We start from the raw sequence: 42,587 nt of genomic DNA on the forward strand, positions 1-42,587 counted from the left end.
AAACGGGCTATCGCCGGTAGAGTTTGAGAAGCAATATTTCCAACGGCTCAAGAGTGTCTAGAGAAGCTGGGGCGATTCACTGATCCGCAGCAAAGTAGCCTTTGCTGAGGGCGTATCCAGCCTTTGCAACCATGGTGGATGTCTTGCCGGAACCCGCCGATGCGACCAACAGTACCCGGTTATCGAAACTGACAACGGCCCTTGCCTGCTCGTCGGTCAAGGGGGATTTTTCGACTTGTTCAAAAAACGATCTGGATTCTTGTAATTCCTTGGTCAGGTGGTTCTCATTGATACCATCTGCCAAATCCTCAAAGTCATGCCGCCAAAGATCAACATCGGCCTTTAATGCTTGAGGCTGCTTCTCAAGATAGGCTGTCACTTCCGGCACAGCCAACAGCACATCAAGTCCTTGTGGTTTGCTGAGATTAATATCTCTTTTGAATTCGTGCGTCAGCCAGCCTTTTATTTTGAGCTGTACCTTACAGGCTGCTCGGGTCTTCCCTGCCCATCGGGATACCAGTTGCACTGATTGACCAAACTCTTTAAGTTGCTCAGCAACACGCTGTCGATGACGAAGCGCTTTAATGGCCCCTGCCACTGCTTGAGCCATCTCCTTCGCAGCAACATTCGGAATGCCGTCAAGCAGGAGGGAGGGCAACTCGACTAAAGGCATCTTAATCGTCGCCCAGAACAATCCAGGTCTAACTTCAAGGCTTTCGAGTGAGATAACACTCCCTTCCCGCTTTATATCACCAGCCTGTAGCGAAAACCCCTCTCCTTCCAGCGTAAAAACCCAATCAATTGCCGAAGTGAATAATTTCCCTGCCGGTGTTGGCTGCCAAATTCGCGGTATATCCGACTTGTTCAATGCTTCCACTTCAGGCTTGCCCTTCGCTCAGGTGAACCATTGCTTCGAAGTGCTTCGGATCATTCAAGCTAATTAGTTGAAGCACATCTTTCAGTACAGCCTGAGTCTCTGCGAGGATACTTGGGTCATGGTCAGGCTGAGCAACGGCATCTCCATGAGAAAAGGTGTGCAAGAATCGCAATACACGAGTCTTCATACCCGTGTCACCAGCGACTAGCTGGAGCTTTTTGTAAAGATCACCAGAGTAGCCCGGCACTCTATACGCTAGGAATGCCTCAAGTAGCCGACGCGCCATATTCGGCATGCTGTAGTACTGTTCTAAACCATCACCTCGATCGAGCCGAGTTAGATCGTAGACTCTCTTGAACAAGTAGTGATACTCAGACTCAAAGTCGGTCAAGAATGGATCAAGCATCTCTAGCTTCGCGGCCCGCTGCCCATCTAAAAGCACCGATGACAGAGAGAAGAACCGAGCAGGTTTCTCCTTTTTCCCCTGTTTTCCCCACTTGTTCACGCTATCGAACCAATTTCGGACTTGCCGGAAGAACGTAAAGTTGTGTGTGAGAATAAATAGTTGCTTCGCGCTCGCAGTGCGCTCTTTCAGGAACCCGAAAGCGCTGAAAAGAGAGTTTGAGTCGAGACTAGACACAGGGTCGTCGATTACCACGATGCCATCTTCAAGAGCAAAGTCGGTTCCCTGTAGGGATTTCAGAAAATACATAAATGCAACGGCCGTTCGTTCACCATCGCTCAGGTGCATCGCTGGATGACCATTACGAACGATACGGTAGCCGTTATGTTCGGCCACAAGCTTCAGCTCTGAACGTCCTAGGTATCCGGCAAGTTCGGCATTCAGCTCATCTGCGGGTCGATGGTGATGTCGTATCTCGACATCCAGGGCTGCAATCTCTGTTTCAAGCTCTCGGGCCCTTTTCTGAGCAGCATCACAAACAGATTCACCCTCAACAACTGCCCTGCTCTTTTCTTTCCAACCCTCTAAGGCAGCCAGTATCTCATCCTGGGCTAGCGCATCCCTTGCAGCATTAACAGACGTGTCAAATGACGAGGTTAGGACATTGTGCTTGGCAATCGTTGCATTAAGGCGCTTCAGCTCCTGAGCGCCTGCAAAAGAGGCGATGAAAGGAGTTCCATCCGCAGCGAGAGCGATCAATGACAAGACAAACTGGGCCAGACCTTCGCCCTGTCCAACGCGCTGCAACCAGGTAGATAGTTCGATCTGTTTGAACGGGTCCTCCAGCTTAGCAAGCAATGCACGTCTGAGCGCATCTAATGCTCCCTGAAGTGTTTTGGAGTGCTTCCGCAAGTCGTTCAGAGCTGAGGCGTACTCAGCTTGTAATGCCTCATACAGCGCTTCAACAGGTGGCGCAGAAAAGCTATTTCCAAATGCAGCTGCTTGCTCAACTTCATTCAGCAGGGCACTGACCTGCTGTTTCAATCGCTTAAATTCATCGTTAAAGTGGGCTTCAATCTGGGCGATACGATTTGCTGGTAAGGGTTGATCACAGAATCGACAGGTTTCAGTTGACCGCTTTCCACTATGAAGCGCTAAACCTTCGCCAACCCAGCCGGCTACTGCTTGATCGGTCGCGAGATCGTCCAGAACTGTTGAGACTACCGAGGCGCGAAGCAGAGACGCAGTCCTAGCACGAAGACTTACGAGGTCCGGAAATTTGACTGCTACTTCCTGTAGAGCAGGTAATGCCTTACTTTCACGCACCTTCAAATGAGTGTCGCGCTCTTCTTCCGTCAACCGCGCAGGCAGGGTTGCGAGGCCCGCTAGTTGCTGGATCTGCTGTTTGAACGGTCTGGCGTCGTAATTGTTATAAGGGCCGCCACCAGCGACAGTTAGCATCAGGCGTATACTTTTGGCTTGCTCGGTGCAATAAGCCTCTAGCGACTGAGTGGAAATCTTTAAATCAGACAGTTGCTCAGTTTCGATTGTCTTTTGCTCGTCTAGCTGCTCTCTGAGCTCCTCAATCCGCCGCTGCTTCTCTACGCTATCCTCGCCGAAATAGTAAACAGGCGGCAGATGGGTTTCGCTAGATTCGAATACCGCCCGCCCAACAAAATCACGATTGAAGACCCGCACATTGGGAACAGGCTCTGCTCCCAAGGCCGCACCATTGACTACCCTGTCGCCGAAGACGAAATCGACACGCCCCTCTCTGATTGGCTGTCTCTTCTCGAGATGACGCAGGATGGTCGACAGTGTTGTTTTGCCCGCACCATTCCAACCATAGATAACATTGAACCGGCCAAAATCATGCAAGTCTGCGGGCCAATTGAAGTCTCGAAATATTCGGAAACCTTTAATTTTGCCGATCCGGTTTAATGTCATTGCTTTCCCCTGCCGCCATAAATCCACCAGCCAGACACCACCGCCTAAGACGTTATAGCGCCCCAGCTGACCGAAGCTGCTTTATACGCTCGTTGTAACTGTCAATCAGACAATTCCGGTCTAGACATAAATTTCTTACTTTCTTTCGCCAATCAGCCTGGGATATTTTAATTGTTTGTACATCTGCACCTGAACGGCTTTGGAGTTGCTTAAATAGCCGGACCATCTCGATATCTAGCCCTGCGAGCTCTTGGTCTGAACAGATTAGTTTTTCGTACCATTGATCGGCTTTGCCACAATTGAAGCTTGGCAAGACGGTATGTTCCACTGCGTAAGGCGCAATATAAAGCCCCGATTGTCTTAGTAGAGTCAGCGCCCCCTCCGTAATACGCAGCAACCCATTTTGTTCAACTGCCCATCCATAGCGAAGAAGCACATCGTTGATATAGAGGCTTCTGGTTTCGGGAGCTTTGATTGTGTTGGACCAACGTGCATCGAAGACGTCCTTCCGGACAGCGTAGTTTTGCAGAGCAGCCAGATCTCTTAGCATTTCTACGCTCAAAGGGTGTGCACTGCGAAAGTACCAGAACTGCCACGATCGTAGCGATTGCTCGGCATCAGCTAATTTTGCCTCAAGACTCAATGCCGCCTGTCTCTGCTGCTCGCGCCCGATTATTTCTCGCTTTAGAACGTCAAGGGCGGCAGGGTCGCTATTGTTAATAGTAATTTGCGCAGATGGGCCACTGTTCGTGGGGAGCGCGCCAATCACGCCACCCGCTATAGCAATCCCACCTGGCGCAATAGCAGTATTAGAAGGTGCCGGTGAAGATTCTGTCTTATAGAGACTAGCAAATGCTGGCCAGAGCTGAATTCCCCCAAATATCGCTGCTGCAATTGTTGCGATGAACATCGCTTTCTTTTGTTGAGATGGCGAAAACACTCTTCACTGCCCTTTGGATAAAATTAAAACATAGAGATGGTCTAAAAGCCCCATCCAACCCTGCAAACTATTTCCACTCCATCTCTCGCTAATTCAACCATGTGCAAGTCGATGCCCATCTCCGATCTAGAGCAACCGCCAAAAAGAAACAGCACTTCCGCGAGATGTTTCTGGCTGAAATGTCTCGGTAATGACATGAAATCAGCTCGAAGAGGTAATAAACTCATTTATCCCAGAACCAGCTACGGCTATCTCCCTGAGTGCCCTGCCAAAACTACACCGAGAACTGCATCATCGGAATGAAAGTCGTACAAGAAGATCGGTCATGTTCGTACCCAATCAGACTACAAAAAGACTTAAACACTGTGCCGTCAACGGCTCTACCCTGTTACGGGCTACCCAACCTAAGCTTCTGGTTGCGACCCCTTGCTGATATGCCCACCGAGCTATGCGTATGGAGCAAGTGTTGTCAGTCACAAAGCCCAAACCATCCAATAGCCCACTCATCTCCGCTCCCTGTCGCTGCAAACGATGCAGCCAGGTTTCGAGATGGTGCTCACCGGCAAGCATGTCGCGCTTGCCGTTGTTACAGCCCTGGTGGGCTAGAACAAAGTTGTGTGCGGTATCCCGTGGATAGCGGGCCCAAGGAATGAAGTGGTCGACTTCGGCACGCTGATCGATTTTTTCTTTGCAGTAGAAACACCGATGGTCCTGTAGTGGGGCAAGGACTTTTGCCACATCAGCCAGCGCAGATCGCGCAGCCCCGAACATAAAGGTTTCCAAATCATCAATCTGACCTAGCATCGGCGTATTGAGCTTGTTGCTGCGGATGTGCTCGACCCAACCGGCCCTACCAAGTTGCTGTATCAGACCTTGATAACGGCGTAGGTTGAACGCCACGCCCGGCTTGAGACGAACAACACCACGTGGGCAGGGGTAGTCATACAGGAAGGGTTCGTGTGTGCCGCCAAGGACTTGCAGATGACGCAAGGGCATCGTGCGCACAGTACCAGCCACCGCTAGGATAGTTGCCGGCCATTCAGGAAGACGCTGCGCCACGCTGAGTTTGCCGCCTGATTGCTGATAGAGCGCCTGTAAATGCTGAATAACTACCGCTTGAGTACCGTGGTTCTGATGGAGAACAGCGGTTGTGGTATGGGGTAGGCCTGAGCCGTATTCGGCAAGTTGACGCCAATACAGCTCGGCAAACTTCTCGCCGACCCGCAGCATGGGCAGATCCATGGCATTGCCTGAGTCATCACCGCACTCAACTGCTAGTTCTGCCAACGCAAGAAGTAAGGCAAATTTGTACGTCGCCGAGAACTCCCCTTCCGCGAATAGACGCTGTACCTGCTGAAGAAAGGCGATTTGTGCCTCTGCGCTGGGCTGGCTCATCGGGGGGACCAGTAATCGGCTTTTTCTGGAATGATCCAGCGGATGCCCCCCCGTGGATCATCACGATCACCTTGGTATCGCGGAATCAGGTGAATATGAAGATGTGGTACGGTTTGCCCTGCGGCAGCCCCGTCATTGATGCCTATGTTGTAGCCGTCAGCCTGGAGCTCTGAGTCTAGCTCGCATTTGGCTTCATCGATCAGCTCGAGCAAGGCCATTCGTTCTACATCTTCAAGCTCGAAGAAAGAGCCAATGTGACGCCTTGGGATAATCAATGTATGACCGGGCGAGATCGGGAAGCCATCCCGAATGGCAGTTCCATGTAAGTTGGACAGCAGAACTCGGTCATCCGCGAGGGTACAAAATGGACAGAGGATGTCAGACATATGCAAAGGCCAACCGCTTAATGACGTTAGCTTACGCCTTGGAGCAGGCTCTAGGCAACATCGTCGAAGATGCCGAGCATCCATGGCATTGTCCAACAGTCCTCCTAGCACACTTTCGCCGCGAAAGTCCCTACCAGCTGGCCTTGCCGCACGCCCCCCACCTGCATGAGCAACAGACTCCCCCGTATGTCACGTTGGAACAGTAACCGGCTTGTAATGACCATCCATCTTCTGGCATCCCTTGCCTCCCATCACTATGACAGCCACACAGCCCAACCTTGCCTCCGGTGACAGCTATGACCAATCACTGCCGCCGCCTCCCCTAACAACACCTCTTCGGAAATAATCTCCCACCTACAGCCGATCAAAACTGAGAAGCGTTCAAAATGAATTTTGGTAAATAAAATAATGATCCAGATCCTCGATTCGATGGCTTGACTTATTTTGAAACAATCAAAATCATTCAGAAATATTTCAACGTATATATTAATTTAATGCAACGAAGAAAACATGAAATACATCATTTTGTTCAAACAAAACCATTACAGATAGCCACATAAAAAAATAATTCTCCAATCCATTTGATATGCCAATGAATAGTGTCTAGTGTAAAGTAGCCATTAAGGATTGAGCGCTATGAAAACACCCGAGCAAGTCCGCGCCGAATTTTTACGGCGAGGCATCTCGATCAGTGAGTGGTCGCGTAAGAATGGTTACTCTGCTGCCCTCGTTTACCAAATATTACGAGGGGGAAAGTCATGCCTGCGTGGGCAAAGCCACGAAATCGCTGTGAAACTTGGCATCAAGCCAGGAATAGTCTGCGATATAGATGAATTCTCGGCAGAGCTTGCAGCAGAGGCCCTAAAGGAACCTGCTGCCTTGCTCGGCTAACCCTTATAACGGCCATAAAAATGAAAGGAGAGTTCCGATGATGCTCTAAACATCTGTACGTACGATGAATGAGCCCGGAAAAGCAAAGCCCCCAAGTTCGGTCAAAACAAGGGGGCTTTATGAAGTCGACTAGGTTTGAGGTCCAGTCAATTTCATTCTGGCTTTTCCCATGGGGGGAGTCAAGGACGATTTGTCCGGGGCGGCCCCCACTCATTCCCTGCATCTAAATTTGGCACCCGAGTGCTGAATGAACTGATTCAGAGGAAAAGCCATGCTCCACTACCGCAAATACAGTGCGACCTTTGCCCCCCCTTTTGCAGGCCGTCGTCCCACTGCGCAAGATCAGGCAACCGCCCTAAATCGGTCACGAGGCGAGCCTGTCACCCAGCCGCATCCCACCAGCCATGGCATGCCATTGGCACAAACACATGTATCCGTAGATATCAATCAGTTGGATCTGCTCGTAATTGATACCGTCACAAGTCAGTTGCTGCAGCCTGCTCAATTAACTGTGTTCTACCCCAACACAAGGCTGGCCCTGTTTGGCACCGTTCTCTGCTCAACACCGCCGTATCTTCGGCCACTCCGCACGGGAGGTGAGCAATCATGCTGATACCCTCCGTCCGCAAGATCCACAACCACAACAGCTCCAAAGTAATCGGGTGTTCCTATAGCTACAAAATGCAGGGACAGATCCAATGGGAAAGTACATTAGAACGAGACTGGCTACTTCATCTCGAAGCCAACCCATCGATTCGAGATATCTACAGTCAGCCGCAAACCTTCGATTACTGCCATGAAGGCATATGGCACCGCTACACCCCTGATTTCGAAGCTCGCTGGCATGAAAATATGCGCCTCCCGACGATGTATGAAGTCAAACCTCATGAAATCGCCATTCAGGAAGAGTTCAAGTCGGAAGCCAACAGCATACGGTTCAGCCTGGCTACACAGGGTTACGAGTACCTGGTGATCGATGACGAGACGATCTGCCAAGCCCCGTTGCTGCAAAACCTTAACTTCCTGAAGCACTACGCCGGCGTGTTTGTCACTCAGAAAGAAAGGCAACGGATCTTTGAGTACTTGACCAAGGTTGGGCCCAGCCGGATTGAGCTGATCGCCACGCTCCTAGGAGATAAGGGAGCGAACTTGGCCGTGCTCTATCGGCTGCTATGGGACGGATGGCTGGATTATGACAAGCAGAGTCAAGTGACGCCCTTCATACAAGTTCGCCTTTCAAGAGGAGAATTGTGATGGAAATCCCACTCAGAGAAGGATTTTCGGTCACTCTGTTCGGAAAGCCATTCCGAGTTCTGAATATATTGCCAGACAAGGCTGTCAGCCTACTGAACGAGCGAACCTCAGCTATCAAACAGCTCAGTTTTGTCGATATTGGTACCTATCGCCAGCAAGGCTCATTAAAAATCGTAGAAGGGCAGGACATTCTCTTCCGGGAGGATGGACTACCGCCCATTCCCGCAGCCCTACCCAATCATCACCGACAAGAACTACAGCGTCGTCTACGCTATGTACAGGCCATCCTGGAGCAAACCACAACATTCTCGAGACCCCATCAGGTCACTCCAATCACACAAGCCGTGAGTCAGCAGATCAAAGATAGCCACCCTCCCAGTGCCTCTTCTGCCTATCGATGGTGCCACGCGTACGTGAGTAGCGGAGAAGACATAATGTCGCTTGCCCCCAAAACGGCGAACTGTGGTCGACGTCACGGACAGGTACACCAAGATGTAATCGAGCTATTTTACGAAACCATTGATAGTTTCTATTTAACCCGTTCGCGCCACAGCCGACGACAGACTCATGATGAATTTGCCGATCGCATCATTGAAGCCAATCAACAGCGCCCTAAAAATGACTGGTTACGTCCAGTCAGCTACACGGGTTTCTGTAAATTGATCAACCGCCTACTTGACCCGTTTATAGTAATGGCGCGCCGATTTGGCGAAAAAATGGCTCGACGCCACTTCAGGACACGGCGGGCTGGTCCAATAGCCCTGTTTCCATTAGAACGAGTCGAAATCGACCATACCTGCTTAGATATCATAGTTGTCGACCCCATTACTAAGCAGCCTATCAAAAGACCTACCTGTACTGTTGCCATCGACAAAAGAACGCGGATGGTATGTGGTATCTACATAGACCTTGAGCCGCCCTCGTCCATCGCGGTATTGATGTGTCTTCGCCAAGCGGTATCGAGCAAGCAATCCATTCTGGACAGTCTCCCAAATGGCAAAAATTTTACCTGGCCAGTAGCGGGGCAGTTTCGCTTGATCTGTATGGACAATGGCCCTGAATTTCATGGCAAATCGCATAAACAATTTTGCGAGGATATGCGCGCCGACATGCAGTATTGCCCTCCGGGAAAGCCTTGGTATAAAGCTGGAGTTGAGCGTTTTCTTGGAACATTAAATCGCAGGTTGATTCACCAATTACCCGGCACTACATGGTCCAACATTGTGGAGCGAGGCGATTATCCTTCTGAAAAACTAGCGAGCCTGACACTGCATGAACTGCGAGAGCTAGTCTTTCGCTGGGTTGTCATAGATTACCACAACACCCGGCATAGTGAATTAGGTGAAACACCTCTTCAGTGCTGGAACCGGCTAATCAACGAACACCCTATTCCGCCCATGCCTACGAGTCTCAGTCTCGAAATTGAAACCGGCCTCACTTTCGAAAAAACCATCAGTAATGGCCGAATCAGCACCTCAGGCTTGATATACCACCATCCCTACCTGATCCATCTACAGAAAAGATTGCCAGCCAAACAGAAGATCATATTGCGGATAGACCCAGAAAATGTGGGCCAAGCTTACATTTATGACCCTATCAACAAGGCTTTGATCAAGTTGGAATGCCTTACAACCGGTATTGAGCCCGGCACAACTTGGCTTGAGTTCAAAAAGTCACGTAAAACCAGCGATACCGATGTCGTTGAAGACATGTCGCCCGATGCAGATACCCTGAGACAGGAGAAAGCAAAACTACGACGAGATGTTCACCAACGTCATCAAGAGGCAGAAAAGACGCTTCAGCAGCGCAAACGGTCGAAGGCCCCCGGCAAGAAGCCTCGTCAATCCAACGCGCAAATCCAAGATAATCCCGCCCCGCAGTCAGATTCATGGTCGGATGAATCGCTGGCAGCCGAATGGTTCATAGATCACTTAGACCTGAAAGGAGATCCGCGATGAGCCGAAGCTATGATGATATCCGTGCAAAGCTGCGTCTGATAAATGAAATCTGTGTTCACTACCCCGCGTTTAATTCGATATTGCGCGATATGGAACGCTGCCTTTCCGAGTCCGCCGATATGGCAGAACCGTTATGCATGATGGTCACTGGTGATACTGGGGTAGGGAAAAGTACCCTCATCAGTGCCCTCTATAAGACGAGACCCCCATCAACCACAAGTGATAGAGTCGAAGTTCCTATCTTAGTAGCGGAAGTACCCCTACCAGCGACAATTGGAGGCCTGATAGCCGCCCTGCTCGCTGGATTGGGAGCTCCCTTTCCAGAGAAAGGGACCATAGAATATAAACGCCGACGCTTAATAGAACTACTTGCACGCTGTCAGACATTGCTCGTCATCTTGGACGAGTTTCAGCACCTGGTAGAGCGTGGCACTCGCCAACGCATCGAAACCGTTGCAGATGCGCTGAAAACACTGATCAATCATTCGAGAATTCCCTTCGTTTTGGTCGGTATGCCAGCAGCCCGTTCGGTTTTGGAATATAGCCCCCAACTTTCTGGCCGGTTTCCTATCCGTCGAGAAATTATTCCATTTAACTGGCTTGATCGGCCATTAGACTTTGAACGCTTGTTGGAGTGTTTCGAAAAATCTCTTCCATTTGAAAAATCAAGCGGGTTTACCGATGAAAGCATACCAGCCAGGTTTTTTCTGGCAACTGGTGGTAACTTCCGAGCATTTGTCACGCTAGTGCGTGATGCCTCTCGCTCGGCGTTATTACAGGACTGTGCCTGCATAGAGCGGGAGCAGTTAGCCTGCAGCTATGACAAATTGTTAGCCAAAAATCGACGACTCAGGGCGAACCCATTCCGGGAAACTGACAAGGCCATCGAGCACTGGGTAACCAATCTTAAGGAGCCGCGATAATGGCACTGCCCCATACATTACAACTGACAAACCCATACACACTGCTTTTTCGGCCTGCCCCTACAGAAAATGAGAGCCTTGCTGGATATCTTCTTCGGCTAGCCGAGGCCAACTGCCTAGGATCTGTCCGAGAGGTGCTAGCACTACTGAATCAATCAAGCCAAGACGTCGGCCAACCATCGCTGATCCCTCAATTCAGCGTTTACTCATTGGAGTCGTTAAGTCAAAGCCTTGGCCATCCAGTTGAAGCATTCCGTGGCAAGATATTGCCTCTCGATGTTCGGATAGGTCGCACGCGACGATTTACATTTGCAAATGCGATATGGCCGCTAGACATTTTGCGATACAAGACTCGTGCATGGTGTCCACTCTGTTTGAAGGAAAAAAACTTTCATGACGCTCAATGGGATTGGCGGATTGTAACCTGGTGTCCTCATCATCAAATCTTACTGATGGAAAGATGTCCTGGCTGTCAGCAGCCTGTGTACTGGAGAAGCACGAAGTTGAAATTCTGCGCTTGTGGTTACTGTCTATGCGATGCTCAAACAATATTGGTGGAGAGGGTGCCACAAATTGAGCGCATCGCATCTTTGCAAAAAACAGCGATTCTTCGATGGTTAACACTAATATTAATTTCAATCAACGATGGACTACACCGCCTAGACACCAAGACACTGGCCGTTAAAGAATTACCAGTACTCCATGAAATAGTCGCTACAATCACGCCAAATGACCTGCACGAGCCATGTGCTTTCCAAAAAGCACTGATCTCCATCATTGAGCAGCGATATAAACGCTACCCTGCCCTTGGCCCTCGCTTTTCGACATGCCCTATACTAATGGGTCTAAATATTGACATTCAGTTTGATAACGAACTGAAAACTATCGCAACAAACTGGCTGCAATCAAAATCACCGCCACCAAAATTGAAGGCAACTGACTTTAAATGCACTGAGGACACGCCACTTTCACTTGAAGTCCTTGCCCATACACTTAATGTGTCCAAGCATATTATTCGAGGCCTTCTGAAAAAAAGGGTGCTTGAACCCATCTGCCACGCCAATACAGTGAACCCCAATAAAAACAAAATGATCAGCGCATCCAGTCTAGCCAGGCTACAATCTGCGTTAACAAACACCTCTCACACAAAAGAATTAACCCGCATAATTAATTTTAAAAAACTTAGTGGAAACTCATCAAAGTATTTAATACTTCTTCGTAGCCTATTGTTAGGGACAACTCGAGCCGAATCATTCAATGCAAGTATCGGACTACCCAGCTTAATTATTAAAACCCCAGCCATCGACACTAAACCATCTGGCATTCTCACCGTCAACAATGTTGCTCAATCACTTGGTATTTATGTAGATGCAATTTACCAAGTCGTTGCAACAGGTCTATTGCCTTCTTATAGAGATGGTAAGAAAAAAATAAGAATTGATCCTACAGATTTAATAACGTTCCGCTCAAAATATGTATTCATTCGCGAAATTGCTCAAAAATTTAACTGCAATCCAACAAATCTGGCTGATAAGCTGATGTCTGCTGGCCTTAAACCGGTCCATGGCCCAACTGTCGACGGCGGGCTCGTTTATATCTTTCGACGCGATGAAGCTGAACAGATTGGCCTGCAAAAAATTGTACTAAGCACAGATTATAAGAGCAGATGCGGACGTGGCCATATTTTATCGTCAATTCGTACAGATCCAGGCATTCTCTCTTCTACGCAAGCCTGTGCCTTCCTAAAAATAAATCCACAACAATTAGCAAAGATATGCCAGGCCGGTTTACTTAAAGCCACTTTTCCTATTGAATATCCGAGGAAACATCATTTTCACAAAAAAGAATTGCAGGATTACATGGCCAGGTTTATTGAAAACCCAAGATTAATTCCATTAGAAAAAGCCCAGCAGCAAGCGGGTTTATCTAGGCTAATTTTTAGGAGACTCATAATAAACACGGGACTTGTCAATATTGTGAGCGATGGAATAAGGCAGTACTGCCACGACGCACAGTTAAATAATGCGATACAGACACTCTCTGGAGTAGTCACCCCAATGCAGCTATCAAAATTAACCGGGCTCAGTGTGGCAACAATCCGCAACGAAGCTCGCCATGGCTATCTCGCCGAAAAGTCGATCCAACTTGGAAAAGGAAAACATGGTTTACTATTCCCAAAAGAAGTTATCGAAATAATAAAGATAAATAAAAAGTCAAAAATACTGCATCATTGAGAAAATATCAACTTGAAAAACCACGCTTTCTCTAAGCGCCATTGAATCGTTGGAAATATTGACTTTCGAACAATTCCGATGATAGCCACCATTCTAAACCATGCCAGGGCAATTAAATATATCGCAGCACACTTAATCCCGTTCGCGATATACTTTCCGCTTGATGGGCTCCCGCTACCATGTTACTGAGGTAGTTTCCCTGCTTACTCATGCAGGGCATGAAGTGACGTGCGTTCAGGAGGCCTGGCCAGTCGTAGCTACTGAACTAGCCCCCTGATTGGACTTGCAGATTCCGGTGCAGCTGACCACCTATGCCGGCAAGAGCTGACCATTTCGGGCAAGCAATGCTGGTGCTGATGCTGCTCCATATCCAGTCATCAAGGCTTAGTAGCTGCTGGGTGTTCGCCCAGCTAGTTGCTACTGCTCTGCGGTGCGATTAGTGGCGTATCTGTGCGACCACTTTGCTCCGGGATCTGCCGATGGAGCGCTGTACCAGATAGCAGTCATTCACACTGGAGTCCGGAAGGGCAATGGCCGCTTTCGAGAAGCTATTGCCAATGCGTACTGTCGGCCAGAAGCGGTCCGTGAGTTGCGCTACCCAAACCAGTCGTTTGTGTATCCAATCCCCTTGGGAAAAATGATTCACCAGCTTATATGGCAAAGATGCCGCCCACTTCACGTTAGGCGATAGGAATATCCATGCTCCAAAGTCACTTCTCCGCTATCGAGAAAACAATCTTGGCAATCTCTGAAGTCGCAAGCAATACTGGGCACAATCTTCATCGAGGAACGCCACGCGAGGTGTTCATCAAGGAGTTTCTTGAGAATCATCTCAGCGAAAAACTGGGTATTGGCTCAGGAGAAATAATTGATGCAGACTCCAAGCCAAGAGAGCCACGAAATCAAATTGATATTGTCATTTACCGAAAGGAATACCCTAGACTGACTATCGGAGGTGGCATTACGGCATTTCTTGCTGAATCTGTAGTAGCCATAATTGAGGTCAAATCAGTTTTGAATGAAGCAGCAATCGAACAAGTAGTTGGTGCAGCAAAGGCTGTCAAAAAATTAAACCGCTCTTTCGAAACTTGCTTTGAAACCGGTCACGAAAAACCAGGAATATTGAGTTATGTGATTGCCTATGAAGGCCCTGCATCACACGAGACCATTGCCGACTGGTTGAACAGAGCTCATGGCAGTCACCAAATAGTTCTCCCGCATCTTCCTGCGAATCATAACGACTGCCAACGCACTGCCTGGCCAAGCATAGACGGAATTTTTGTTCTAGGGAGAGGGTTTATGCAGGCGGACACGTCTGCAATTACATACATAACTGATAAAACTCGCATGCAACATGACAGCCGACAATGGGTTTGGTGTGGGTCGAAAGATGGAAATTTGCTTGTGTTATTCATGCTACTTACACAAGCCGCCAGCGCACTTGAGGGAAGGTGGCTTTTCGGACGCCCTTATATCGAACGCTTTGCCGTGGATGATGTTTCCCTCGTAAGCAACATATCTAGTAAATAAAAAACTGAACCTGATGGCGCCAGCCGGGTATTTCAAATATCGAACGTCTGTTTTTTCATGTGGGCAATTCCGCTTTGGGTCGTTAGCACGCGTTCGCCCAAGAGAGCCGCCGTTCGGCTGCCTGATCACGGCAACGTCAGCTAACTGCTGCATTGCTGTCGCACCGGACTACCACCATCAACGGCCGCAATGGCCGACCTGCTGCCTTCCCACCTGGAGCAGCGGCAGGTCGTCGGCCAAAGCAGCCGACCATGCTCTTGTGCTAGCATGGCTGCTATATCATCATTTTGCTGGCGTATGTGGGCGGATTTCATAGGGTTCTTCTCTCTCACACGGGCGTTCAAATCAATTGGGAGTTCCGCTTGATATTTTCCCAATACATCATGCTCGAAAAGGTGCCGGGTTCGGTCGATCCGCTTGGCTTTCTCAAGCCTTCCTCGGCCCTTGCTGACAAGTTATTTCGGCAGTTCACGGTACTTTCGAACCATCCTGCGTATCACGGCTTTCTCTGCTGCGCCTATGACTATCTGCGGCGCGCGGGCGTGGCGCCCGGCCAGCGCGACTTTTCGCGGCGATTCCGTGACCTCGAGATTCTCTGGGGACTGATCAACGTATGGGAACGCCCGCCCGATCCAGCGGGCAGGGACGGCAAAGGCGGTCAGCAGGGCGAAGTGGCTGCGGCCGCGGTATCCATCCTCAATGTGACCAAGTTCAAGCCGCTGCTCCAAGAGGGCGATCTCTCGCTACCCGGCGCCCGGTCATTCTTGCCACTCTACCAACGATTAAATTACGGCACACTCGGTCACTATTCGAGTCCGTCGATGTTCTGGGGCCTGCTCGATGCAAAAGGCGTGAATCTGACGCCGGTGGGCCAAAGACTGGCCGAAGCCTGGCGCCGGCGCGGCAATCTCGACTTCGATGATCTTCTCAGGCAATGGGATGCGGGAAAACAGGCCACTGAAATTCCCGGTTTCGACCGTGCAGTAGGACTTTTCCCGATCGCCGGGCTGCCGTCGGCAGGCGAAAAGGCGGTGTGGCTCGACTTGATCGAGGAGTACTGTCGCACTCATCGCGATACTCGCCAGCTATGGGAGTCGCCCTTGTCTCTAGGCGATCTCGGCCTTTATGCCGGCGGTAACGGCTCCGACGACGTGGAACGTGCGAGGCAGCGGGCGAGCTTTTTCCCGACGGCGATCGAGCATTGGCAGGGGGAGCCTGAACTGACGAACCGGTTGCGCCTAGCTGACGGATTCGAGATGCTGGCAGCAGTTGCTCAGGCGATTCTCGACTGGGAATACGTTCTCCGCCTCGACGAGACACGCCCCAATCTTCCGGTTGACGTCGGGATCCCCGAAGTGCTGTTCGAACTGGCAAAGCGTCTGGCTGAACCCTATCTGGCATTGCCGGGTGCTGTGCAGCCGGGCACCCTGTTCGAGTCGATGGCAACAGCGAAATCGGCAGGCTATCTAGTAACCGCGGTTCTCGAGCACCACGCCAGCCATCAGAAGAGTAAGGGTGCGATGGCCTATATCGATGGCGAGCATGTCGCGGTAAGGGACAAGGTCGACGTTAATGATTTCGCCCGATTTATCGCTGCGATCTCGGCCAATCCGTCCGATCTTCCGCATCGGCTGCGCTGGCGCTATCGGCGTGACTGGCACTTCCTTCGGGCCGAAACCTGGCGGCGCTACGCCAACGGGGTGCGCCCATGACCGCCCCGAGCTACCGTAGCTTCAGGGATATCACTGCCGAGATTTTTTCCCGACGCAAAGAGGATCCCATCAGGCATATCCTCGTCCTGACCTACGAGTTCGACGACCAGCAATTGCAGAACCTGGTCTGCGGCAACGACTTGGAAACCGACTTCGAACTCCGGCAGGCACAACTGAAGGTACTATGTGACATCCGGCCGGTGGTGATCTACGACTCTCGGAAGACGCCCGAAGCGCCGAAGCTTCCGCAATTTCTGGAACTTCATCCGTGGAAGTCCGGGGCTTGGTCTTGCCACCATTCGAAGGCCTACCTGATTGTCACCACGACGCGCGTGCACCTAGTGCTTGGCTCGTTCAACCTCACTTTCACCGGCCTGTTCAGGAACCGCGAGGTCTTTGACTATTTCTGCTGGGGAGGCGGCGCGTCGGATGAGATTCAGCAATCTGATCCACGTTTGCTTTGGGAGTGGGCCGACTTCTTGAGGCGCTTCTGTCTGGCAAGGGTGCGCGAGTCGTCGCATTCCGCCCTGCTAACGATCGTCGAGGCGCTTGACGAGCGGCTGTTGGCGATGCCCGTGCCAACTACTGTGCCAGTCGAACACCTGGTGGTTTCGGGGTATGCCGAGGCTGGTGCGGATTCACGCCTGGCCGGGCTGGATCAGCTGGTGCAGCGCTGGGCAGAGTTCTTCCCCGGTGAACTGCCGTTTGCCGCACTGGCCGTATCGCCGTTCTTCGACCTTCAAGCCGGGACGGGCGACGGCGGATTCGCCGCGGCGCTCAAGTCGCGCTTTCCGTCGATCGAGCGACTAAGCTTAGTGACCTCGGAGCTGGCGGCCAGGGACTTGTCCAGGCGGCACTTTGGTGGTGTCAATCGTGGTGAGTTGTTTCTCGTCCCCGAACTCGTTCCGGAAGAGGAACGCAAGAGCCTGGCGACCGACTCGGGGGGGCAGGGAAATTCGCTCAATGGGGCCGAGATTCGCCGCAAGCTGCACGCCAAACTGCTCATCCTGGAGGGCAAATCGGGCTGCATGGTCTATCTCGGCAGCGCCAATTTCAGCACCAAGGCATGGCTGGGGGCAAACTTCGAGCTCGGCTTGGTTCGCCGTGTGGAACCGGCCGACAAGTTGCGCGAAAGCATCCTCCACGGGATCCGCGCGCGGCCGGAAGACCACTACGCGACGCTCCCGGAAACGATCCCGGTCGCTGCGTCGCCGCTGGCCGATGACGAGGGCTATTCAGAGGACGGCTACTTCCCCGGCTTCGTCGAGATGGTTTCGCTCCAACCCGGGACAGAGCCCGAGCACTTTCGCTTCGTCTTCGAACTGGTGGAGGCCGGCAATAGAGCGGATACCGGAACTCTCGACGACTATGAGATTTCCTGGGGGGGCGTCCGTCTGCAACCAAGATGGACAAATGGCTCGGAGAGCCTGTCGCAGAACCTGCCCAGACGCGAATTTAGCCAGCTGCTCGTCGGCGGGCGGAATCTATGCTTAAAGCATCGCTTGTATCGCGAACATGCCTATTACCTGCCGTTCCAGTATCACGGCGAGCTCGTCGCCGAGCGCGAATCGTTTGTGCATCCGACGAGCTGGGACTGGATGTCCTACTACCTGAATCCCGGGAGTAGTACGGCAGGCGTCGGTACGCCGGGCGAGTTCGTACCCGGTGAAGCGTCGGGCGAAGACCTTCCAGACAGTAGTTTTTTCGCGGTCGAGCGCGAGAAGAACCCGGTGATCGCGATGCAGGCCTACCTCTCGCAGTTTTCGCGTGTCGAGCGCGAGTTTGCTGCGCGGCGGCGGAGAATCGATTCGCTGCCCGCAGAACAGCGAATCGCCGAACTTCGCGGGCACGTGGCAGAGCCGTTAGCGGCGCTATCGCGCATCCTGTTGCGCGAGGTACCTGCCGATGTCACACGACAGGCCGGCAGCCTGGACAGTTCGGCGTTCAAGCTGGGTGAGCTGTTGCTGTTGGCAAGACGATTGGCTAAAGGTCTGCCTCCACCGGAGGCCGCGCTGTTCGAGGCCTGGATACGGCCTGTTGTCGCCTTATTGCGCGGCTTGTCCGGCGCTACGACGGCGCCCGCAAAGGAACGGCCGGACGGCCGCCTGCTTGGGGATTATGTCGCCTTCGTGCTTGAAGGAGAAGGAAGATGAAAGTACGCAAGCTGGATGAGATTCTCCGAACCGAGACTCATGATCCGTCAATCCAGGCCGATTGGGATCGTCAGTTGCAGACGGCAGATGCGATCAACGAGCGCTTCGGCAAGGGATTCCGGACCGTCCTGCTCGCCGACGAGGTCGGCATGGGCAAGACTTATGTCGCGTTGGCTGCGATGGCGCAGCATGTATTCCAGACCGACGCGAACGACCGCAGGGTGATGCTGGTCGTGCCACCCAACAGCATTCTCCGGACGAAGTGGGAGCAGGAAATTCGGTCGTTCAACAAGAACTACCTGCGCCCCTTCGCCACCGAAGCCGACATCGGCGCGGGCGGCGGTCAGCGGAAGCAACTGCGACCACTGCTGATTTCGGATTACTGGGACCTGGTCGGCAATCTGCATGACTACGGCAATCAGCCGCAGTCTTACGTGACCGAATCGAGCCTCAGGTGTTTTGCCTATGTTGTTAAGAAATGGGCAGACAGGACGCGCCGATCACGCAAACGATATCGGCAGTGGGAAGAGGCCAATGGCCTCAATGAAATTGAGCCGGATTACTTGGATTTCTGCTCGCGGATTTCACCGCAGGCTGTCGAGGAGTTCCTCGACGAATGCAACGGCTCGAATGACCGCCTGCGCCGGCTACTCGATGAATCCGCGGAGCGCGGCAGCGAGATAAAGCGCCTGCTCAAGGAGTTCGGTTCGCGTCAGGACCTTTTCGAACCGAATGTTTTCGTGCTCGGAATGGGTGCCCTGAGACGTCAGTCGCGACGCGATAACGAGCGTACCCAGCTGTTCAATACCTTCATTACCGCCCGAGCCCTGGCCGGGCGATGGGCCAAGACCGTCGAGGCTGCACTGAAATTCCTGTCGGACACCGCGCTGCTGCCTCATGTCCCCCATGAGCGATGGGCGAAATATTTCGAGCGTCTCATGAGCTACAGAAATGTCGACCTGTGGGGGATGAAATCGGCGGTTGATCGAGCACTGGCGGCGAATAACAGAAAGGAAGAATTGCTTGGTCTGCTGCGGGAAGCGAGCGACGCAGAGGCGGCGATCAAGTGTTTGCGCACGATTGGCATGGAGGCCGTCGCCCTGAAGATGGCCGAGGCCGGAATCGGCCTTGCGGTGGTTGATGAAGTCCACAACTGGAAGAACGGCGGCAACGGAGCTGAGCGCTTCCAGAATCAGTTCGCGCCCTTCATTGAGCGGAAACTGATCATGTCGGCGACCCCTTTTCAGATTCACGAGGGAGAACTGGAACGAGTTTTCCAATATGCCAGCGGTAGCATACACTGTTCCGAAATGGACGAGGCCGACCGTTCGATCGCAGCGATTTCGGATCTGTTGCGAGACGGAGGGGCTGCCGCTTCCTGCCTTGCCGCCAGTTGGGATTTTCTCCAGGCCTGGAAGCGGCTCATGCCGGAACAGGCCAAGCGGCTAGCCGACGCTTTTCCGGCAGAGACCGCCGCGGAGAGCATCGCGACCATCCTGCAAGACGAACTGTCACACGCCGCCGCTGGTGGACTTGCCGATTTCGCGCAGGCCACACTACGCTATCGGACGTCGATTGTCGAATTGCGTGCCCGGCTTTTCGAGTTCATCGTACGGCACACAAAACAGAGGGACAAGCGCCATTTTCATGCCGGTTGCGAGTTCCGCACGATCGGGCGTGATCCCATCGATGCGGCACATGAACGACGCACGCTCTACAAAGTGCCCGGATACGGCGATTCGGCCAATACGGTGGCGAATTTCCTCGCCATGCGTCTCGACCAGATGGTGCGTGCCGACCTCGATGGCCCGGGAGAGGAGAAGAATGCTCACGTCCTGCTCGGACTGACTTCGAGCAACGCGGCTTTCCGTGAGAGCAACGACCACTTGAAGCAGTCCGGCGCCCTTTCGGACGATACCCGTGCATATCTTGGATTTTTCAATCGGGCGATGCAGCATCGTGTGCACCCTAAAGTCGAGGCGACGGTTTCGCGAGCCTTCGAGAATTGGCGACGAGGGCTCAAGACCCTGATCTTCTGCGAACGCTACGCGACCCTCGACGAAATCGGCGAGCTGCTCAATCAGCGCATTCTCGAAGCCTTACTTCGCGGCGGCGATGCCCGGTCGTTAGTATCTGTGCTGGATGATGCAAGTGCCGCCAGGCGAGGCGAGGAATTCGTCGTTCGGAGTCGCAAGGTGCTGATGAAGGAACACCTGCTCGTCGACCTCTACTGGGCTCGTTCGCTACTCGCCAACTTGCCACCTGAAAGCGTCATCGGGATACCAGGCCTGATACGCGACGAACTTGCCGCCTTGGCGGCGAGCGTTCGCAACATTCAGCAGCAGCTCGGTACCAGGCTGAGTCCGAGGTCGATGGCCAAGCTCGTGGACCTCGTCCTTCTTCGGCGTCTGCTCGATGTCATCGGCGATCGAAAGCTAGCCAATATCGCCGCCAGAATGGCTAAGCTGCTCGACGGCGCCGAGACCGGCAAGTTCTCTGGGAACACGTCGGCACTGAAGATCTACCTGCGGATCAAGGGAGGCGAGGCCGCCGATCTCATCGAGGTCGACGATGATGCCCATGAAGACATTGGCATGGACTCAGTCGAAACCGTGCTACTGGCGGTTCTCGGTCATGGCGATGGCGGCGGTTCGTCTGCCCCGGCGAACATCTGGCACGACCCAGCTGACGACGGCGTGTTCCACGTTAGGCTCTGGGAACTGATGGGCCAAGAGTTTGCGCGGCTCGGCGACGATTCGGCGGAACTCTTGATGCTCCAGATTCCACAGGGTTTCCAGAAGGTTCTTCTACGGCCGGATCTGGTGCCGCGACTCCGGCGGCGCGAGGGCGGCGTTGTTGCTGCCTTGCGAACGATGACAATTGCCTCCGAAACTAGTCTTGGTGCGAACCTCTCGACGCCCTGGGACCGCGTCGGCGAATACCTGACGGCACTCCTAGAGGCCGAAGGCAGTCTCAACCGCAAGGCCGTTCAGAGTTCGAAGCGTCAGAGTCTGTGGAAGGGTGTGTTCCTGACCGAAAGCTGGCTGGTAGCCGAACTGAGTGGCGGCGTGAATGGTGACACCCGAGTCAATCGCTGCGCCGCGTTCAATAGCCCTTTGGTACCGGATATCCTCGTTTGTACGGCGATCGGATCCGAAGGGATCGATCTACACCGCTACTGCGCCGACGTGATCCACCATGACCTTCCATGGAATCCTGCGAAGCTCGAGCAGCGGATAGGTCGAGTCGACCGGGTTGGCTCTCTTGCCGAGAGCCAGAACTTGCAGATTTATGTCGGCATTCCCTTTCTCGCGCATGCCTATGAAAAATTTCAGTACGAAGTGCTACACGCACGGGCGCAAAAGTTCGAAGTCCTAATGGGCCGGCTCGAATTTCCCAGTGACGTGCCCGACGAAGAAGAACTCGACGACGAAGGCTCGACGCGGAAGGTGCTGGATGCCGAATCGGCTGGGACGACCGACGAGGTGTCGGCGGGCGACACGGATGTGCCACCTCTTCCTGATCTTCTGCTCGATTTCCTGAAAATAGACTTGTCCGTCGCAGCATCAGGCGATTACCGAACGGATGCCATAGAGTCTTAACTGTCGCGCTAGGTTCATGACGTATGCGGCTGATGCACCATCATGTCAAAGGAAAATTGAGCGACAAGTTTAATTTTCGCTCGTTTTCGAGTCCGCTTCAGTGAGATCCAGATTGCTAAACCCAAGTTGTGAATGGCAAGATTTTGATCTGTGATCCACGAAATTTAATGCATTTGCTATCTACTGGCAGTAGATCAGTAGCAGTTGTCCCCGTGCAATCGGCCTAACGATCACTTCGGCTGAGCTATTGCCTTTGGGGAGAAGGGGAATTCAGGTTTACTTTGTTGCCTGCCGTTGACCCTTTGATAGTTTTTTTGCCTGTCAATCGAGCCCCCCGCCACATACTGCATAGGGCGTACGTGTCTGCAACAAAGTAGGTAAGCAAACGGCAGTGCCTTGGTCAACTTCAAGCGGCACGGTGATCAATCCGCAGCATCGCCAGCAAACAACGCTAGCACCTCCGATTTTGACTGGCATCGCCCCCTCTCTACAGCTCCCACTCTCTGCCGATACGTAACTGCATCAATCCGCACATAACCTGCAGCGAAAACAACTCGAGCACCACCCAAATACAGTACTCCTCATGTATGCGGACAGCCCCTCCCCCAGATCATTTCAACCTTTGGCTGTAACAACCAGAAATTTCAATCTTTGCCTGTATTACTGATCAAACTTTTCACAACTAAACCCGCATAAGTCATTGAGTTTTAAGGAACGTTATTTTCAAGCTTTGGCTACTCTGACATCATTATATTGACATTTAGATATGCAAAAGGCACACTCTGGAGTGTGCTTTTTTTTGGAGACGTTAATGGCCAGTATTGATATATTTTCTCTCCCCCAAGATAAGTGGACAAAATGGAAGTATGAAAAGAGTCCTTTCGCACACTTCTCACTCAATGCAGACCAAGAGGGACTGGATCTTCTTGTCGGTCGCGATGAACTACTTCAAAAACAAGTGATCCCTTCATTTTCAACATGGGGGAAAATATCTTCCCTCAATGGTGGAGTTGGTGTTGGAAAGACTAGCCTTGCAAACGTTGCCGCCTTTATTTTGGAGGAGCTTGCAAATAAAGCAAGAAATAACAAGACGAGCAATCGCCACATTTACTCCTGTTTTGAAAATATAAAATACGAAAAATCCCACACTGACGAAGATTTCGAATTTTCTATTTTTCTTGCTATTGCAAAAAAAATCTACTCCATCAAAGATGGAAATTCTGACTTTTCATGGGCGGTTCTGCCTTATTACGAAGAATATCGACATTGCATCAATGACCCAACATTTAAAGACGGTGGACTTTCAATTGCAGCCATCGGTGGATTCGACAAAAGCAAGTCCTTAAACACCCACCCCGCCCACGGCAAGACTGCATTCATTGGCACAATCAAATCATGGCTGGATACATTATTCCCACAAAGAAACAGCTTCATTATTTGTGTCATTGATAATTTTGAACTAATGGATGAAGCAGAGAAGCTTATTGAGTTTTTTGAGAAAAAAAGAGACACCCTACTAAATCAAAAGGGCTTGAAATTTGTTCTTTGTGGTGCAAACAATAGTGTGCTTAAACTCAATACCGCATGGCTCAAAGCCTTTATTGACAACACCATTGAAGTACCGAGCATCAACATCGCCAATGCAGCGAAAATCTACGAAACCCGAACAGAAAAATTTGCAAAACCATCCTCCTACATCCCGATAAACGAAACTGAATTTATTGATTTAGCAAACCTTATAAAGGTTAATACCAGGGACCTCCTTGGTGAGGCGGAAAATTTTTGTCAGTACATTGATCTAAAATCAATTGCAGGCGAGCCCCTCCCAAAATCAGCAATTGACAAATCACAAAAATACAAGGAATGGATAATACTACAAACAAATGAAGCACTAAAAGCAATTGGAAAACGAATAACGAAGAACTGTTGGCGCATACTAAATATTGCATCCACCCCGACCATGGATGGAACATTTAAATCGGGCGATTACGAATTATTTAATATTCCCCAAGGATCCTATAGCAACGTCATCAACACGCTAAAAGACTTAAAATTAGTTGAAGAACGAAATGACGAAGAACACAAGAAAAAAAGAATATACACCCTAACACCAAAGGCTTATTACATCCTGCATGCCTCGAAAAATGGTGATGTAAATCAATTTGATGCGCTAGAAGACACAACTCCGCCAGAATAAAAAGATAGCAAGTAGCCCGGACATCGCTCCGGGTTTTTTCTTTATTCGCAGTCCGGATAGGCTTAAGCGCACCTGGAAATTTACTCTGGATACTAACTGCGTGCTGCTGCCCCCTCCTCCGCTCACGTTTTGCCTTGCGGCCAACGTTGATGGGTTCCCGGATGCGCCTGCGACTTATCTGGTCTACGGATTTGGATGCTGACACCGTGCCGCCTCATAGCCACCGTTACGCCGAGGTTTAACTACCATAAATCTACTGCAATTGAAAAAAGGCCCTGCATCGCAGGGCCTTTTACATTTACAAACCACATCAAGCAATCAGGTCGCATTCACCAGCTGATTACTCTCCAACGGCACAAACTGCATGCTGTTACCATCCAGCGCCTCGATGGCGCCGTTTTCGATGTTGTACACCCAGCCATGCAGGTTCAGTCGGCCCTGTGAAATGGCCAGCGCCACCGCCGGATGGGTGCGGATATTCGCCAGCTGTGCCACCACGTTTTCGCGCACCAGCGCATCGGCCTTTTCCTGTTGATCGGCATATTCACGCGAGGAAACAATCACCTTGGCGGCATCGGCATAGCGCAGCCAGTGGGATACTGCCGGCAGGTGGTCCAGGCACTGGCAGCTGGAAATGGCGGCCATGGCGCCGCAGTTGGAGTGGCCGCAGATCACGATATCGGTGATCTTGAGTACCGACACTGCATATTCCACCGTGGCCGATACGCCGCCCGGTTCCGGGCCGTAAGGCGGCACGATATTGCCGGCATTGCGGATCACAAACAGGTCGCCCGGCTCTTGCTGGGTTAGCAGTTCCGGCACCACCCGGCTATCGGAACAGGTAACAAACAGCACGTTTGGATTTTGCTGCCCAGCCAGCTTTTTGAATAAATCCGTTCTGGTCGGGTAAACCTCTTTTTGAAACTTCAAAAAACCGTCGATAATCTTCTGCATTAATGAATATCTCCGAATGCGAAATAACCATGCACTACCCAGGGGAAATTCGCCCGGGCAATTAAGCCATGCGAATATGGCCATGCTGCAAATAGGGTCGGGTTTCGGTGTGGAAACCGGTGTGGCCGCTAAAATAACACACAATTGCCGGCGCAATGTTTCAGGCTGCCGGCGGCAGGATGGCTATGTTACCGCCACAACCAACTCCCGACTTCCCCCACAAAACATGCGGTTTTCCGCCCGGTATCGCGCCACATGCTGCCCGCTGTTCACCGCGCCGGCGCAGCAAGACAGTAAGGGTGCGGCAAATACTGCATGGCCCGGCCTGCCTGGTACACCGCAGTCGCCTGCCGGCCCACAGCCAGCTGCGCCTTGCGGCCAACCTTGCAAGGTTGGCCGCATCCCCGCCCTGGCAGACCTGCCCCACCCCCGCTGTGCTATAGTGGCGCCCCACCCCGCCAGCCGTGATTTGCCCGATGTTCACCTTGCCCCGCCTTGCTGTCTTGCTCTTGCCACTGCTGCTGGCCGCCTGCCAGCCAGACGAGCCGCTACGCGGCAGTTTCCAGTGCGCAGATCACAGCCGCTTCAGCTACAACCGCCAGAGCCAGTCGGTGCAGCTGCAGCGCGGCAGCGTGACTTTCCACGGTTTCATGGACGAGAAGCGCCAGCTGGTATGGCCGAAGAATGCCGGCGAGCGCAGCCTGCCGGACACCTACGCGCTGTCGCGCAAGGTGGCCGGGCAGCTGATGCTGTACGGCGGCTTTGCCGGCAAGGGGCTGGCCTGCCGCAGCGACGGCGCCGCGCCCGCGCAGTAGGCACCATCACTATGCGCATTCAGGATTTCCACCACGCCCTTGCCGCCATCGGCGCCCGCCCCTGCCACGTTGGCCGCATCAACCGCGCATGGCTGAAAGGTCTGCCGCTGGATAGCGGCACCCGCCACCAGCAGGGCGACAATTATTTTCCGCTGTCGGTACGCAACGGCCTGCCGCCGCTGGCCGCGCAGATCGACGCGCTGGCGCGCATCCACTCGCAGCACGACGCGGCGGATGGTTCGCTGCGGCTGCTGGTGGCACTGAACGACGGCCAGATGGTGGAAAGCGTGCTGCTGCCACGCGACGGGCTGTGCGTGTCCAGCCAGGTGGGCTGTGCGGTGGGGTGCACCTTCTGCATGACCGGCAAGAGCGGGCTGCTGCGCCAGCTGGGCAGCGCCGAGATCGCCGCGCAGGTGGTGCTGGCGCGGCGCATCCGCCCGGTGAAAAAGGTGGTGTTCATGGGCATGGGCGAGCCGGCGCACAATCTGGACAATGTGCTGGACGCCATCCAGCTGCTGGGTACCGACGGCAATATCGGCCACAAGAACCTGGTGTTTTCCACCGTGGGCGACCCGCGGGTATTCGAGCGTCTGCCGCAGCTGCAGGTGAAGCCGGCGCTGGCGCTGTCGCTGCATACCAGCAATGCCGAGCTGCGCGCCCAGCTGCTGCCGCGCGCGCCGCGCTACCAGCCGGCCGAGCTGGTGGCCTTGGGCGAGGACTACGCGCGCCGCGTCGGCTACCCGATCCAGTACCAGTGGACGCTGCTGGCCGGCATCAACGACACGCAGCAGGAAATGGACGCCGCGGTGCAGCTGCTGCGCGGCAAGTACGGCGTGCTCAACCTCATCCCGTACAACAGCGTGGAGGGCGACGGCTACCAGCGCCCGTCCGCCGAGCGCATCCAGCAGATCAAGCGCTACCTGCACGATAACGGCGTGCTGACCAAGATCCGCGATTCCGCCGGCCAGGACATCGACGGCGGCTGCGGCCAACTGCGCGCCCGCGCCGCCGATGTCATCGACCACAGCCGGCTGCTGCGCCGCAACCGCGCCGAGCAAAGCAAACCGGCGGGCTGAATACCCGGTCTCGCAGTATGGCTACTGCTGCCTATGATGAAGCAGAAGCCTGACGAGACGCCCCGCCATGCGCAAGTTTGCACCCTGCATTCTGCTCGCCTTGCTCTGCAGCGTAAGCACGCTCCGGGCCGCGGAAACGGTGCGCTTTCCCGATTACCCGGACCCGAACAAGACCTTCTTCCGAGCCGTGCTGCAACTGGCGCTGGACAAGAGCGGCCAGACCTATACGCTGGCCGCCGTGCTGCCGGAGATGCTGCAGGGGCGCTCGATTGCACGTGCCATGGCACCGGGCGGCGATATCGACGTGCTGTGGACCATGACCACCCGCGAACGCGAAAGCCTGCTGCTGCCGGTGCGCCTGCCGCTGGACAAGGGCCTGCTGGGGTGGCGGATTGCCATCGTGCGGCGCGACCGGGCCGCACAGTTCGCCGGCGTGCGCACCGTGCAGGATCTGCGCTACTTCACCGCCGGCCAGGAGCACGACTGGCCGGACAGCGACGTGCTGCGGGAAAACGGCCTGCCGGTGCTGACTTCCGGGCAATACGCTTCGCTCTTCAACATGCTGGCGAGCAAGCGCTTTGACTACTTCCCCCGCGGCGTGACCGAGGCCTGGAGCGAGGTGGACGCCCGGCCGAAACTCGAGCTGACCGTCGAGCCGCACATCGTGCTGCACTACCCGGCCGCCGAGTATTTTTTTGTCTCCCCCGGCAAGCCCTACCTAGCCCGCCACCTCCACCAGGGCCTGCTGCGCGCCAAGGCGGACGGCAGCTTCGACCAGCTGTTCCATGCCCACTTCGACCCGCTGCTGCAGCGCGCCAGGCTGTCGGAACGCCGCATCATCCGCCTCAGCAACCCCCTGCTCGACGCGGCTACCCTGCTGCCGGCCAGCTCGGCCTGGTGGTACCAGCCGCCGCCGGCCAGCGGCAGACCCACCGGCAACTGAACCATTGCGACCCCACCGGCACCGGCTGCGCGCGGCAGCCTGAGCGGCACGCCCTAGCCCACCACCTGCAAGCTGGATTGCCCCAGACCGCCGCCCTTCTTCAGCACGATCTGCACCGCGATGCGCTCCTGCATGCCCGCCACGTGGCTGATGACGCCGATAGATTTACCGGTCGAGTTGATGGCGTCCAGCGCGTCCAGCGCCACTTCCAGCGTGTCGCCATCCAGGGTGCCGAAGCCTTCGTCGAGGAACAGCGAGTCGATGGAGGTCTTGTGGCTCACCAGGTCGGACAGGGCCAGCGCCAGCGCCAGGCTCACCAGGAAGCTCTCGCCGCCGGACAGAGTGCGGGTGTCACGCGCCACGTCGCCCTGCCAGGTATCGACGATTTCCAGCTCCAGCTCGCCGCCGGCCTTGCGCTGCAGCAGGTAGCGGCCATGCAGGCGCGCCAGCTGGCGGTTGGCCAGGTGCATCAGGTGCTCCAGCGTCAGCCCCTGCGCAAACTTGCGGAATTTGTCGCCCTCTTTCGAGCCGATCAGGCTGTTGAGCCGCTGCCAGATATCGACCTCGGCGCTGTGCTGCTCGATCTGCTGCCACAGCGCCTGCTGCTTGTCGCGGCGCTGCGCGTCGTCGTGCAGCAGCGCCTGCAGCGCGCCGTGCTGGCTGGACAACGCGAGACGCTGCGCCTCCAGCACCGCCAGCGCGGCATCCAGCTCGGCCAGCGGCAGCGGGCTGAGCGCCTGCTGCTGCAAGGCCAGCCGCGCCGCCGCCGCGCTCTGTCGCACCGCCTGGCTGCGTTGCAGCGCCTGCTCCAGTTGCTGCTGCTGCGCCTGCAGCTGCTGGCGTTCTTCCGCCGGCAACAGTGCCTGCAGGAAGGCGGCCAGATCGGCAAACGGGCTGGCCGCCAATGCGGCCAACCATGCCTGCTCGGCGGCAGCGTGTTGCTGTTGCTGTGCCTGCAGATCGGCCGCCAGCTGTGCCTGCTGCCCCTGCAGGCTGGCAATCTGCGCCGCCAGTTGCTCCGCTTGCGCCGCGTAGTGCGCCAGCGCCTGCTCGTCGCCGGCTAGCGCAGCGCTGTCCGCCGGCGCGGCGGCGGACAGCCGCTCCCAGCGCGCTTGCCAGGTTTGCGCCAGCGTGGCCGCCTGCTCGCTGCGTGCCTGCTGTTGCAGCAGTTCGCCCTGTTGCTGCTGTTGCGCCTGCTGGGTGTGCTGCCAGTGTTGCCAGTCGAGCTGGCGGGCGGCGAGCCAGTCCGCCATGTCGCCGTCGGCGCTGAAACCGGCGGCAGCGATGGCTGCGGCCAACGTTGCGCCGCTCTGGCGCAGCCCGTCTCCGGCGGCGTCCAGCTGGCGCTGCAGCTCGGCCACGCCTTGTTCCGCATGCGCTGTTTCCTGTTGCAGCAGCTGGTGCTGCTGCTCGGCTTGCTGCAGCTGTGCGGCCTGCTGCGCCTCGTGCTGCCGGGCGGCGGCCAGCCGCTGCTGCGCCAGCTCCGCCTGCTGCAGCGTGTCGTTAAGCGCCGCGTCCTGCTGCTCGGCGCCGAGCAGCCCTTGCTGCCATTGCGCTTGCTGCGCCCAGTCGCCGGCATCCAGCCCCAGCGGCGCGGCCTGCGCCTGCCAGGCGGCTTGCGCTTGCCGCTGCCTGTCGGCCACGGTGTCCAGTGCGCCCTGCAGCTGGTCAAGGCGCTCTTCCAGCTTGACCAGCTCGCCGTTGACGGCGCGGCCCTGCTCCTCCAGCAGCTGTAGCGCGGCTTCCTTTTCCTGCAGCGCGCGGGCGGTGTCGGAGACGGTCAGCGCCTGATAGGCGTCAATGCCGGGATGCTCCAGCGCGCCGCACAGCGGGCAGGCCTCGCCCGGCTGCAGCGCGGCGCGGTGCGCCTCCAGGCTCTGGATGCGCTGTTCCAGCAGCAACAGCCTGCGCTTGTCGTCCACCTGCTCTTTCAGCACGCGGTAATCCTGCCGCAGGCCGTCGCGCCGCACTTGCTGCACCGCCAGCTGCTGGCGGGCAGCGGCCAGCGCGTCTTGCAATTGCGTGCCTTGTCCGGCGTGCTCGCGCAGCTGGCTGGCAAGCTGGCCCAGCTGCCGCCACGCCTGCAGCTGCTGCTGGCTGTGCTGCCAGCTCTCGCGCAGGCTGGCCAGAGTCTGGCCTTGCAACAGCTCGGCCGCCGCGTGTTCGGCCACTTGCGCGGCGTGCCGGCTTTGCTGGTGCTCTACGCTGGCGTGCTGCAGCGCCTTATCCAGCTCGCCAAGGCGGCGCCCGGTCGCGGCCAGCCCGTCCTGCTGCGCCTGCAGCTGGTTTTGCAGCTGCTGCCGTGTCTGCTGCGCGTGCTGCAGCTGCCTGTGCTCGCTGTGCCAGCCGCTGAGGCGCTCGCCCAGCACGGCAAAATGGGCGTGTTGCGACAGCCACGCCTGCCGGGTCTGCAGCGCGTCCTGCAGCGTCTGGCACTGCTGCCGGGCCGTACTGGCCAGCGCGGCGGCAATGGCCGTGGCCTGCCAGTGGGCGGCAACCGAGCGCTGCCGGCTGTCGACCAGCTGCAGCTGCAGCCTGTCGCCAGCCTGCTGGATTTGCTGCTGGCGCGCGGCGGCGTCCTGCCAGGCCTGCTGCAACGGGCGCAGCGCCTCGGCTGGCGCGCTGTGCTGCAGGCGCTGCAAGCTTGGCCGCGCCTGCTCGCTGGCCTGCTGCGCCGCCTGCTCGGCTGCGGCGGCCGCCTGTTCGGCGTGCTCGGCCTGAGTCAGCTCGTGGCGCCACTGCCGCAGCTGCTGCGCCTGTGCCCGCTCCGCCTGCTGGGCGGCCAACTGCTGCTCGAACGCCGCCAGCTGCTGCTGCATGTCCTGCCGCTGCTCGGCCGGCAGCAGCTCCACGCCGGCGGCGCGCGCCTGCAACTGTTCCAGCGCCTGACGGGCGTCGCGCGCCTGCTCGAACACGCGCTGCGAAATCTGGCCGTAGATGTCGCTGCCGGTCAGCTCTTCCAGCAGCTCGGCGCGCTCGTTGGCGCTGGCATTGAGGAAGACGGCAAAACCGCCCTGCGCCAGCAGCATCGATTTGGTAAAGCGCGCGAAATTCAGCCCGGTAATCGCCTCGATGCGCTTGAGCTTGTCGTTGATCTGGGTGGAGAGGATGTTGCCGGCGCCGTCGGCCAGCTCCACCCGCGGCGCCTGCAGCTGGCCGTCGGCCTTGTCGCGCGCGCGGCGCTGGCTCCAGAACGCGCGGTACAGCTGGCCTTTCACCTCGAATTCCACCTCGGCCAGGCAGTCGGCGGTGTGGCGGCTCATGATCTCGTTGCTGCTGGCGGAGATGGTCTTCAGCCGCGGCGTTTCGTGGTACAGCGCCAGGCAGATGGCGTCCAGCAGCGTGGATTTGCCGGCGCCGGTGGGGCCGGTGATGGCGAACAGGCCGTTGCCCTGGAACGGCGGTTGGGTGAAGTCGATCTGCCACTCGCCTTGCAGCGAGTTGAGATTCTTCAGGCGCAGGGTCAGGATCTTCATGCCTCGCCCTCCTGCAGGCTGGCGACGATGTCGCGGTAGCGCGCCTGCAGCTGTGCGGCCAACGTTTCGTCCAGCGCCTCCTGCTGCAAGCGCTTGTCGAACACCTCGAACGGCGTCAGCTCGTCCAGCGTCTCGCGCGCCACCGCCTGCAGGCCGGCCACTGCCGTGCCGCGCTCGCGGCGGATGCGCAGCACTTCCACCGGCAGCTCGGCAACCAGCGCCTGGATGCGCGCCTGCAGGTCGGACAGGTAGTCGTCGCCCTGCACCAGCACCTCCAGCCACACCGGCTGCGCGGCGCTGCCCAGCGTGGCGGCGTCCTGGATCTGGTTTTCCAGTGCCTTCAGATCGCCCTTCACCGTCTGCAGCTGCTGGAAGCGCGGCACCGGCAGCGGCGTCACCCCCAGCAGGCCGATGGCGTCGACATCCACCAACAGCACCTGTTTCTGCTGCCCGGCCTCGTCGAAGCTCAGCGGGATCGGCGAGCCGCAGTAGCGGATGTGCTCCAGCCCGCCCACCAGCTGCGGGCGGTGGATGTGGCCCAGCGCGATGTAGTCGGCCGGCGGGAAGGCGCTGGTGGGGAACGCTTCCAGCGCGCCGACGTAGATCTCGCGCACCGATTCGCTGGCGCTGGCGCCGACGGTGGTGAGGTGGCCGGTGGCGATGATGGGCAGCGGCATGCGCAGCGCCTCGCGCTTGGCGCAGGCGCGCTGGTACAGCGCCTGGTAGTGCTGGTGGATGGCCTGTTGCAGCGACTGCTGCTTTTCCTCGGCGCTCTGCCCGGCCTGGCTTTGCAGCACGTCGCGCGGGCGGATGAACGGTATCGCGCAGACGATGGCGCCGGGCGTGCCGTCGCGCTGCGGCAACAGCAGCAGCTGCTGCTCGGGGTCGGCCTCCACCGCCGGGATGACCGTGGTGCCAAGGCAGCACAGCAGCGGCCGGCTTTCGCCCAGCGTGGCCACCGAATCATGGTTGCCGCCCAGCACCAGCAGCGCGGTGCCGGCCTGGTGCAGCGCCACCACCAGGCGGTTGTACAGCTCGCGCGCGTAGCTGGGCGGCGCGCCGGTATCGAAGATGTCGCCGGCGATCAGCACCGCGTCCACCGCGTGCTGCCGCACCTGCTGCAACAGCCAGTCGATGAAGGCCTGATGCTCTGCCTGCCGGCTCTTGCCCATGAAATGCTGGCCGAGGTGCCAGTCGGAGGTGTGAAGGATGCGCATGAAAAGGCCTGGGGAGACAACGGCCGCGATTGTAGCAACTCCGCCCGGCCACAGGCAGCTGCGGCCAACGTTGGCCGCAGTCCCAGCGGTAGCGCACGGCCCGCTTCGGTAAGGCCATCAGGCAGCTGCGCGGGCCAGGCGGCGAGGCGTGGCCACAGCGGCATATCTGCGCTGGTAAAGCCGCAACGGTTCACTAAGATGCAAGCACATCCGGGCGGCCGCCAGCCACCCATTCACCCGCAAGAGGCAAGCACGATGAAGACGATGCGAACACTAGGCGGCCAGCTGCCGCTGGCCCTGGCCGTCACCCTGGCGCTGGGCGCCGGCGCGGCCCGGGCGCAGGACCTGTCGGCCAGTTACGAGGGCGCACCGGTGCGCTTCGGCCAGGGCGAGGCGCACACCGTGGTGCGTACCGATGCCGACGGCAAGCCGGTGTCGATCGGCATCGTGTTCAGCGAAAGCGCGCTGGCCGGGCTGCCCGCCGGCGACAAGGACATGGCACCGGCCTACCAGCTGGCGATGCCGAGCAGCGGGCCGCAGACGGTGGTGGACCACGTGGTGATCAACTGGGAAGGCCACGGCCACCCGCCGCCCGGGGTGTACGATGTGCCGCATTTCGACTTCCACTTCTACCTGGTAAGCCCGGCGCTGCGCCAGCAGGTGGCATTCGGCAACGAAGGCGAATCCGGCGACCCGCGTCAGCAGCCGCCGGCCGCGCTGCTGCCGGCCGGCTATGTGGTACCGCCGGGCACCGCCGTGCCGCAGATGGGGGTGCACGCGGTGAACCCAGCGGCACCGGAATTCCAGCAGCAGCCGTTTACCGCCACCTTCATCTACGGCTACCACAACCAGCAGCAGACTTTCGTCGAGCCGATGGTGGCGCTGTCCTTCCTGCAGTCCAAGCCGTCGTTCTCCGCCGCGGTAGCGCGCCCCGCCAGCTACGGCAAGGCCGGCGTCTACCCGGCCAGCTACAGCGTGACCTACGATGCGGCCAAGCTGCGCTACGAGGTGGCGTTGCAGGATCTGCGCTGAGCGCGCCAGCGGGCGGTTACGGCGTAGCGCACACCGGCCCACGGCAATCGGCCGCCGGCGCACTTGCCTCTCTGTGACGCTGCCTACCGCGCCGCCAATAAAAAGGCCCGCCGCAAGCGACGGGCCGTTGGCAGCGGGTTAAGCTCAGCCGCGCGCCGGCACCGCGGCCAGCACCGCCTGCAGCAGTTGCCAGGCCTTGCCGACCGAGGCCACTTCCACCCGCTCGCCCGGCGCGTGCGCGCCACGGATATTGGGGCCGAACGACATCATGTCCATGTCCGGGTATTTGGCGCCGATGATGCCGCACTCCAGGCCGGCGTGGATCACCTGCACGCCGGAGTCGGCGCCAAACTGCTCGCGGTACACGCGCTGGAACAGCGCCAGCAGCGGCGAGGCCGGGTTCGGTGCCCAGCCGGGGTAGCCGCCTTCGGTTTCCACCGCGAAGCCGGCCAGGCCGAACAGCGCACCGATTTCCGCGGCCAGGGTGCGGAAGCCGCTGTCCAGCAGCGAGCGCACCATCAGGTTGGCGTACACCTTGCCATCGGCAATGCTGATCACGCCCAGGTTGTTGGAGGTTTCCACCACGCCGTGCACGCGCTGGCTCATGCGCTTCACGCCATGCGGCGCCGCCTGCAGCGCGGCGAATACCGCCTGCTGCGCCTCGCGCGCCATCACGCTGCCGGCCTCGGCCGGCTTGGCCGCCAGGGTGATGCCCTCGTCCACGCCGGCCAGTTCGAAGCGCATCAGCGCCTGGTAGGCGTCCAGTTGCGCCGCCACGTTGGCCGCATCCGCCGCCGGATACGCCACCACGGCGAAGGCTTCGCGCGCCAGCGCATTGCGCGCGGTGCCGCCGTTGAACGCTGCCACGCGCAGGTCGGTGCCAGCGGCCAACTCCTGCAGCAGGCGGATCAGCACCTTGTTGGCATTGCCGCGGCCGAGGTGGATGTCGGCGCCGGAATGGCCGCCGCACAGGCCGGACACCGCCAGCTGACGTACCTCGTAGCCGGCCGGCAGCGGCTCGGCGGCGTAGTCGCGGCGCACGTTCACATCAATGCCGCCGGCGCAGCCCATGTAGAACTCGCCCCATTCCTCGGTATCGATATTGATCAGCATCTTGCCTTGCAGCAGGCCGGCTTCCAGCCCCAACGCGCCGCCCATGCCGGCCTCTTCGTCCAGCGTCAGCAGCACTTCCAGCGGGCCGTGCGGCATGTCGTCGGCACTCAGTACAGCCAAGCCCAGTGCCACGCCGATGCCGTTGTCGGCGCCGAGGGTGGTGTTTTCCGCCACCAGCCAGCCGTCCTGCAGCACCGGGCGGATCGGGTCGTTGAAGAAATCGTGCACGGTGCCGCTGTTGGCCTGGCACACCATGTCCAGGTGGCCCTGCAGCACCACGCCCACGCGATCGGCCATGCCCGGCGTGGCCGGCATGCGGATCACCAGATTGCCCACGGCATCGATCACGGTTTCCAGGCCACGCAGCTCGGCCCAGCCCTGCAGGTAGTCGCGCAGCGCCTGCTCGTGCTTGGACGGGCGTGGAATGTCACACAGCGTCTGGAAGTGTTCCCAAACCACCTTGGGCTCGAATGCGGCGATGTTAACCACGAGAAAATGCTCCTGTTTGCAGACGTTCGGGTATTTCATGCCAAAATTTATTGGCAATGAATAACGGGCGACCAGTGATCGCCCGTTTCTTGATTTGTTACGGCACTGTAGCACAGCGCCAGTTGGGCGTCATTGCGCCCAAAGTGCAGTTTTTGTCGCAGCTTGTACGCGCCAATGCCATAAAAAGTAGTAAAACTACTAATGTAAGCTGCCAGTTACAGCCAGTTTTTGTACCATAACTACACAAAACCAACGGAGACCCAACCATGACCCGTCGTACAAAAATCGTTGCCACCCTGGGGCCGGCTTCCAGCGATGAAACCACGCTGGAGCGCCTGATCCAGGCCGGCGTCAACGTGGTACGCCTGAATTTCTCGCACGGCAGCGCACAGGATCATATCGACCGTGCCAATCTGGTACGCGGCACCGCGGAAAAGCTGGGCGTGCCGGTGGCCATCATGGTGGATCTGCAGGGGCCAAAGATTCGTGTCGGCCGCTTTGCCAACAACAAGATCACCCTCAGCAACGGCCAGCCGTTCATTCTGGATGCCGATTGCGAGCTGGGCGACGATACCCGCGTCGGCCTGGACTACAAGGAACTGCCGCAGGATGTGGACGCCGGCGCCGTGCTGCTGCTGGACGATGGCCGCATCGTGCTGGTGGTGGAAAAGGTGGACGGCAACGAGATCCACACCCGGGTGAAAGTGGGCGGCGTGCTGTCCAATAACAAGGGCATCAATCAGCAAGGTGGCGGTCTGTCGGCGCCGGCACTCACCGCCAAGGACATCGATGACATCAAGGTGGCGGCCCTGCTGGAAGCCGACTATCTGGCGGTGTCTTTCCCCAAGAGCAGCGCCGACCTGTACATGGCGCGTACCCTGGTGCATGCCGCCGGCTGCCAGGCGCGCATCATCGCCAAGGTGGAGCGCTGCGAGGCCATTGCCAATCTGGAAGACCTGATCGAATCGTCCGACGGCATCATGGTGGCGCGTGGCGACCTGGCGGTGGAAGTGGGCGACGCCGCAGTGCCGGCGCTGCAGAAACGCATGATCCGGCTGGCGCGCGAGCGTAACAAGCTCACCATCACCGCCACCCAGATGATGGAATCGATGATCAGCAGCCCGGTGCCGACCCGCGCCGAGGTATCCGACGTGGCCAACGCGGTGCTGGATGGCACCGACGCGGTGATGCTGTCGGCCGAAACCGCCGCCGGCCAGTACCCGGTGGAAACCGTGGAAGCGATGGCCCGCGTGTGCCTGGAGGCGGAAACCTCGTCCGACTACCAGCTGGAGCGCGCCTTCCTCAACCGCGAGTTCACCCGCGTCGACCAGTCCATCGCCATGGCGGCGCTGTTCACCGCCAACCACCTGCAGGTAAAGGCGCTGGTGGCGCTGACGCAGACCGGCTCCACCGCGCTGTGGATGAGCCGCGTGAATTGCGGCGTGCCGATCTACGCACTGACCCCGGAAATCAGCACCTACCGCCGGCTGGCACTGTACCGCGACGTGTACCCCATCCTGTTGCCGATGGCCAGCGACCAGAAAAAGCTGCTGCTGGCCGCCGAGCGCAAGCTGCTGGAACGCGGCCGCGTCAACCATGGCGACGTGCTGGTGGCCACCGTGGGCGACAGCGTGGGCCTGATGGGCAGCACCAATACCCTGAAGATCATCAAGGCCGGCGAAGGGCATTAATTTAGCCGGGGGCTGGCCTTGAAACCCCCGTCTGCGCTATAATGTAACAATCATCTGGGGGCGACCTGGTTTCGACGGGGGTTGCAAAGCGGATGAGGGCATACCGGGATTTCAGTCATCCCGTAAAACACTGAATTTATTTAGTCGCAAACGACGAAACTTACGCTCTAGCAGCTTAATCGCCGCTAGACTCTACAGCAGCTCGCTGGTGGGCTGTGGGGGCAACCCCGGTAGAGTCATTTCACACCAGCTCGCATCGGGTCGGGTTACTTGACCCGGTGTTAAACGCAAGGTAACTCGTTACTGCCAAGCCTGTCCGTCGGCGTGTCAGTGATTAAATCCAAATGACACGACTAAGTATGTAGAACTCTTCGTAGAGGGCTTCCGGACGCGGGTTCGATTCCCGCCGCCTCCACCACCGGATTCGAGTCAAATCAATGACTTAGCAAAAATGACCTGCCTCGGCAGGTCATTTTTTTTGGGCTTTTAGAGGGCGTTTGGTCAGCTTTTTGGTCAGCCTTTTATTTTCTTGCCCACCCTACTTCCTAGCCCCGCCGCGCCAGCCGTGCCATCACCACCCAACCGATGGCTGGTGGCAAATGCCCGAGCAGCCCCGCAGTGGAGGCATCCTCGATATCAATGCGCTGTGCGTCTGTGATTTTTTTCATACTGGACAATGCGGTTGCCTACCTGAATCTTGCGGAAAATGCGGCGTTTGCCAGTATTGACGCAGCCATCCGCCGGTATCTGGGTCGTCTGGCCGCTGTTGTATTCCACCATGCGCTGGCTGGGGGCAATCGTTACACCCAGTTTGCGGAAGGTCTCGGCGGCAATATCCTCAAAGGTCCCCGCGGGCGTGGGCTGCCCGGTAAAGCGGTTAATGCGCGTTTTGGCGAAGACGCCCTTGCTAACGCGTACCAGTTTGCCCTGCGCAACCAGGCTGGCCAACACCCGCCCCAGCTGTGCCGAGCTACCCAGCGAAGCCAGCTCAGAACGAAGGATGACGACGCCACTTCGCTTGGCGATAGACTTAACAACGCGATCCTCAAGCTTCATGGCTCCCTCCTCGTTCGTTAATTTCAAAGCAATCATTGATTGCAATGATAGCAATATTTTCATTGCATATCATGGCTTTGCTTGAGCATAGATTGATCATTAATGATCAATCTATGTCGCCACCAATTCGAGCAAAACAATAACAAAACCCCCGGCTGCTCTCGCAACTAGGGGTTTGGCTTTGTCACTTGACGACTACCAGCACCAACGTTGGCCGCAGCGGGTCACCCCCACCGCGCCAGCCGTGCCATCACTGCCGAACCGACCGCACGCAGCTCGTCGCGTGACCACAGTGAATCTGGCTCGGCAATCTGCTTTGCCAGCTCTGCCGACGTGAGCAGAAACGCCCCGCTTGGCACCGGCTCCGCCTGCACCACCCCATTACGGCTCAGGCTCAGCAACACACGCCGACCCCCAGCCAGATCAGCCTGCGACACCGGCCACGGCAACGAAGCCTCTGGCGCCCGCACTGGCACGCTGGCCGATGGCGCGGACTCGCCACGCAGATACGCCGCCACTGTGGCCAACCCTGCTTTGCCCTGCGCCGGCGCAAAGCACGCCGCGTGCATCTGCGCGCCCGCCTCTGTCCACACGATCATGCTGCGGCCGAAATTGCGTGAGACTTCGCCGGTGTGCAGGTTGGCCAGCCCGAAGCGGCGCAGCGCATCACCCTCCAGCCGGAACCAGTGCACACCGTGGACAAACCGCTCCGGAAACAGCTCACGGTTGCGCCGGATCGGATCGATGCTCATGCCGAAGCATGCGGCCAACCTTTGCATGGTCAGTACCGGCACATCGTCCAGCATCGCCACGCCTGGCTGAACAACGCTGGCCGCAATCGACGGCAAGGCGTAGCTACCGGACTTGCGCAGCGACGGCAGCACCTCGTGCGTCACCCACCGCTTGAAGCGTTTCGCCTCCGGTTTACGGCTTTTAAGGATCGCGGAGTATAGGCCGGATTCGTTGATGATGGTCAGCTCCTGTTTCCCACCAAGGGTGTCCACAATGTGGACACCCTTTTCGTCGTCATCCAGATTGCGGGTCATGTGTGGAACATGGGTGTAGTCCAGTGCAGCAGCAACATCAGACGCAACAAACCACACCTCGCCATCGCGGTCGAGCGTGCGAACATCAAAGGAATCAAAAGAGAAAACGGCAGGTGCGGACGCACCAATAGAAAGTGTTTGAGCGGCCATGATGGGCTCCTAGATCAGCGGTTTACTTCGCTGCCACCTATCCGCCAAGAAGGGTGGCCAGCACCGTGTGGGTTGGCGGACCGGGATCTAGTACCGGCAGGGGTTACCCCCTCCCACACGGGCCAGCCATTGAAGCCGTACCAGTGCCGTGGACGTAAAAAAGCCGCCATGCGGCGGATGCCCACCTAGATTCACCGGGCCGCCAAGCCCGCATCACGCTATTGAACGTGATGACACATGGTATGGCCAAGATCGATTACGTGTCAACCCAGGCTAACAAAGCAAAAGTTGATTGCATTTCCAATGTTTGGTTGACAAATTCTAGAAAAACAACATAATGGCGACATAACCAATCCGTAGAGCCACTAGACCTCATGAGCGACCAGAGCCCGTGTGACCTTCATCCAGACTTAGAGCTTGATCGTGTTCAATTCATCGGCAAGATCATCAAAGATGCGCGCAACGGCGCAAGACTCGAATACAACCCTGAAGCTGGCGATACAAGTTGGTCTAGCGGTTGCCGAGGGTTTTCTTGGGCATGGCAACGCTTACTCGGTGCAGCTGGCACAAAAGGATACGAGTGGTTGTCCACCATTGATTCCAGCATGCACTACGTTGGAGCAATCGGCAGCGTTCCATTCAGGTTCTATCATGGCGATAGCAAAAAGCCCAAAAACAAGTTCATTGAGGAGAAATTCTCACAACGGCAGCAGTTCAACCTAGACCTTGGAGCTGTCCCAGCACATCAAGACCTGATCTTTCTTTTTGCTGCCGAAACAGATGCCCAAGGAGTGACTGAGCGTGTAATATTTGCCGCCGTCCAGCCCAATGGACATGTTGTAAGCAGCATTGATGCAACCAGCGACGCCCCAATTCCGGCGATTGCACCGGTCCACTTGCCAGAAGAAAGCGGCGTAGAGCTTGGCGCGGCCAAGGTAAGTGGAAAGCGGAAAAAGCAGAAGAAAACAGCAAATGGAGACACACACTAACCCGTTTCAACCCGCCAGGCTACGCCTGGCGCGTTTGTTTCATGGCCTAACCCATGCAGAACTTGGCGCGAGGGCATCCAGCTCTCGCCAGTTCATGCACCAACTAGAATCTGGCATCAAAACCCCCAACGAACTGATGGTGAACGTGTTGAGCGAACAGCTGGAGGTTGATCCCAGCTTTTTCTTTATGCCGATCGCTGAAGACGTTGTGGAGCAACAATGTCATTTCAGAAAGCAGCGCACCACTCCCGCCAAAATTACGCAGCAAGTTCTGGCAAGGGGCACGCTGTTCAGTGAAACAGTCAGCAAGCTTGAAGAGTACCTTGACCTACCGGAAGTGGACTTCCCCGAAATTCCGGTCAACTCACGACTAGACGTTGAGCAGGCGGCTGAACGTTGTCGCAAGCATTGGGGGCTCGGCGTAACGGCCCCTATCGTGAACATGGTGAGGGTGGCAGAGAATGCCGGAGCAGTGGTGACTCACTTTGAAGGTGTATCAGAGAAGGTAGATGCACTTTCTGTTAGTCGGCGCAGACCTTTGATTGTGATGAGTACCAGCAAAGGAAGTGGCTGTCGAAGTAGGTTCGATATCGGCCATGAAATTGGTCACTTGGTAATGCACCAGGGAATTGAGACTGGAGATCACGAGACCGAGTCTCAAGCAAACCATTTTGCCGCGGCTTTCTTATTTCCGCGCAGTGCATTTGTTGCCGAATTTCCAAGAGACAAGAAGTTAAACTGGACAACACTCTACCAGCTCAAGTTGAAGTATAAGATTAGCGTTGCTGCCATTCTTTACCGTGCACACCACCATCTGGGCTTGATCGATGCAACACAATATCGTGCTGCACAGATTTATTTATCCAGAAGCACGCAGAAAAAAACTGAGAAGTACGATGAAGCCGTAGCCATGGAGCAACCAGAATTACTTGGCAATGCGTTTCGGGCACTACTCGAAGAAGAAGAAGTTGATGCAGAACACTTTGCCAGCCAAATCGCCATCAACCCTAACTTGCTTGAAAAGCTAACTGGTGTGCCTCACACCCAGAAGCCAACCCCCAAAAATAGGCAAAACATTATAGACTTGCTTGAGATAATAAAAGCAAAGCAAAATCAGTAAGCTTAAAAGCCCGACCAGTCGGGCTTTTATTTAAGGATCAATAATGACAAAGCAATATAGAGATAAAAAATGGCATGACTTCCGTAGAGAAGTAATTGATTTTGATGGGAATGAATGCACTCAATGTGGCAAGAAGGCGTCAGAAGGGGCCATCTTGCAAGTGCATCATAAGCAATACATCCCAGGTAGAAAGCCTTGGGAGTATGGTTTTGCAGATTGCGAAACCCTCTGCAAAGGTTGTCATGCAGCGGAGCATGGCATCATAAGGCCGGAAACAGGCTGGACTTATATTAGCTCAAGTGATTTAGGTGAAACAATTGGCTCATGCGATCGATGTGGCACAAGCATTCGATATGTATATTTAATTCATCACCCCACTTGGGAGCCAATTGAAGTAGGCACAGACTGCTGTGATGACCTAACTGGAACTGAAATAGCCAGTGAAGAGAGAAAGAAATCAAACCGGCTGCAAAATTTTTTACGGACAGAAAAATGGGAAGCCGACGCAAATGTCGAAAAGAGTACCATTAGAAAAATACCCATTTGCGTCATAAAAACAGCCATTGGATTCCGATTAGAGATCGCTGGAAAGCTTGGAAAAAACACATATCAGTCAGCAATCGAAGCCAAAATATTTTTGTTTGAACTAAATGAAAACGGCCAAATAAGGAAAATAAATGAATCAATAAAAAAGAAATCAAAAAACAACACTTAACAACAAAAAGTCAAGCAAGTCACATTTAACAACAAGTCTGCAGAAGCTGCCATTACATCAATAGGTCTACGCAGATCAACGACAACATTTACAAGTTGAAAACCTGTCAGAAGCTACAGCAGCGCACTTATTTTTCATTCTCAAGCTCATAACCAATAGAAATTGCGCACCCCAAGATTTTTTTAAATTCTTCAAATTGAGCCAAGTCCCCACCAGTCTCACTGAATCGCCCCAGCTTCTCTAGACACTCTTGAGCCGTTGGAAATATTGCTTCTCAAACTCTACCGGCGATAGCCCGTTTGC

Annotated in this window: 29 protein-coding genes and 1 other RNA gene; 19 read left to right on the forward strand and 11 right to left on the reverse strand. The window is 56.2% G+C overall.

The genetic code is table 11. The features are described 5' to 3' along the window. Nucleotides 1–76 precede the first annotated feature (76 nt). The 5 genes from ACFOLG_RS01775 to ACFOLG_RS01795 all read right to left on the reverse strand — a co-directional run bounded on the left by ACFOLG_RS01775 (nt 77) and on the right by ACFOLG_RS01795 (nt 5,948). A complete protein-coding gene (locus ACFOLG_RS01775) occupies nt 77–877 on the reverse strand; it encodes a UvrD-helicase domain-containing protein (RefSeq protein WP_386087758.1) in 801 nt (266 codons plus the stop codon). A gap of 1 nt (nt 878) precedes the next feature. Beyond that, nucleotides 879–3,227, reverse strand: coding sequence for an AAA family ATPase (locus ACFOLG_RS01780; protein ID WP_386087760.1), 2,349 nt, complete (start codon nt 3,225–3,227; stop codon nt 879–881). A gap of 52 nt (nt 3,228–3,279) precedes the next feature. After that, nucleotides 3,280–4,137 carry a lysozyme inhibitor LprI family protein gene (locus ACFOLG_RS01785; protein WP_386087762.1) on the reverse strand — a complete coding sequence of 286 codons (858 nt, stop codon included), beginning with the start codon at nt 4,135–4,137 and terminating at the stop codon, nt 3,280–3,282. A 369-nt stretch (nt 4,138–4,506) separates the two neighbouring features. Next, complete coding sequence (locus ACFOLG_RS01790) at nt 4,507–5,562, reverse strand: HNH endonuclease (RefSeq protein ID WP_386087764.1); 1,056 nt, start codon at nt 5,560–5,562, stop codon at nt 4,507–4,509. Beyond that, nucleotides 5,559–5,948 (reverse strand): HIT family protein, encoded by a 390-nt coding sequence (locus ACFOLG_RS01795; protein WP_386087766.1) that lies wholly within the window; start codon nt 5,946–5,948, stop codon nt 5,559–5,561. The genes ACFOLG_RS01790 and ACFOLG_RS01795 overlap by 4 nt, the downstream gene beginning before the upstream one ends. Before the next feature lie 636 nt (nt 5,949–6,584). On the opposite strand from ACFOLG_RS01795, the gene ACFOLG_RS01800 reads away from it, so the two are divergent. From ACFOLG_RS01800 to ACFOLG_RS01845, 10 genes are all read left to right on the forward strand, one after another. Further along, on the forward strand, nt 6,585–6,839 hold the full coding sequence (locus ACFOLG_RS01800) for a DNA-binding protein (protein WP_386087768.1): 255 nt from the start codon (nt 6,585–6,587) through the stop codon (nt 6,837–6,839). A 606-nt stretch (nt 6,840–7,445) separates the two neighbouring features. Further along, nucleotides 7,446–8,093 (forward strand): TnsA endonuclease N-terminal domain-containing protein, encoded by a 648-nt coding sequence (locus tag ACFOLG_RS01805; protein ID WP_386087770.1) that lies wholly within the window; start codon nt 7,446–7,448, stop codon nt 8,091–8,093. Then, on the forward strand, nt 8,093–10,051 hold the full coding sequence (locus ACFOLG_RS01810; RefSeq protein WP_386087772.1) for a Mu transposase C-terminal domain-containing protein: 1,959 nt from the start codon (nt 8,093–8,095) through the stop codon (nt 10,049–10,051). Before ACFOLG_RS01805 ends, ACFOLG_RS01810 begins: the two co-directional genes overlap by 1 nt. Next, complete coding sequence (locus ACFOLG_RS01815) at nt 10,048–10,974, forward strand: TniB family NTP-binding protein (RefSeq protein ID WP_386087774.1); 927 nt, start codon at nt 10,048–10,050, stop codon at nt 10,972–10,974. Before ACFOLG_RS01810 ends, ACFOLG_RS01815 begins: the two co-directional genes overlap by 4 nt. Continuing rightward, on the forward strand, nt 10,974–13,208 hold the full coding sequence (locus ACFOLG_RS01820; RefSeq protein ID WP_386087776.1) for a TniQ family protein: 2,235 nt from the start codon (nt 10,974–10,976) through the stop codon (nt 13,206–13,208). Before ACFOLG_RS01815 ends, ACFOLG_RS01820 begins: the two co-directional genes overlap by 1 nt. A gap of 699 nt (nt 13,209–13,907) precedes the next feature. Then, the gene (locus tag ACFOLG_RS01825; protein WP_386087778.1) at nt 13,908–14,738 is read left to right on the forward strand and encodes a DUF6602 domain-containing protein; all 831 of its coding nucleotides are present in this window, start codon (nt 13,908–13,910) and stop codon (nt 14,736–14,738) included. Between the two features lie 362 nt (nt 14,739–15,100). Next, a complete protein-coding gene (locus tag ACFOLG_RS01830; RefSeq protein ID WP_386087780.1) occupies nt 15,101–16,450 on the forward strand; it encodes a hypothetical protein in 1,350 nt (449 codons plus the stop codon). Further along, the gene (locus ACFOLG_RS01835; RefSeq protein WP_386087782.1) at nt 16,447–18,603 is read left to right on the forward strand and encodes a hypothetical protein; all 2,157 of its coding nucleotides are present in this window, start codon (nt 16,447–16,449) and stop codon (nt 18,601–18,603) included. The genes ACFOLG_RS01830 and ACFOLG_RS01835 overlap by 4 nt, the downstream gene beginning before the upstream one ends. After that, nucleotides 18,600–22,205: a helicase-related protein gene (locus ACFOLG_RS01840; RefSeq protein WP_386087784.1), complete on the forward strand. Its 3,606-nt coding sequence runs from the start codon at nt 18,600–18,602 to the stop codon at nt 22,203–22,205. Before ACFOLG_RS01835 ends, ACFOLG_RS01840 begins: the two co-directional genes overlap by 4 nt. Before the next feature lie 811 nt (nt 22,206–23,016). Continuing rightward, nucleotides 23,017–24,402, forward strand: a complete 1,386-nt coding sequence (locus ACFOLG_RS01845; RefSeq protein ID WP_386087786.1) for a hypothetical protein — start codon at nt 23,017–23,019, stop codon at nt 24,400–24,402. A 318-nt stretch (nt 24,403–24,720) separates the two neighbouring features. Here the strand turns inward: ACFOLG_RS01845 and ACFOLG_RS01850 are convergent, their stop codons facing one another. Beyond that, a complete protein-coding gene (locus ACFOLG_RS01850; RefSeq protein WP_386087788.1) occupies nt 24,721–25,356 on the reverse strand; it encodes a carbonic anhydrase in 636 nt (211 codons plus the stop codon). 476 nt (nt 25,357–25,832) lie between these two features. Here ACFOLG_RS01850 and ACFOLG_RS01855 point away from each other — a divergent pair, with 476 nt between their 5' ends. The 3 genes from ACFOLG_RS01855 to ACFOLG_RS01865 all read left to right on the forward strand — a co-directional run bounded on the left by ACFOLG_RS01855 (nt 25,833) and on the right by ACFOLG_RS01865 (nt 28,190). Beyond that, nucleotides 25,833–26,171 (forward strand): hypothetical protein, encoded by a 339-nt coding sequence (locus ACFOLG_RS01855; protein ID WP_386087790.1) that lies wholly within the window; start codon nt 25,833–25,835, stop codon nt 26,169–26,171. A gap of 11 nt (nt 26,172–26,182) precedes the next feature. Beyond that, a complete protein-coding gene (locus tag ACFOLG_RS01860) occupies nt 26,183–27,247 on the forward strand; it encodes an RNA methyltransferase (protein WP_386087792.1) in 1,065 nt (354 codons plus the stop codon). A gap of 139 nt (nt 27,248–27,386) precedes the next feature. Next, nucleotides 27,387–28,190 (forward strand): hypothetical protein, encoded by an 804-nt coding sequence (locus ACFOLG_RS01865; protein WP_386087794.1) that lies wholly within the window; start codon nt 27,387–27,389, stop codon nt 28,188–28,190. Between the two features lie 53 nt (nt 28,191–28,243). Here ACFOLG_RS01865 and ACFOLG_RS01870 read toward each other — a convergent pair whose 3' ends face one another. Then, complete coding sequence (locus tag ACFOLG_RS01870; protein ID WP_386087796.1) at nt 28,244–31,666, reverse strand: AAA family ATPase; 3,423 nt, start codon at nt 31,664–31,666, stop codon at nt 28,244–28,246. Next, nucleotides 31,663–32,883 (reverse strand): exonuclease subunit SbcD, encoded by a 1,221-nt coding sequence (gene sbcD, locus ACFOLG_RS01875; protein ID WP_386087798.1) that lies wholly within the window; start codon nt 32,881–32,883, stop codon nt 31,663–31,665. Before sbcD ends, ACFOLG_RS01870 begins: the two co-directional genes overlap by 4 nt. A gap of 264 nt (nt 32,884–33,147) precedes the next feature. On the opposite strand from sbcD, the gene ACFOLG_RS01880 reads away from it, so the two are divergent. Further along, complete coding sequence (locus ACFOLG_RS01880) at nt 33,148–33,915, forward strand: DUF5602 domain-containing protein (RefSeq protein WP_386087800.1); 768 nt, start codon at nt 33,148–33,150, stop codon at nt 33,913–33,915. 144 nt (nt 33,916–34,059) lie between these two features. Here ACFOLG_RS01880 and ACFOLG_RS01885 read toward each other — a convergent pair whose 3' ends face one another. Continuing rightward, nucleotides 34,060–35,556, reverse strand: coding sequence for an aminoacyl-histidine dipeptidase (locus ACFOLG_RS01885; RefSeq protein WP_386087801.1), 1,497 nt, complete (start codon nt 35,554–35,556; stop codon nt 34,060–34,062). Nucleotides 35,557–35,783: 227 nt separating this feature from the next. Here ACFOLG_RS01885 and pyk point away from each other — a divergent pair, with 227 nt between their 5' ends. Beyond that, entirely contained in the window at nt 35,784–37,208 is a 1,425-nt protein-coding gene (gene pyk / locus ACFOLG_RS01890) for a pyruvate kinase (RefSeq protein ID WP_386087803.1), read from the forward strand. Nucleotides 37,209–37,264: 56 nt separating this feature from the next. Continuing rightward, nucleotides 37,265–37,626: a transfer-messenger RNA gene (gene ssrA / locus ACFOLG_RS01895) on the forward strand. A 218-nt stretch (nt 37,627–37,844) separates the two neighbouring features. Here ssrA and ACFOLG_RS01900 read toward each other — a convergent pair. Beyond that, nucleotides 37,845–38,327, reverse strand: a complete 483-nt coding sequence (locus ACFOLG_RS01900) for a DUF6088 family protein (protein WP_386087805.1) — start codon at nt 38,325–38,327, stop codon at nt 37,845–37,847. A gap of 161 nt (nt 38,328–38,488) precedes the next feature. Beyond that, nucleotides 38,489–39,460 (reverse strand): BRO family protein, encoded by a 972-nt coding sequence (locus ACFOLG_RS01905; RefSeq protein WP_386087806.1) that lies wholly within the window; start codon nt 39,458–39,460, stop codon nt 38,489–38,491. A 374-nt stretch (nt 39,461–39,834) separates the two neighbouring features. On the opposite strand from ACFOLG_RS01905, the gene ACFOLG_RS01910 reads away from it, so the two are divergent. Genes ACFOLG_RS01910 through ACFOLG_RS01920 form a run of 3 tightly spaced genes read left to right on the forward strand, consistent with a single transcriptional unit; the run spans nt 39,835 to nt 42,284 of the window. Beyond that, nucleotides 39,835–40,449, forward strand: coding sequence for a hypothetical protein (locus ACFOLG_RS01910; RefSeq protein ID WP_386087808.1), 615 nt, complete (start codon nt 39,835–39,837; stop codon nt 40,447–40,449). Continuing rightward, nucleotides 40,433–41,569: a helix-turn-helix domain-containing protein gene (locus ACFOLG_RS01915; protein ID WP_386087810.1), complete on the forward strand. Its 1,137-nt coding sequence runs from the start codon at nt 40,433–40,435 to the stop codon at nt 41,567–41,569. Before ACFOLG_RS01910 ends, ACFOLG_RS01915 begins: the two co-directional genes overlap by 17 nt. A gap of 43 nt (nt 41,570–41,612) precedes the next feature. Continuing rightward, a complete protein-coding gene (locus ACFOLG_RS01920) occupies nt 41,613–42,284 on the forward strand; it encodes an HNH endonuclease (protein ID WP_386087812.1) in 672 nt (223 codons plus the stop codon). Nucleotides 42,285–42,587 lie beyond the last annotated feature (303 nt).

The sequence above is a fragment of the Vogesella facilis genome (assembly GCF_042648525.1).
GTDB lineage: Bacteria > Pseudomonadota > Gammaproteobacteria > Burkholderiales > Chromobacteriaceae > Vogesella > Vogesella facilis.

Excerpts from the sequence above, each read along its gene's own strand:
- pyk (WP_386087803.1), top strand. The coding sequence starts at position 35,784 with ATGACCCGTCGTACAAAAATCGTTGCCACCCTGGGGCCGGCTTCCAGC.
- ACFOLG_RS01885 (WP_386087801.1), bottom strand. The coding sequence starts at position 35,556 with ATGAAATACCCGAACGTCTGCAAACAGGAGCATTTTCTCGTGGTTAAC.
- ACFOLG_RS01810 (WP_386087772.1), top strand. The coding sequence starts at position 8,093 with ATGGAAATCCCACTCAGAGAAGGATTTTCGGTCACTCTGTTCGGAAAG.
- ACFOLG_RS01795 (WP_386087766.1), bottom strand. The coding sequence starts at position 5,948 with ATGTCTGACATCCTCTGTCCATTTTGTACCCTCGCGGATGACCGAGTT.
- ACFOLG_RS01800 (WP_386087768.1), top strand. The coding sequence starts at position 6,585 with ATGAAAACACCCGAGCAAGTCCGCGCCGAATTTTTACGGCGAGGCATC.
- ACFOLG_RS01820 (WP_386087776.1), top strand. The coding sequence starts at position 10,974 with ATGGCACTGCCCCATACATTACAACTGACAAACCCATACACACTGCTT.
- ACFOLG_RS01900 (WP_386087805.1), bottom strand. The coding sequence starts at position 38,327 with ATGAAAATATTGCTATCATTGCAATCAATGATTGCTTTGAAATTAACG.
- ACFOLG_RS01785 (WP_386087762.1), bottom strand. The coding sequence starts at position 4,137 with ATGTTCATCGCAACAATTGCAGCAGCGATATTTGGGGGAATTCAGCTC.
- ACFOLG_RS01910 (WP_386087808.1), top strand. The coding sequence starts at position 39,835 with ATGAGCGACCAGAGCCCGTGTGACCTTCATCCAGACTTAGAGCTTGAT.
- ACFOLG_RS01805 (WP_386087770.1), top strand. The coding sequence starts at position 7,446 with ATGCTGATACCCTCCGTCCGCAAGATCCACAACCACAACAGCTCCAAA.
- sbcD (WP_386087798.1), bottom strand. The coding sequence starts at position 32,883 with ATGCGCATCCTTCACACCTCCGACTGGCACCTCGGCCAGCATTTCATG.
- ACFOLG_RS01850 (WP_386087788.1), bottom strand. The coding sequence starts at position 25,356 with ATGCAGAAGATTATCGACGGTTTTTTGAAGTTTCAAAAAGAGGTTTAC.
- ACFOLG_RS01905 (WP_386087806.1), bottom strand. The coding sequence starts at position 39,460 with ATGGCCGCTCAAACACTTTCTATTGGTGCGTCCGCACCTGCCGTTTTC.
- ACFOLG_RS01835 (WP_386087782.1), top strand. The coding sequence starts at position 16,447 with ATGACCGCCCCGAGCTACCGTAGCTTCAGGGATATCACTGCCGAGATT.
- ACFOLG_RS01870 (WP_386087796.1), bottom strand. The coding sequence starts at position 31,666 with ATGAAGATCCTGACCCTGCGCCTGAAGAATCTCAACTCGCTGCAAGGC.
- ACFOLG_RS01845 (WP_386087786.1), top strand. The coding sequence starts at position 23,017 with ATGGCCAGTATTGATATATTTTCTCTCCCCCAAGATAAGTGGACAAAA.
- ACFOLG_RS01920 (WP_386087812.1), top strand. The coding sequence starts at position 41,613 with ATGACAAAGCAATATAGAGATAAAAAATGGCATGACTTCCGTAGAGAA.
- ACFOLG_RS01815 (WP_386087774.1), top strand. The coding sequence starts at position 10,048 with ATGAGCCGAAGCTATGATGATATCCGTGCAAAGCTGCGTCTGATAAAT.
- ACFOLG_RS01860 (WP_386087792.1), top strand. The coding sequence starts at position 26,183 with ATGCGCATTCAGGATTTCCACCACGCCCTTGCCGCCATCGGCGCCCGC.
- ACFOLG_RS01780 (WP_386087760.1), bottom strand. The coding sequence starts at position 3,227 with ATGACATTAAACCGGATCGGCAAAATTAAAGGTTTCCGAATATTTCGA.
- ACFOLG_RS01840 (WP_386087784.1), top strand. The coding sequence starts at position 18,600 with ATGAAAGTACGCAAGCTGGATGAGATTCTCCGAACCGAGACTCATGAT.
- ACFOLG_RS01915 (WP_386087810.1), top strand. The coding sequence starts at position 40,433 with ATGGAGACACACACTAACCCGTTTCAACCCGCCAGGCTACGCCTGGCG.
- ACFOLG_RS01880 (WP_386087800.1), top strand. The coding sequence starts at position 33,148 with ATGCGAACACTAGGCGGCCAGCTGCCGCTGGCCCTGGCCGTCACCCTG.
- ACFOLG_RS01790 (WP_386087764.1), bottom strand. The coding sequence starts at position 5,562 with ATGAGCCAGCCCAGCGCAGAGGCACAAATCGCCTTTCTTCAGCAGGTA.
- ACFOLG_RS01825 (WP_386087778.1), top strand. The coding sequence starts at position 13,908 with ATGCTCCAAAGTCACTTCTCCGCTATCGAGAAAACAATCTTGGCAATC.
- ACFOLG_RS01855 (WP_386087790.1), top strand. The coding sequence starts at position 25,833 with ATGTTCACCTTGCCCCGCCTTGCTGTCTTGCTCTTGCCACTGCTGCTG.